This is a genomic window from Streptomyces sp. NPDC096046 (assembly GCF_040303285.1).
Lineage (GTDB): Bacteria > Actinomycetota > Actinomycetes > Streptomycetales > Streptomycetaceae > Streptomyces.
In genome coordinates this window covers 1-54,902 of record NZ_JBEOSZ010000039.1, presented here as the reverse complement: position 1 = coordinate 54,902, position 54,902 = coordinate 1, and the positions used below count along the sequence as shown (strand labels likewise).

The window sequence follows — 54,902 nt, the reverse complement described above, 5'->3', positions numbered from 1 at the left end:
GCCTACTACGGCGCGTCGATCATGCCGGTCCCGGTACTCGAACGGCTGCGGGAGCGCCTGCCGGGCCTTGCCTTCTACAACTGCTTCGGACAGAGCGAGATCGGGCCCCTGGCCATGGTCCTCGCGCCCGACGAGCACAAGGGCCGTATGGACTCCTGCGGCCGGACGGTCCTGTTCGTCGACGCACGTGTGGTCGACGAGAACGGCGAGGACGTACCCGACGGCACCCCGGGCGAGATCGTCTACCGCTCCCCGCAACTGTGCGAGGGCTACTGGGACAAACCCGAGGAGACCGCCGAGGCCTTCCGCGACGGCTGGTTCCGCTCCGGCGATCTCGCGGTACGCGACGCGCACGGCTACCACACGATCGTCGACCGGGTGAAGGACGTCATCAACTCCGGTGGTGTGATGATCGCTTCACGCCAGGTCGAGGACGCCCTCTACACCCACCCCCGGGTCGCCGAGGCCGCGGTCGTGGGCCTGCCGGACGAGCGCTGGATCGAGGCGGTGACAGCCGTCGTCGTCCCGCGCGGCGAGGTCTCGGAGACGGAACTGATCCACCACGTCCGCGACCGACTCGCCCCCTTCAAAGCGCCGAAGCGGGTGGTGTTCGTGGACGAGCTCCCGCGCAACGCCGGCGGGAAGATCCTGAAACGGGAGCTGAGGAACGACCTCGGGAACGCGTGACGCGCCCGGCCGGGCAACCCGGTTGTGCCGGACCGGCAGCGGGCTCCAGGATCGACGCCATGCCGACCTTCAGCGCCCCGGACGGAACCCGGCTCACCTTCCATCCGCGCGGTCGCGGTGAACCGCTGATCGTGCTGCCCGGCGGCCCCATGCGGGCCTCGGCCTACCTCGGAGACCTGGGCGGACTCGACGCCCACCGGCAGTTGGTGCTGCTCGACCTGCGCGGCACGGGGGAGTCCGAGGCGCCCGCGGATCCGGCGACATACCGCTGCGACCGGCTCGTCGAGGACGTCGAGGCGTTGCGGTTCCATCTGGGCCTGGAGCGGATGGACCTGCTCGCCCACTCGGCGGGCGGGAGCCTCGCCATGCTCTACGCGGCCCGGTACCCGCAGCGGGTGGGACGGCTGGCGCTGGTCACCGCCATTCCGCGGGCTCTGGGGTGGCCGGCGACGGCCGGGGACCGGTTGGCTGCGGCCCGGCAGCGGGCGTCGGAACCCTGGTTCGCGGACGCGTTCCCCGCGTTCGAGGCCTGGCTGGGCGGCACGGGTGACTTCGACCCGGTGTTCCTCCCGTTCTTCTACGGGCGCTGGGACGACATCGCGCGCGGCCACGCCGACCGCGAAGAGGCCGAGACCAACGATGCCGCGGCGGATGCCTACGGTGCCGACGGCGCCTACGATCCGGAGGCGACGCGCGGTGCCCTCGCGCGGCTGACAGCGCCCGTCCTGATCCTGGCCGGGCAAGTCGACGGCGGCCCGAACCCGTCCCTGGCCCGACGGAGCGCCGACGTCTTCCCGGCAGCCGAGTTCGCGGTGCAGCCGGGGGCGGGACACTACCCCTGGCTCGACGACCCGGAGTGGTTCGCACGGCGCGTGGCCGCCTTCTTCTCCTGACCGGTGCGGCGCGCGCTTGTGCCGTCGGCGGGATGGCCCCGGCCGTGGACGCCCCGGGCCTGCCGGTCTCCTGGCCGGTGCGGCGCGCGCTTGTGCCGTCGGCGGGATGGCCCCGGCCGTGGACGCCCCGGGCCTGCCGGTCTCCTGGCCGGTGCGGCGCGCGCTTCTGCCGTCGGCAGCACGGCCCCGGCCGTGGCGGCGCCCCTCGCCTACCGGGTCGACGTGGTGGGCCACTCGCCCGGCGGCGCCTTCGCCTACCTGCTCGCTCCCGGACGAAGGAGTTCCCCGCGGTCGTGGAGGAGTTCCTCAGCCCTGCGGACCGTACGCCGTCATGAAACGGTCGCGGAACAGGTCCATGCCCCACCGGGGCGCGTCCCCGGCCGGCTTGAGGCCGTCCGTCCAGCCCCAGTCGGCGACCCGGTCCAGAACCTTCTTGTCGTGGGCGACGATCGTCACCGGCACGTCCTTGCCGGTGTCGCCGGCGGTGACGGTCGGCACCGGCTGGTGGTCACCGAGGAAGACCAGCACCGTGTCCTCGTCGCCGTAGCGCTCGACCCACTCGGTCAGACTGCGGATCGAGTACTCGATGGCGCGCCGGTACTCGGTGCGGACCTTCTCCGGGTCCTTCCAGACCTCCGCGGGGTCGGTGCCCTCCTTCTTGATCCGGTGGAACACCGAGCCGTCGCCGAGGTCGTTCCAGTCGATCATCCGGGCGATGGGGGACCAGGGGTTGTGGCTGGAGGCCAGGATGATCTCCGCCATGATCGGCTCACGGTCCTTCTTGCCGTGCTCCAGGCGCTCGAAGGCCTCCATCGTGAACTGGTCGGGGACGGGCGTCCAGCTGAAGTAGGGGCCGTGGTAGCCGAGGTGCTCGGAGTCGTAGATGTGCTCCAGGCCGAAGAACTTCCCCTCGGGCCAGGCGCGCCGCACACCGGGCACGATGCCGACGGTCCGCCAGGCACCCGTCTTCCCGAAGTACTTCGTCAGCGTCATGCGATCGCTGGTGGTCAGACTGCGGTACCGCTGCTGGTTCTTGATCCACAGCCCGGACAGGAAGGTCGAGTGGGCGAGCCAGCTGCCCGCGCCCGTCACCGGCGACCGCAGCCAGCCGCTGCGCGACTCGAACCCGGCCGCCTTCAGCCTGCCGGTGCCCTCCTTGAGGACGGCGTCGGTCTGCCGTGCCATCGCCGGGTCGTCGATCGCGACCCGGCCGTAACTCTCGACGAAGGTGAACAGGACGTCCTTGCCGCGCAGTCCCGTGAGCAACTGGTCGGGCGGGGTGTTCGCGAAGGCGTCCACCGAGGCCTGCCTGTCGAAGACCCGGGCGTCCTGAAGTCCCGCCCGCACCGCGTCCACACGGTTGCCGATGAACTCGGCGTTGCCCTTGGTGGCGATCGGCACGGTGCCGATCTGCACGCCCAGGGTCATGCAGGTGATCCACGCCGTGCCGAGGATCAGCACCGTGCGGTCGGCGGCCGGCCGGTGCCGGGTCATCAGGTTCGTCAGCCGCACCACCGCGAGCGTGGTGAGGAGGAGCAGCGCCACGAACAGGACGATCACCCCGGCCACGGCCAGTACCTGTCCGGTCCGGCCGAACGTCTCCCGGAGGAAGTCCGTCGCGTGCTCGATCAGGATCCAGTCCAGGACCAGGTCGAACGGCCGGGCCAGAATCTGGTAGAAGCCCATGTCGACGAACTTCAGGACCGTGACGAGCCCCAGGAACACGCCCGTGAGGACCGCCGTGATCCGCCGGGGCTTCGGCGGCAGCGCGAGCAGCAGCCCGGCGAGCAGCACCCCCTCGGCGGGGATGCGGACGAACGAGGCGAACTCGACGCGCTCGATCCGGTTCGGCATGAGCAGCGCGAACAGCACGAGCGCACCGGCCAGAACGGTCGTCCCGATGGAGACGCCGCGTGCCGTACGCGGGTGGCGACGCCGCCAGCCGAACCAGCCGGGCTTCACCGCGCCGGACGGCGTCGCCTCCGGCGTCTGCTCGGAAGAGGACTCCTGTGCCGGGGGAGCGGTCTTCGGGCCGTCCGTGGGGGCGTTGTCCTTCGAAACCTCCGTCGAGGCGCCGTCCTGCGCAGTCGCCGTCCCGGTGCCGTCCTCCGGTTCCGCCCTGCCCCCGGTCGTGTCCGAAAGCTGACGGGAGCGAGTGAAGAGCGACACCCGGTGGTCCTTCCGTGCGGTCTTGCCTGCATGCGAACAGGACTCGGGTGAGCGAGCCTGCCATCACCAGTACGTCCGCACGTCACCTTAGGTTCAATATGCCGGGCGGAGAATCACCGGTCAGCCGTCACCGCGACCTCGCGCGCCCACCGATAGTCCGCCTTGCCGCTCGGCGACCTCCGGATCGAGTCGGTGATCACCAGCCGGCGCGGGATCTTGTATCCGGCGAGCCGGTCACGGCAATGGGCCTGTATGTCCTGCAGCGAGGGCCGCGGTGCGCCCCTGCGCAACTGCACGACCGCCGCCACACGGTGGCCCCACCGGGGATCCGGTACCCCCGCCACCAGCGCGTCGTAGATGTCCGGGTGGGACTTGAGGGCCTGCTCGACCTCCTCCGGGTACACCTTCTCGCCGCCGGTGTTGATGCACTGCGAGCCCCGGCCCAGGACGGTGACCACGCCCTCCTCGTCGACGGTGGCCATGTCGCCGAGCAGCACCCACCGCTCGCCGTCCCTCTCGAAGAAGGCCCCGGCGGTCTTGGCCGGGTCGTTGTAGTAGCCGAGCGGCACGTGTCCGCACTGGGCGATCCGGCCCACCTCACCGGCTGCCACCGGTTCGTACGTGGCCGGGTCCACCACCTGCGTGCGGGCGTTGACCCGCACCCGGAAGCCCCGCTCCGGGCCCGAGTCCTCGGTCGCCGTCCCGTTGAAGCCCGACTCCGACGAGCCGAAGTTGTTGAGCAGCATGGCGTTCGGCACCAGCTCCTGGAACTGCCGGCGCACCGTGTCCGACATGATCGCGCCGGACGACGAGACGCTGAACAGCGACGAACGGTCGATGTGCCGCAGCGGGCCGCTCAGCGCGTCGATCAGCGGTCGCAGCATCGCGTCGCCCACCAGCGAGATGCTGCTGACCTTCTCCTTCTCCACGGTCCGCAGCACCTCCTCGGGCACGAACTTGCGGTGGATCACGACCCGTTGCCCGAAGTGGAAGGCGATGAAGGCCGTGAGGGTGGAGGTGCCGTGCATCAGCGGGGCCGTCGGGAAGAAGGTGATCCCCGCACCGCCGGCCGCGACCCGCTCGGCGAGCTCCTCCGGCTTCTTCACCGGCTCCCCGGTCGGCGCGCCTCCGCCGAGGCCCGCGAAGAACAGATCCTCCTGCCGCCACATCACCCCCTTGGGCATCCCGGTCGTGCCGCCGGTGTAGATGATGAACTGGTCGTCGGCCGAGCGGGCGGGGAAACCGCGCTCGGCCGACCCGGCTGCCTCCACCTGCGCGAACTCCACACAGGGCACCGCGGCGGCGCCCGGCGCCGGAGTGCCCACCCGGATCAGACGCCGCAGCTTCTCCACCCGGGGGCGCGCCGCCGCCACCCGGTCGGTGAACTCCGCGTCGAAGACCAGCGCGACCAGGTCGGCGTCCCGGTAGAGGTACACCAACTCCTCTTCCACATAGCGGTAGTTGACGTTGACCGGGACGATCCGCGCCTTCAGGCAGCCCAGTACCGTCTGCAGATACTCCACACCGTTGTAGAGGTGGAGCCCGAGGTGCTCACCGGGGAGCATCCCGCTGTCGAGCAGGTGGTGGCCGACGCGGTTGGCCGCCGCGTCCAGCTCCGCGTAGGTGAGGCGGCGCTCCGCGCCCGTGCCGGGATGGTCGGCGTACACCAGCGCCTCACGGGCGGGGACGACATCGACGACCGACTCGAACAGGTCGGCAAGGTTGTACTCCACCGCTCCTCCTGACCCCGGGCGTGCCTGGCATCGGACGGTTCGCCGGTCATCAGAGCAAAGGGCGGTCCAACTGTGAAGGGTCCGCGCGAAAGAATCTGACTGTCTGTCAGAAAACCCTTGAAGTGCTTCCCGCCCTACTGCAACCTGTTCTCGTTCCATGAGAGGGGAGTTCGCCATGGGCGGGACGGAACACCTCACCGTGCAGCGCGAAGGCGCCACACTGGTGCTCACGCTCAACAGGCCGGAAGCCAAGAACGCGCTCTCACTGCCGATGCTCGTCGGTCTGCACGACGGCTGGCTGGAGGCCGACGCGGACGACTCGGTCCGCTCGATCGTCCTCACCGGCGCCGGCGGCTCGTTCTGCTCCGGCATGGACCTCAAGGCCCTCGCCGGCGCCGGCATGGCCGGAGAGGAGTACCGCGACCGGCTCAAGGCCGACCCCGACCTGCACTGGAAGGCGATGCTGCGCCATCACCGCCCGCGCAAGCCGGTGATCGCCGCCGTCGAGGGGGACTGCGTCGCGGGCGGCACCGAGATGCTCCAGGGCACCGACATCCGCGTCGCCGGCGAGTCCGCCACCTTCGGCCTGTTCGAGGTCAAGCGCGGCCTGTTCCCCATCGGCGGCTCCACGGTCCGGCTGCAACGGCAGATCCCACGCACCCACGCCCTGGAGATGCTCCTCACCGGCCGCTCCTACAACGCCCCCGAAGCCGCCGCCATCGGCCTGATCGGCCACGTCGTCCCCGACGGCACGGCGCTCACGAAGGCGCTGGAGATCGCCGAGCGGGTCAACTCCTGCGGTCCGCTGGCCGTGGAGGCCGTCAAGGCCTCGGTCTACGAGACCGCCGAGATGACCGAGGCCGACGGCCTCGCGGCCGAACTCACCCGTGGCTGGCCGGTCTTCGGCACCGCCGACGCCAAGGAGGGCGCCCGCGCCTTCGCGGAGAAGCGACCACCCGTCTACAAGCGCGCCTGACCGTGTGCGCCCGACCGAAGGAGCCCTCCGGCATGCCCGAAGTCCTCAAAGCCCCTCTCGTCGTCGAGTTCCCCTTCACCCGCTCCCTCGGCCCCGTCCAGAGCGCCTTCCTGACCGGCCTGCGCGAACGCGTCGTCCTCGGCGTCCGCACCGGCGACGGCCGCGTCCTCGTCCCGCCCGTCGAGTACGACCCCGTCACCGCCGAGGAGATCCGCGACCTCGTCGAGGTCGCCCCCACCGGCACGGTCACCACCTGGGCCTGGAACCACGCCCCCCGCCGCGGCCAGCCCCTCACCACCCCCTTCGCCTGGGCCCTGGTCCGTCTCGACGGCGCCGACACCGCCCTCCTGCACGCCCTGGACGCCCCAGGGCCCGGCGCCGTGCACACCGGCATGCGCGTCCGCATCCGCTGGGCGGCGGAACGCACCGGCGCCATCACGGACATCGCCTGCTTCGAGCCGTACGACGGCGACCGGGCCGAACCGGCAGGCCACGCGGGCGCGTTCGCGGACCCCGTCACCGGCATCGTCGCCGCCGCCCGCCTCGACTACACCTACTCGCCCGGCCGCGCCCAGACCGCCTACATCAACGCCCTGTCCGGCCACAGGACCGTGGGCGAACGCTGCCCCGCCTGCCGCAAGGTCTACGTCCCCCCGAGGGGCGCGTGCCCCACATGTGGGGTGGCCACAGTGGAACAGGTCGAGGTGGGGCCGCGCGGCACAGTGACCACCTTCTGCATCGTCAACATCAAGGCGAAGAATCTCGACATCGAGGTGCCGTACGTCTACGCCCACATCGCCCTCGACGGCGCCGACCTCGCGCTGCACGGCCGGATCGGCGGCATCCCGTACGACGAGGTCCGCATGGGGCTGCGCGTCGAACCCGTGTGGACTCAGGGCGCCCGCTACCCCGATCACTACCGGCCCACGGGCGAACCCGACGCGGACTACGACACCTACAAGGAGCTGCTGTGACGAGCGCACCGCGGGACCGCGAGATCGCCGTCGTCGCCTTCGCCCAGACCGGCCACCGGCGCACCAGCGACGAGCTCTCCGAGGTGGAGATGCTGATGCCGGTGCTGCACGAGGTCCTCGACCGGACCGGACTGAAGACCGCCGACATCGACTTCACCTGCTCCGGCTCCAGCGACTACCTCGCCGGCCGCGCCTTCTCCTTCACTCTCGCCCTCGACGGCGTCGGCGCCTGGCCCCCGATCTCCGAGTCGCACGTCGAGATGGACGGCGCCTGGGCCCTGTACGAGGCCTGGACCAAACTCCTCACCGGTGAGGCCGACACCGCCCTGGTCTACGCGTACGGCAAATCCTCGCCCGGCTCGGTCCGCGACGTCCTGACCCGCCAGCTCGACCCCTACTGCACGGCGCCCCTGTGGCCCGACTCCGTGGCGCTCGCCGCCCTCCAGGCGCAGGCCCTCATCGACGCCGGCGACACCGACGAGCCCGCCCTCGCCGCCGTGGCCGCACGCAACCGTGAAGCGGCCACCGCCAACCCCCACGCTCAACTGCGCGGCCCCGTGCCACAGGGCGACTACCTCGTACAGCCCCTGCGCACCGGTGACTGCCCGCCCGTGGGAGACGGGGCCGCCGCCGTGATCCTCGCCGCGGGCGACCGGGCCCGTGCACGGTGCGCTCGCCCCGCCTGGATCCGCGGCATCGACCACCGCATCGAGGCCCACGCCCTCGGAGTGCGCGACCTGACCGACTCGCCGTCCACCCGGCTGGCCGCCGAGCGGGCCGGAGCCTTCGAGCGACCCGTCGACACCGCCGAACTGCACGCGCCCTTCACCGCGCAGGAGATCGTCCTGCGCAAGGCCCTCCGGCTCGGCGACGCAGTGGAGGTGAACCCCTCCGGCGGGGCCCTCGCCGCCAACCCGATCATGGCCGCCGGCCTCATCCGCATCGGTGAGGCCGCCGCCCGCATCCACCGCGGCGCGTCCGACCGCGCCCTCGCCCACGCCACATCCGGCCCCTGCCTCCAGCAGAACCTGGTCGCCGTACTCGAAGGGGAACCCCGATGAGCAAGGAGCCCGTGGCCGTCGTCGGCATCGGCCAGACCAGGCACGTCGCGGCCCGCCGGGACGTCTCGATCGCCGGACTGGTCCGCGAAGCCGCCTCCCGCGCCCTGGCGGACGCCGCGTTGACGTGGGCCGACATCGACGCCGTCGTGATCGGCAAGGCGCCCGACTTCTTCGAGGGCGTCATGATGCCGGAGCTCTACCTCGCCGACGCCCTCGGTGCCGTCGGCAAACCCATGCTCCGCGTGCACACCGCCGGCTCCGTCGGCGGATCCACCGCACTGGTCGCCGCGAACCTCGTCGCGGCCCGCGTCCACGGCACGGTCCTCACCCTCGCCTTCGAGAAGCAGTCCGAGTCGAACGCCATGTGGGGCCTGTCCCTGCCGATCCCCTTCCAGCAGCCCCTGCTGGCCGGGGCGGGCGGGTTCTTCGCCCCGCACATCCGCGCCTACATGCGCCGCAGCGGAGCTCCCGAGACGATCGGCGCCCTCGTCGCCTACAAGGACCGCCGCAACGCGCTGAAGAACCCCTACGCCCACCTGCACGAGCACGACATCACCCTCGACAAGGTCATGGCGTCGCCCATGCTGTGGGACCCGGTCCGCTACTCGGAGACCTGCCCCTCCTCCGACGGTGCCTGCGCCATGATCCTCACCGACCGCGCCGGAGCCGCCCGGGCACCGCGACCGCCCGCCTGGATGCTCGGCGGCGCGATGCGCAGCGAACCCACCCTCTTCGCCGGCAAGGACTTCGTCTCCCCGCAGGCCGGGCAGGACTGCGCGGCCGACGTCTACCGGCAGGCCGGGATCACCGACCCACGCCGCGAGATCGACGGCGCCGAGATCTACGTGCCGTTCTCCTGGTACGAGCCCATGTGGCTGGAGAACCTCGGCTTCGCCGGCGAGGGCGAGGGCTGGAAACTCACCGAGGCGGGTGTGACGGAACTCGACGGGGACCTGCCCGTCAACATGTCGGGCGGCGTCCTGTCCGCCAACCCCATCGGCGCCTCCGGCATGATCCGCTTCGCGGAAGCGGCGCTCCAGGTGCGCGGACAGGCCGGAGAACACCAGGTCGACGGGGCCCGCAGGGTCCTCGGGCACGCCTACGGCGGCGGATCGCAGTTCTTCGCCATGTGGCTCGTGGGAGACCGTCCCCCGGACTCCTGAAAGGTCCCCCTCACGTGCCCTGTTGGCCGTGGGACGCGATCGCTAGGCTGGCCGCGGACGACGAACCGGGAGGAGCACGGACGTGGCCGAGACCACCACCCAGCAGCGCCCGCTCACAGGCTGGGACAAGCCGGAGCTGGACCTCACCAACGCACAGTGGCAGTCCAGCAGCCGAGGGCGGGGGGATGTCCAGATCGCCTTCGTGGAGGGCTTCATCGCCATGCGGAACAGCGCGCGCCCGGAGAGCCCTTCGCTGATCTTCACCCCCGCCGAGTGGGGCGCGTTCGTGTCGGGAGCGCGGGAGGGAGAGTTCGACCTCACCTGACGACGGGGCGAACCGTTCCGGACGACCGGGATCCGACGGCCGATCCGGGGGTGTTCCGCCCGCGATTCCGGACACGCGACCGGAGGCATCTTCCCGGAGCCGCCGCCTGAGTCAGGCTGGCCGCGGGAGGGAACGGTCGAATCCCGGAGGTGAGGACCCCATGAGCACCCTGCCTGTCGTCGCGGCGGTCGACGGTTCGGACGACAGCCTTCGCGCCCTGGAGTGGGCCGTCGACGCCGCGCGCGGACGCGGGGCACCCCTGCGCGTGGCGCATGTGCGCCAGTACGCCCACTGGACCCAGCCCGACGTCCTGACGGCCGGGCCGGCGGACGCGCAGGACGATTCCGTCCTGGACCAGGTCCGCACGCGTCTGGACGGCCGCGCCGGCCTGCCGGACACCGAGTACGTCGGCCTGGAGGGCGCGGCCGACGCGGTCCTGCCCGAACTCGGCGCCACCGCCCAGTTGCTGGTGCTCGGCTCCCGGGGCCGCGGCGGGTTCGCCAGTCTGGTGCTCGGCTCCAACAGCATGGCCGCCGCCCGCGACGCCGAGTGCCCCGTCGTCGTGGTGCCCCGGCCCGGACGGGAGGTCCACGGCGAGGCGCCGGGCGGCCCGGGCCGGCGGGTGGTCGTCGGCCTGAAGGTGGACGGCCCCGACGGGGCCACACTCGAGTTCGCCTTCGCCGAGGCCGCCCGGCACGGCGCCCGGCTCCAGGCGGTCGCCGCCTACCCATGGCCCGCCCAGCCCTGGATGATGCCCGGGGAGACGCCCCCGCCGATCGTCGATCAGGACGTCATCGAGGACGAGACCCGGGTCCTCGCCGACGGCTTCCTCGCCCCCTACCGCGAGCGGCACCCGGACGTCCCGGTCGAACTGATCCCGGCGGCGGGCGACGCGGCAGGCCATCTCGTCGCGGCCTCCCGGGACGCCGACCTCGCCGTCGTGGGCCGTCACCGGAGGCGGCTGCTCTCACCCGCCCGCATGATGGGCTCGGTCACCCACGCCGTCCTGCTGCACGCCGCGAGCCCCGTCGCCGTGGTGCCGCCGTCACCCCCGGAGGACTGACCCGCCGTAATGGATACGGCTGGACCTATCATCAGCCGCATGCGGGAACCGATCAGCAGGGACGCCCGGCTCGCCCTCGACCTGGCCCTCACCATCCGCCACGACGGCACCGGCGGCGTCGCCGACGACCTCACCGACCCGGCAGGCCTGACCGCGTGGGTCCGGGCCCACCCCGACGTCCTGCCGGACGCCGCTTTCGGCCGGACCGGCGATCACCGCGAGGACCACGCCGCCGGCATCGCAGCCCGCCGCCGGTGACGGCGAGGGCGCGGGGTTCACCGCCGACGCCGCGCAGCTCGCCGCGGTGCGCGAGCTACGGGCCGCCGTCCGCGCGCTCTTCGCGCGGGCCGTGCTCCCCGGCGAACCGAGCCCCGCGGACGCGGCCCGGCTGATGCCCCCGCGAGAAGCGGTGCGGCAGCTGAACGCGGCGGCCGCCCGCACGCCCTCGGTGCCGGTCCTGCACTGGCCGGAGGACGCGGGCCCGGCCGTCCGATGGCGGCCCGCGCGCACCACCGGCGATCTGACAGCGGCACTCGCCCGGGCGGTGATCGCTTTCCTCACCGGCCCGGACCGCGACCGGCTGCGCGCCTGCCACGCCCCGCGCTGCGTGCGGTACTTCCTCAAGGAGCACCCCCGCCAGGAGTGGTGCAAGCCCTCCTGCGGCAATCGCGCCCGAGTCGCCCGCCACCACCAGCGCCACAAGACGACGGCCCAGCCCCACGAGGACCGGCCGAGTGGCCTGCCGTCATCGACGCCGCAAGGCTGACCGCGGTACCGACCGGCCTGTGACGGCCACGGCTCAAGGTCCGGCCGAGCCGGCCGACGCCGCCGACCGGCCGCCACCCTCCCCCATGGCACAGGGTGACAACCGGCCCACCCCGTCCGCCGCCCGGCCCGCACTTCGCAGGCCGGGGCACGTACCATGGGCGACATGTCGTTCCTCCGCCGCCGCAGCGCCACTCCCGCCGGGCCCGACTTCGACGTCCTGGCCATGGACCCGGGCGACTGGCCCGGCAACCTCGGTGCGGGCCTGTTGCCCGCGCCCGACGGCACCTGCCAGGGCGTCTTTCTGCGCTACGATCTGTTCGGCGGGCGCGGCCCCGCGATGGTCATCGGCAATCTGCCGGAAGGCTCCCCGGCCCGCGAGGTCCCCGACGGGCAGGTCCCCTTCGAGGTCGCGCAACTGCTGCTGGCGCTGGAGAACGACGAGGAGGTCACCGTCGTCAGCACGGAGGACGTGCCGGTGATGCAGGGCGACAACCTCCTGATCGTGCGCCGCGTCAAACTCTCCGAGAGCCGCATCTCCTGCGTGCAGTTCGACCGCAGCGACAACGTCCTGGTGACCATCGCCGCCTGGGACCGCCCCATCACGGACGACCTCTACGCCCTCCTCAAGCCGCTGCCCGCGGAACTCTTCCAGCAGGGCTGAGCCGCACCCACGCACAGGAAAGGGCCGCTGTACACCCGGGCAGGTGTACAGCGGCCCTTTCGTCCCCGTCAGCGAGTGCCGACCGCCGCGCGCACGGCGCGCCGGGCCAACTGGCAGTCGTCGTGCAGTCGCCGCAGCAGCAGCCTCTGCTCCTCGCCGGACTGCGCGGCACCCGGGTGGGCCGTGCCCGGTGCCGCCGGGGCCGGGTCGTGCATCGAACGCTGTACGGCCATCTCGTAGGTACGGATCTCACGGGTCAGCACCAGCATCAGGTTCACCAGGAAGGCGTCCCGGGACGCCGGCCCCGCCGACTGGGCCATCTGGCTGATCTGCCGACGAGCGACCGGTGCGTCCCCGAGCACCGACCACAGCGTCGCCAGGTCGTAGCCCGGCAGGTACCAGCCCGCGTGCTCCCAGTCCACCAGCACTGGACCGGCCGGTGACAGGAGGATGTTCGACAGCAGTGCGTCGCCGTGGCAGAACTGGCCCATGCCCTGGCGCCCGGCCGCCTGCGCGATGCCGTGCAGCAGCTTCTGCAGGTCACCCAGGTCCCGGTCGGTGAGCAGGCCCAGCTCGTGGTACCGGGAGATACGGGCCGCGTAGTCGAGCGGGGTGTCGAAGGTGCCCGCCGGGGGCCGCCAGGCGTTGAGCCGGCAGATCGCGCCGAGGGCCGCTCTGATGTCCGCCCGGGGCGGCGCCTCCGCCGGGTGCCGCTGGAGCGCGGCCACCCGGCCCGGCATGCGCTCGATCACCAGGGTGCAGTTGTCCGGGTCCGCCGCGATCAGTCTCGGCGCCCGCACAGGCGGGCGGTGCCGGACGAACGAGCGGTACGCCGCTATCTCGTGGCGGATCCGCTCGGACCAGGCGGGGGAGTGGTCCAGTAAACACTTGGCGACAGCCGTGCTGCGGCCGGTCGTGCCGACCAGGAGCACGGACCGTCCGGTGCGGCGCAGCACCTGCACCGGGGCGAACTCCGGGCAGATGCGGTGCACGGACGCGATCGCCGTGCGCAGCTGCGCGCCCTGGGGGCCGGACAAGTCGAGTCTCCCGCTGAGCGGTTGGGTGCCGGTGACCGCGCCGCGCCGAGCCCTGCCCGCACCGAGCACGGGGGCCGCCGGCCGCGCGGGGGCGAGGTAGGGGCCGCTGTCCGTGGGACGGGGGTGCAGCGGCCGGGGCGGTGCGGACACGGAGGACGATGCTGCGTACATGGGCGAAACAGATCCCTTCGTGTGCCTGCGACGACAGCGCACCACCCGGCCCGGAAGCCCGGGAGGACCCTGGGGAGTGCCCCCTGCGGCGACCGGGTCGGGGTGGCGCGTTCCTACCTGACACCGGATGGCCGGTGGCACACCATCTGGCGCACCCTGGCGAACCCTGGCGAATAGTCGCCCGGCAAGTCTCCCCGGGCTACTGTCAACTCAGCCGAGAACCTGGGGGCTTGACGTGAGCGGACAACCCAACACCCGGCTCGCGGACCTGTTCGGCCTGGCCGGCTGGTCCAAGGGCGAACTCGCGAGGCTGGTCAACCGGCAGGCGGCGGCCATGGGCCATCCCCAGCTGTCGACCGACACCTCCCGGGTGCGGCGTTGGATCGACACGGGAGAGATCCCGCGCGATCCGGTTCCGCGGGTGCTGGCGGCTCTGTTCACCGAGCGTCTCGGCCGTGTCGTGACCATCGAGGACCTCGGTCTGGTCCGGCACGGGCGTGCGGGGAAACGGCAGGGCGGCGGGAGCGCGGACGCTCCCGACGGTGTGCCGTGGGCGCCCGAGCGGACCGCCGCGGTCCTCACCGAATTCACGGGAATGGACCTCATGCTCAACCGACGCGGCTTGGTGGGCGCGGGCGCCGCGCTCGCCGCGGGATCCGCACTCAGCAGCGCCATGTACGACTGGCTGCACACCGACCCTTCCCTGGCGGTCGGCGCCCCCGACCTCGACCACCCCCTGCACGCCGACCCCGCCGGGTTCGACCGTTACGAGGCCGCCCCCATCGGGGCGCAGGAGATCGAGGAACTGGAGCGCTCGGTCGGGGTGTTCCGCGCCTGGGACGCGGCCCGCGGCGGCGGGCTCCAACGCAAGGCCGTGGTGGGCCAGCTCAACGAGGTGGGCGGCATGCTCGCCTACCGTCACCCACCCCACCTCCAGCGGCGCCTGTGGGGCGTCGCCGCCAACCTCGCCGTCCTCGCGGGCTGGATGTCGCACGACGTCGGCCTGGAGCCCACGGCCCAGAAGTACTTCGTCATCGCCGCGCACGCGGCCCGAGAGGGCGGGGACCGGCCCCGCGCGGGTGAGGCACTGTCCCGCGCGGCCCGCCAGATGGTGCACCTGGGCCGGCCCGACGACGCCCTGGACCTGATGAAGCTCGCCACGTCCGGTTCCGGTGACGAGGTGCTGCCCCGCACCCGGGCGATGCTCTACACCATCGAGGCCTGGGCACAGGCCTCCATGGGCAAGGGCCAGGCCATGCGCCGCACGCTCGGGCGGGCGGAGGACCTGTTCGTCTCCGACAAGGCCGACGTGCCGCCACCGGACTGGATGCAGACCTTCAAGGAGGAGGACCTGTACGGCATGCAGGCCCTGGCCTACCGCACGCTCGCCGAGTTCGAGCCGGGTGCTGCCGCGCATGCCCAGCACTACGCGCAGAAGGCCCTCGCCCTGCGGGTCGACGGGCGGCAGCGGTCGAAGATCTTCGACTATCTGTCGATGGCGTCGGCCTGCTTCATCGCCGACGACCCCGAACAGGCGGACCGCTACGCGCGGCTGGCCCTGGTGTCGATGGGGTCCAACTCCTCCCACCGCACGTGGGACCGGCTGCGCCAGATGTACCGGCTCACCGCCGAGTACTCCGGCTACCCGAAGATCCAGGAGCTGAGGGAGGAGATCAAGCTCGCCCTGCCCAAGACCAAGGCCAGGGGCGGCAACCGCGCCCAGGCCTGAGTGTCCTAGGACGTGACTTTGGCGACGAGCACACAGGCGTTGTCGTCGCGCTCGCTCTCGCCGAACTCCTGGACCACGGTCCGTACACAGTCCTCCGCCGTGAAGTGTCCGGCCAGGCGCGGTGCCAGATCCAGGAGGAGGTTCGCGGCCGCCGATCCCGTGTGCCCGGGCACGAGCCCGTCCGTGTGCAGAAGCAGCAGGTCGCCCTTTTCGAGGGTCTCTTCGGCCTGCCCGTAGACGGCGCCCGAGGTGGCGCCGAGCAGGACGCCGTCCGGTGCGCCCAGCACGCGCCCCGTCCCGTCGCGGAACAGCAGCGGGACGGGGTGCCCGGCCTGGGCCCACACCAGGGTGCGGGTGGCGGGCCGGTAGCGGCAGCAGACGGCGCTGCCCAGCGCGGGTTGCACGGTGGCGTCGAGTAACTGGTTCAGCCAGGCCATCAACTGCCCCGGCCGGGCACCGGCCATCGCCATACCGCGTACGGCACCGAGCAGCATGGTCATGTTCGACGTGACACCGACCCCCTGGCCGGTGAGGTCGCCGACGCTGAGAAGCGTTTCACCGTCGGTCAGTTCCAGTGCGTCGTACCAGTCGCCGCCGATGAGCGCGTTCGTGGACGCCGGCAGGTGACGGGCCGCCAGGTCCAGGCTCCGCGGTCCCCGGTGCGGAAGCCGCGGGGAAGCGCGCCACGGCGGCAGCACGGCCTCCTGCAACTCGAGGGCGAGCCGGTGTTCACGGTGCGCCGCCTCCTGCCGGTGGTGCAGCGAGTCGCCGGTCTCCCTCACCGCCCGCTGTCCGCGGCGCAGTTCGCTGACGTCGCGCAGCACGGCCCACATCGAGGCGGTGCTGCCGTCGGCGTCGAGCACCGGTTCGCCCATCATGTGCACCGTCCGTACGTCGCCGCCCCGGCGGGCGACGCGGAACTCGCCGTCGATGGGCCGGGCGTCGACGAGGCAGTCGGTGACCATCGCCGTCAGCTTCGGCCGGTCCTCGTCGAGCACCAGGGACGGCAGCTCGTCCAGGGTGAGCGGGGGAGCGGCCGGGTCGCGGCCCAGGATCTCGTAGAGTTCACCGGACCAACTGGCCTCGTCCGTCAGCAGGTTCCATTCGGCGCTGCCGACGCGGCTGAGCAACGAACCCTGCGCGGGGACGTGTGCTGCGCAGACGGCCGCCGTGGGCGGCCCGTCGCGCAGCTGCGCCAAATGCTCGTCGAGGTCGTTGAGCTGGTGCAGGGCCAGGTCGTACAGGGCGCGCTGCCAGCGTTCGCGAGGGTGGTCCGTCCCTGCCCCCTCGGAGTCGCGGCGCACCGCGTCCACGTCGCCCTTGAGCCGCCGCGTCTGCGATATGAGCGCGTCGACCGAGCCGCGTCCGGGCGGCTGGGCGGCTGGGCGGTCCGCGGAGAGGTGGGACGGCATGACGCACTCCGATGCGGGGACGGTACGACGCAGGCGGACGGAGGGACCGTTACGACTGTCGCACAGCCCGCGACGCCCTGTAAGGGATTCGGCGACACCCGATACGGTGGTGCTTCTGGCATATGCCACAGTCTCACGGAGTTACTCCGAGGTAGGTGTGGAGGGTGCCACCCGGAGGCTCAAGTCGTAGACTACACAGGGCATTTGACGGTCCATCGGGCAATGGCGCGAGGTTACTTCAGATGTTCGACGGGCCTGCGTTCGAACCTCGTCGAGCGGTGGCCCCAGGACCCGTCGGACGCCTCACGGGGAGTCCGGCCGTGCCGCGGTCAGTACCGCAGCACCCCGGCCATGCCCTCCGCCTCGCTCAGCGTGCCGTCCGGTACGAAGCGGACCTCGGCGCCGGTCTCCAGGCACTGCTCGACGATCTCGTCCACGACGTCCTCGCGTGCGTCGAGATCGCCGCTCTCGGCGAGGACCAGATGGTCGCCGGCGTCGCGCACCGTCACGCGGTAGTTCTCCTCCACGGCCAGCAGCCGGATGCGGCCGTCCCGGGCGCTCTGCCACAGCTCGTCGACGCCGGCGGCGAACTCCCGCCGCCCGCGCGCCGTATCGAGGGCACGGCTCACGGCGTCCGTGCTCCTGCGGACCTCCGTCTCGACCACCGGGCGCAGGGCCTGCCACACGGCCTCGGGGGTGCCGTGCGCGAGTCCGCCGTGCGGGACGTGCACCGCGCCGCGGGCGGTGGTGCCGAGCTCGTCCAGCAGGGACAGGGCTGCCGGTTCGCCGGTGACGTACAACCGCCTGGGATGCGCGCGCAGCACGGTGTTCATGGCGGTGTCGGCCTCACGCAGGAACTGGCGGGTGCGCTCCTCGCGGAACGCGCTCGGCATGTCGCCGATGCGCTGCTGCCGCTCCGGGTCGAAGTTCTCCACGCGCCGGGTCAGCGGGAAGCCGCCGACACGGGCCTCGGCGACCCGGTCGATGCCGCCGTTCCACAGGGTGGCGCGGTCCGCCGCGAGGGACAGGACCCAGAACGGCCGCCCGGCCGTCTGGGCGGAGACGAGATTGCGGGTGAGGAAGGTGTCCGAGAGCAGCACGCGCTCGGGCACGGACCTGGCCAGTGACCACACCTGGTGCTCGCCCGGAGCGGCGAAGATCGCCAGGCCGTCCTCGGCGTGCGTGAGGTCGACCTCGGACAGGGCCCGGTCCAGGTGCCCGGCGACCTCGGCGCGTCGCTCCCGGGTGACCGCCGGGTCGGCCTCCAGTCGCCTCTTGGCCTCGGCCACCACGTTGCGCAGCCTGACCTGGTCCTGGGCGTTGTAGGGATCGCGCCGATGTGTCGGCGTCAGCACGGAGACCGCGGGGTAGGGGCGCGGGCGCCGCAGCTCGGCAAGGGTCGCGGGACTCAGAACGCTCTCCATGACAGAACGATAGAGCGAATTCGGCATGGGGGCATTTGGGGTGATCGATCTTATTCGTCATCGCGGTCGGAGCCGCAGGAGCTGCCGTCCGGCGGCAGCGTCCCGTACAGGAGGAACGCGTCCACCTTGCCGTGCACGCACTTGGAGGACCCGTAGCCGGTGTGGCCCTCGCCCCGGTTGTCGAGCACCACGGCCGACGATCCGAGCCGCTCGGCCGTCTCCACCGTCCAGCGGTACGGCGTGGCCGGGTCGCCCCGGGTGCCCACGAGCAGCATCCTCGGCGTGTCGACGTCCTTGACGTCGTCGCGGATGTAGTCGGTGCCCTTGGGGCGGCCGTAGCACATCAGCACCTGGGTCAGGCGGTACCGGCCGAAGACCGGTGACGCCTGCTCGTAGCGGGCGCGCAGCCGGCCCAGGTCCTTCGTGACCTGCGCGGCGGTGGGGCGGTCGGGATCGTCCGCGCAGTTGACCGCCATCAGCGCCGCCGGCAGGTTGTCGAGGGGCACGTCCGCCGGGTCGGTGAGTCCGGCGTGCGGACCGCGCCGCAGCGGGAGGGTGAAGCCCCCGGACAGGAACGTCTCCAGACCGCGTGTGTCACCGTCCTCCAGCAGCTCGCCGATGGCCCGCTGCAGTGAGGGCCACAGCTCCCTGCTGTAGAGGCCCTGTCCCAGGGCGCCCGCGAAGTCCTGGCCGGAGAAGGCTTCGCCGAAGTCGGTGGGCACCGGGTCCTTGTCGAGCGACTCGACCACCCGGACGACGTGTTCCCGGGCCGCGCGCGGATCGCGTCCGAACGGGCAGGCGATGTCCTCGGTGCACCAGGTGAGGAAGTTCTCCAGTGCGGTCTGCTGTCCCTGTGCGCTCACCACGCCCTGGTCGGCGAGCGACTCGGTCAGTGTGTCGACGCCGTCCAGCACCATCCTGCCGACCTTCTCGGGGTACTGGGCCGCGTACACCGCGCCGAGCCGGCTGCCGTAGGAGAAGCCCAGGTAGTTGAGCCGGTCGTCGCCGAGCGCGTCGCGCATGACGTCCAGGTCGCGGGCGGCGTTGACCGTGCCGATGTGGGGCAGGACCGGGCCCGAGTGCTCGGTGCACTCGGCCGCCGCGGCGCGCAGCTCTTCGAGTACGGCGTGGGCGTCGGTCGCGTCGGCGTTGCCGTCCGTCGCGTCCAGGGCGTTGTGCGAGGCGTTCCCGCAGCTGACCGGCGAGGAGCGGCCGACGCCGCGCGGGTCGAAGGAGACGACGTCGTAGCCGTTCGTCAGGCCCATGAAGTCCTTGCCGCCCATGGCGAGCTGGGCCACGCCCTGACCACCCGGGCCGCCGAAGTTCAGCAGGACCGAGCCCCGGGACGTGCCGGTGGCGCGGTAGCGGGCGACGGCGAGATCGAGGGTGCCCTTGCCGGGTTCGGCGTAGTCGAGCGGGACGGTGACCTTCCCGCACTGGAGCTCCTTCGGCATGTCCATGCCCGCACACGTCGACCAGGTGACCTTCTGGTCGTAGAAGCGCGCCAGTGCGGGCGGGGGGCCGTCGGCGGCCGGGAGCGCCGTGCCCAGCAGGGCCAGCCCTGCCGTGCCGGTGACCGCGCAGCGCCGTATCGAGGGGCGCGTGGACAGCTTGGCCAGCATCGATGCCTCCTGGGGCGCGGGACGCTCCGCAGCGGACCGGGAAACGGCGCTCCCGCTCACCATATGCGGGCCCCGGAAGCCGCGCCTCCGGGCGGGCGGGGCGGAACGGCGCGCCGCGCCCGCGCGGCCCGGCGCCCGCATACGAAGGGCTTTACCGCTAGTTCGACAACCGGGCCGCTCGATGGAGTGAAAGGCCGATAAGCCATAACTCGGACCGGCCGCCCGGCGTTCTGCCTTGTGCGGGTGAGTGCCCGCGACGATGTCTGGAAGGCAGGGGTCCCATGAGACGGGTTACCCGAAACGGAGTGATCGCCGTCGCCGCCGCCTCGGGCGCGATGGCCATGACCGCCCCGGCGTACGCCGCGGGCGCGGACGGCACGACGGCCGGTTCGCCCGGGGTGGTCTCCGGCAACACCATCCAGCTGCCGGTGCACGTCCCGGTGAACGTGTGCGGCAACACCGTGAACGTGGTGGGGCTCCTGAACCCCGCCGCGGGCAACAGCTGCGCCAACGAGGACGACGGACGCGGCGGCCGACCCGGCCGTACCGGCGGCGCGGCCGCCCAGGGCAGCGGAAAGGATTCACCCGGAGTGATCTCCGGCAACGGTGTACAGCTTCCGGTCGACCTCCTGGTCAATGTCACGGGCAACTCGGTGAACGTGGTCGGCATCGGCAACCCGTCGACCGGCAACGCGTCCTCGAACACCCCCGACGCGGAGCGCCCCGACCGCCCCCGGCACCCGTCGAAGCCGGTCCCGAGGCCGACCGCTCCACCCCGGCCGGACCGGGCTCCGGAACCCGCTCCGGAACCGGCCCCGCGCACCGTCCAGCACGCCAGGGGCGCATTGGCCCACACGGGTACGCACGACGCCCTCCAGGCCGTCGCGGCGAGCGCGGCGCTGGTCGCCGGGGGAGTGGTGCTGCGCCGCAGGTTCCGCCCGGGGCCGGAGGACTGAGCGGCCGGCCGCGTCAGGGTTCCGAAGGCCCCGTCGCCCGGACCGGCGGCGGGGCCTGCCGAAGCCGGGCCACACCGCCTCCGCCACGTCCGGGGGCAGCACCGTCCCCGAGTCCCGTGGTCCGCAGGGTCGGGTCCGCGGCGATGCTCGCCCGAGCCGGCCGCGTCCCGGGCCGGTCCCGCCGGCCCGGATCCGCCGCCCCGCGCCGTGGCGGCCCGCGCCTCAGTCGCGTCCTCGGTGAAACCTGACGTGCGACTCCCGTACCTGTTCGATCAGTTCGGGGACCGGTCCGTCCACGACTGCACCGGGTGCGACCTCGTGTACGGGCAGTGCGCGGACCGGCGGCGCGGGTACTCCCAACTCCACCAGCCATGCGCTCAGTTGTTCGGACGAAGCGACATGGGCGATGCGCCCGAGGCCGACCCAGGCGTGCGCGGCCGCGCACATCGGGCAGTGCTCGCCGGAGGTGTGGACCGTGGCCGCGGCCCGCTCCCGCGAGGTGAGATGCGCAGCCGACCAGCGCGCCAGCTCGAACTCGGGGTGCCGGGTTCGGTCACCCGAGGCGACCCGGTTGTGGCCCTCTCCGAGGACGGTGCCGTCCCGCCCACCAGGACCGAGCCGAACGGCTCGTCCCCGGCCTCCAGCGCCTCGGCCGCGAGCTCCACGCAGCGGCGCAGATGCGGCCGTACCGCGCCTTCACAACCATGGGACCGGCCTTTCCCGTGACTGGGTGATCATCAGGACCTTGTTGCGCCGATACGCAAGCGGAAAGGAACGGGGCCGGGGGGACGGGACGGGGCCGGGACCGAAAGTAGCGAGGCCGCGCGACGGAGAGCAACGGGGCCGCTGGACGAAAACACGTTGACCTCCGGTCCGGCGGCTGCTGAGGTCTGCCCATGGATCATGCTGAGCTGCTCGCCCTGTTCGACCGTGACCTGCGTGAGGGAGCGCGGCCGGACGGTCCGGGCGCCCGTGTCGAGCGGACCGGCGGCGTCGTCCGCCAGGTCGCCTCGGCCCGGGGCTGGAACGGTGTCGTGTGGTCCGGCCTCGATGAGGCCGGAGCGGACGCGGCGATCGCCGGGCAGGTCGGCCACTACAGGGAGCTCGGCCTGGACTTCGAGTGGAAGTTGTACGGGCACGACCGGCCGGCGGACCTCGGGCGACGGCTGCTGGCGGCCGGATTCACACCCCGATCCGAGGAGACGCTGATGATCGGCGAGGCCGGTGATCTGACCCTCGGCACCGAACCACCCGAGGGAGTGCGCGTCGAGCCGGTCACCGACCCGGCGGGCGTCGGTCTCGTGGCCGACGTCCACGAGAAGGCGTTCGGCACGGACAGTTCCTGGCTGCGCCACCGGCTCCTCGCCCGCCTCTCGTCCGACCCGGACACCGTCGTCGCCGTCGTGGCGATGGCCGGGGACGAGCCGGTCAGCGCGGCCCGGATGGAACTCGTGCCCGGCACACCCTTCGCCGGGCTGTGGGGCGGCGGCACCGTGAAGGGCTGGCGCGGCCGCGGCATCTACCGCACCCTGGTGGCCCACCGCGCGCACGCTGCCGCGAGCCGCGGCTACCGCTACCTCCAGGTCGACGCCTCCGATCAGAGCCGGCCGATCCTGGAGCGACTCGGCTTCGTGCCGCTGACGACCACCACGCCGTACATGTACACGCCCCGGCCGAGCCCGGGCGCGGATGGCACAGCCGCGTCGAGCCGGTCCGCCGCAGGTGCATGACGACGAACGAGACGAGCCAGAGCCTCCTCGCCGGGGTGAGCGGCGTCCTCGGCGGTCACATCGCCCGGGCCCTGACCGAGGCGGGCCGCCAGGTCACCGGCCTCGGCTGGAGGCGACGGCAACGGCATCGGGGCCGACCGCACGGAGCGTGACGCACTGTTGCGAGTCGTCGACGGGCGCCACTTCGACACCGTGATCCACGCCCCGACCGCCCTGGGCGAGTCCCGGATGCGCGCCACCGCACGGACGAAGGTCCGGCGCGGCGGTCAGATGCCGATGATCACTCGCCCGCGTGGACGGGCCGGTCCGGAACGCGGACCGGCCCTCGATTCCCGTGCGGCGGGCGCTATGACTTGCTGGAGGCCTTCGCCGCCGTTCCGGCGCACACCAGCCCCAGGATCACGGCCAGCGCACCGATGATGATGTTGTTCCACACGACACCGGCGTCCGGGTTCTCGCCGACGACCCACGGCGAGATGATCATCCACACCCCGAGGGCGCACATGGCCCAGCTCAGGCCGTACATGCGCTCCGGGGCGCGAGTGAACCCGAGCGCCAGCAGGCCGATCGCGACACCCATGATCAGGTTGTGGGTCACGAGCGACGGCTGGCTGGCCGTGTAGTGGACTATCCACGGTGAGGCGGCGCAGTACAGACCGAGCAGGAACACCGGTCCGTCCACGAGCGCCACATCGCGGCCACCGAGCACGCGGGCGTACCGATCCCGCATCTCGGAGGCATCGGGGTGGCCGGTCATGTCACCTCTGGTGGGCGAGACGTTGGCCATGACTCGTCTCCTTCTTGGTACAGGGCGACCGCGTCGGGTGAGAAGTGCGGTAAACGCCACGTAAGCATCATTGTGCTCTTGTTTTTCCCTTATGTGTAGAGCTCGGACCGGAGCGCGGTGTGCCCGGCCGTAACCATGGGACCGGCCTTTCCCGTGACTGGGTGATCATCAGGACCTTGTTGCGCCGATACGCAAGCGGAAAGGAACGGGGCCGGGGGGACGGGACGGGGCCGGGACCGAAAGTAGCGAGGCCGCGCGACGGAGAGCAACGGGGCCGCTGGACGAAAACACGTTGACCTCCGGTCCGGCGGCTGCTGAGGTCTGCCCATGGATCATGCTGAGCTGCTCGCCCTGTTCGACCGTGACCTGCGTGAGGGAGCGCGGCCGGACGGTCCGGGCGCCCGTGTCGAGCGGACCGGCGGCGTCGTCCGCCAGGTCGCCTCGGCCCGGGGCTGGAACGGTGTCGTGTGGTCCGGCCTCGATGAGGCCGGAGCGGACGCGGCGATCGCCGGGCAGGTCGGCCACTACAGGGAGCTCGGCCTGGACTTCGAGTGGAAGTTGTACGGGCACGACCGGCCGGCGGACCTCGGGCGACGGCTGCTGGCGGCCGGATTCACACCCGGATCCGAGGAGACGCTGATGATCGGCGAGGCCGGTGATCTGACCCTCGGCACCGAACCACCCGAGGGAGTGCGCGTCGAGCCGGTCACCGACCCGGCGGGCGTCGGTCTCGTGGCCGACGTCCACGAGAAGGCGTTCGGCACGGACAGTTCCTGGCTGCGCCACCGGCTCCTCGCCCGCCTCTCGTCCGACCCGGACACCGTCGTCGCCGTCGTGGCGATGGCCGGGGACGAGCCGGTCAGCGCGGCCCGGATGGAACTCGTGCCCGGCACACCCTTCGCCGGGCTGTGGGGCGGCGGCACCGTGAAGGGCTGGCGCGGCCGCGGCATCTACCGCACCCTGGTGGCCCACCGCGCGCACGCTGCCGCGAGCCGCGGCTACCGCTACCTCCAGGTCGACGCCTCCGATCAGAGCCGGCCGATCCTGGAGCGACTCGGCTTCGTGCCGCTGACGACCACCACGCCGTACATGTACACGCCCCGGCCGAGCCCGGGCGCGGATGGCACAGCCGCGTCGAGCCGGTCCGCCGCAGGTGCATGACGACGAACGAGACGAGCCAGAGCCTCCTCGCCGGGGTGAGCGGCGTCCTCGGCGGTCACATCGCCCGGGCCCTGACCGAGGCGGGCCGCCAGGTCACCGGCCTCGGCTGGAGGCGACGGCAACGGCATCGGGGCCGACCGCACGGAGCGTGACGCACTGTTGCGAGTCGTCGACGGGCGCCACTTCGACACCGTGATCCACGCCCCGACCGCCCTGGGCGAGTCCCGGATGCGCGCCACCGCACGGACGAAGGTCCGGCGCGGCGGTCAGATGCCGATGATCACTCGCCCGCGTGGACGGGCCGGTCCGGAACGCGGACCGGCCCTCGATTCCCGTGCGGCGGGCGCTATGACTTGCTGGAGGCCTTCGCCGCCGTTCCGGCGCACACCAGCCCCAGGATCACGGCCAGCGCACCGATGATGATGTTGTTCCACACGACACCGGCGTCCGGGTTCTCGCCGACGACCCACGGCGAGATGATCATCCACACCCCGAGGGCGCACATGGCCCAGCTCAGGCCGTACATGCGCTCCGGGGCGCGAGTGAACCCGAGCGCCAGCAGGCCGATCGCGACACCCATGATCAGGTTGTGGGTCACGAGCGACGGCTGGCTGGCCGTGTAGTGGACTATCCACGGTGAGGCGGCGCAGTACAGACCGAGCAGGAACACCGGTCCGTCCACGAGCGCCACATCGCGGCCACCGAGCACGCGGGCGTACCGATCCCGCATCTCGGAGGCATCGGGGTGGCCGGTCATGTCACCTCTGGTGGGCGAGACGTTGGCCATGACTCGTCTCCTTCTTGGTACAGGGCGACCGCGTCGGGTGAGAAGTGCGGTAAACGCCACGTAAGCATCATTGTGCTCTTGTTTTTCCCTTATGTGTAGAGCTCGGACCGGAGCGCGGTGTGCCCGGCCGTACATGTCCGGGCGGATCGGGGGCAACCGGATGTGTACGACAGCGACCGATCGACGTCGCCCGACGGGCGGCGCGGGACAGGGGAGGGCAGCGGACGTGACTGCGGCCATCAGCGCGAAGGTGTTGGAACGGTTCCCGGCGGGATCCCCGCGAGGATCCTGGCCCGCGGAGGAGTACGCGGCGCGCTGCCGCGCCGAGGGCGAGCCCGCCACTGTCGTGATGGACCTGGAGTCGGACGCCTTCCTCGTCGTCGTTCCGTCGGACGACTGAGTTCCGGTCCCTTGCCCCCAGGGCGCTCCCGCGGTCGTTCCGAACTGCGGGGGCGCGCAGGCCTTTCCGGGGTGGGCAGGGTGAACGAGCAGGTCTGGGATACGAGTTGAGCCGGATTCCCGGACGGTCGTCGGCACGCACCGGCCCGGCGGATGCCGGCTGCCACGATCCGTGGCATGACCAAACGACCGGACCTCACACGTCGGCGCCGCGTCGACCTCGCACGCGTCTCCAGCGTCTCCTGTCGCGCCGCAGCCCGACTCTCCCGGCTCGCCGCGTCTTCTCCCCGCCGTATCCGCGAGCTGTCACCTCGTCAGTATCGACGGCGACCGGCTCCCGGACTCCTCCCCGGACAGAACAGCTGGCCGGACGCCAGCGCACTGAGGTGCGTCCGGCGGGCCTCGGCCGTCTGTCCCTGCACCAGCAGGAACATCCCCTCACGCGCCAGCCGCTGGGCCCGGCTGCCCCGATCCATGGAGCGGCCGCCCCCGGCCACGATCGCCGCGGTCGTGGCCGCGCGCAGGAGGTCGAACGCCCGGGTCTTCACGGCCAGCCGCTCCGGGACGCAGTCGTGCCCGGCGGGCCGGTCAGCGAGGGCGTAGGCCTCCCGGCGGACCTGAACGAGCCGGGCTCGCAGTGTTTCGGCCGTCTCCTCGCCCTCCGGGCTCCGCGCCACCAGCTCCAGGGCCGCGCGGGCCACCCCGAAGACCGCCGGACTGGCGTTCGCGGCTCGGGGCAGGTCGACCGCCGCGAACTCCTCCCGCGACGTGCGTAGCACGACCGCCTCCGCCGGCACCCACAGGCCGTCCAGTTCCAGGGACACCGTGCGGGCGGCGGTCAGGGCCGCGAGCCGCATCGGCGCCGAGGGGGTCAGTCCCGGTTGCTCACGGGCCTCGGCGAACACGAACACCACCTCGGCCGTGTCGGTCACCCCGGCCAGCAGCATCACGTCGTTCAGGCCCCAGCCCGTGTACCAGGGCACCCTGCCCTCGAACCGCCAGCCGCCCTTCTCGGGAACGGCCCGCACGGGTACCCGGGGGAAGGCCCGGACATGGGCGAAGGCGATGCCCGCCATCAGCTCGCCGGTCGCCAGCGGGCGCAGCAGTCTCTCCCGGACGGACGAGTCGTAGGTGGCGAGCAGTTTCACCGGCGTGTGGTGCTGTGTCTGCACGAACCATGTGGAGCAGCACGCCCCGGCCAGGATCTCCGCGGTCTCCCGTGCCACGGCGACCGGTGCGTCCGCCCCGCCGTACTCCCGGGGTGCGACCACCCCGAGCAGTCCCGCCCGCTTCACCGCCTCGACATGGCTCGCGGGCACCTTCTCCTGGTCGACCCGCTCGGCCTGCGGGACGAGGAGATCGCGTGCCAGTCGGTGTGCGCCGGTGACGAGGGGATGGGGTGTGGTGGTCATGGGAGGGATTCTCGCCTTCGGGCGGTGTGGGACGCTTTTCAGGGACCTGTGTCGGCGGGCCGCAAGACCGGCCGGCCTCGGGGTTCAGGGACGCGTGTCCAGTTCCGTGAGCACGTCGGAGTCCGGTCCGTCGGCCCGCGCCAGATAGATCCGCCGGCGCACATGTGCGTCCCGCAGGCGCAGCAGTCCGCGCGGGCCCTCGTACGACACCGCGCCCGCCACCGCCCCGATCGCCGAGACATCCAGCGTCCCGGCCCGCTTCAGCAGTGCGGCCGGCAGCAGCACGTCCTCGCAGCAGGACTCGCCGACACTGCCTTGGGCGGGCGCCTCGACGCCTTAGCGGGCGGCGTACCGCCCGTGGAAGTCGAGGGCGTCGCGATCGGCCGGTGGGCCTCTCCCGCGATGGACACCCCTCGTGACCCGGGAGCAGGGATGTCCAGCCCCACCCCACGTCGGCCCGACTGCCTCGTGCAGTTGCCGATACGGGCCGAACGGCTCGCGGCGCGGCGGTTGCAGTCCGTTCTGGAGGCGGAGGGCCGCTCGCTCGAGGCGTGGCGGGTGCCGGCTCCGCTGTCCGACGGCGAGGGCACCACATGACGGGGCTCGCGGAGGCCGGGTTCCTGCCGCCGCCGACGCTGCCCAAGCCGGTCGACCAGCTCGTCGACCAGAACCTCGTGCATCGCAGGGTCGATCCCGTCGACCGGCGTCGCGTCCTGGCCCATCTCACCGCGCCCGGGCAGGAGTACCGGCAGCGGGTCGACCGTGCGGTCCGCGCCGGCTTGCCCCCGTCGGCGACGGCGACGACGAGCTGCTGCGGTCCCTGCCGGACCGGCTGGCGGCGACGCCGGCGAACTCCGCCCGCGTGGGATGCCCCGGACCCCGGCCCCGCGGCGCGCTGAGCGGACGTCACCCGGCCCGGGGGCAACGGGTCTGCGCCTGACTGGTCTACACCCTTGACTGGTACAGACCAATGCGGTTGAGTGTGGCTCCACAGCCCCGCCACGGTCGCCCCCACGCCGTGACCGGACCACCGGTGCGTGCGGTCAAGGGTCTGCTTCGCCCTGCCCTCGTCGGGGTGCGGCCGTGCTCCGCGAAGGAGTTGAACCCGTGTCGAGACGCCGCATCTCCGCAGTCCTGGCCACCCTCACCCTCGCCGGCACCGCGCCGGTGCTCCTGCCCGCCACGAACGCCTCGGCGGCGGCGTGCTCCAGCTACCCGAACTGGACGGCCGGGAAGGCGTATGCCGCGGGCGACATCGTCCGCTACACCGACGGCAAGGCGTACATCGCCGAGCACGCCAACCCGGGCTACGACCCGGTCATCAGCACCTGGTACTGGGAGCCCTACGCCTGTGACAACGGTCCCGGCACGCCCGACGCGCGCTTCGTGGTGAGCGAGGCCCAGTTCAACCAGATGTTCCCGAACCGGAACCCGTTCTACAGCTACAGCGGCCTCACCGCGGCCCTGAGCGCCTACCCCGGCTTCGCCAACACCGGCAGCGACACGGTGAGGAAGCAGGAGGCCGCCGCCTTCCTGGCCAACGTCAGCCACGAGACCGGCGGCCTGGTGCACGTGGTGGAGCAGAACACCGCCAACTACCCGCACTACTGCGACTGGAACCGGCCCTACGGCTGTCCGGCCGGGCAAGCCGCCTACTACGGGCGCGGCCCGATCCAGCTGAGCTGGAACTTCAACTACAAGGCGGCGGGCGACGCGCTCGGCATCGACCTGCTGGGCAACCCCTGGCTGGTGCAGAACGATTCGGCCGTCGCCTGGAAGACGGCCCTGTGGTACTGGAACACCCAGACCGGTCCCGGCAGCATGACCCCGCACAACGCCATGGTGAACGGCGCCGGGTTCGGCCAGACGATCCGCAGCATCAACGGCTTCATGGAGTGCGACGGCAAGAACCCGGCGCAGGTGCAGAGCCGGGTGAACAACTACCAGCGATTCACGCAGATCCTCGGAACGTCACCCGGCGGCAACCTGTACTGCTGACGCCGGGCCCCACGGCGTGGTGTCATGCGAGATGTCATGAACCTGACCGACCGGAGGCATCCCTCAATGCGCCTGCGCACCCCCCACGCCCTGCTCGCCACGACCGCGGCACTGGCCGCCGCGGTCGTGGCCCCCCAGCCAGCTGCCGCCGCCGTCCCGGCTCCAGGCGCGTACTACGTCCAGAGCGTCATGACCGGGCTCAACGCGGCCGACGCCGGCGGAGCGGTCGAGCAGCACAGACCCCGGGGCAACGAGGACCGCCAGCAGTGGCAGCTGAAGCCGAACGGCTCCACCTCCCTGCTGGAGAGCGCCGACGCGCCCGGCACCTGCCTCGGCCGCAACGGCGACCAGGCCGCGACCGTCGCCTGCGCCGGCACCGACGCCGGGTGGGAGATCAGCCCTCTCGGCGCCGACCGCTACACGCTCAAGGCCCCGGGAACCTCGCGTCACCTCACGGTGGCGCCCAAGCCGTCCGGCGCCACCTACCCCGCCCGGCTCACCCTCGGCGGATCCGGCGACCTCGCCGCCTGGTACCTCACCCCGGCCACCCCGGCCACCGCCCCGATGCCGCCGCAGGACCGGCGCACCCTGGACCAGGTCACCTTCCTCACCACGCACAACGCGTACGCCAACGGCGTCGACGGCGGCTTCGCCCCGCCCTTCGTCAACCTCGTGCCCAACCAGACCCGCGGCATCGAACGCCAACTCGCCGACGGAGTCCGGGGATTCATGCTGGACATCCACCAGACACCCGACGGCGCGATCCTCTGCCACAACAGCTGCACCCTGGTCAGCAGACCCGTCGCCCTGTGGGTCGACCTCCAGCGCATGGTCGACTTCCTGAAGGCCCATCCCGACCAGTTCGTCACCGTCTTCCTGGAGGACTACGTCGACCCGGCCGTCCTGCGCGCCGAACTCGCCCGCGTCAAGGGCCTGGCGGACGTGCTCTACCGGCCCGACCTCACCGGCGTACGGCACAGCGGCTGGCCGACGATGGCGGACCTGACCGCCGCCGGCGACCGGCTGCTGATCTTCACCGACCACAGCCGCTCCGCCGACCAGGCCGCGGGTCTGACCCGGGACAGCTTCGGCGTCATGTACCAGCGCGAGTGGACCGTCGAGAATCACTGGTCGATGGGCTCGGGCGTCGGCACCTCCGACTGGTCCTGCTACAGCCGCTGGTACGGCGCCGACACCAACATCCCGCTGACCCGGACCGAACCCGGCTTCCGCCCGCTGTTCGTCATGAACCACTTCCGTGACGTCCCGCTCACCGGCACGGCCGGCACGGACAACACCAAACTCGCCGACCGCGCCCAGAGGTTCTGCCAGCCGGCCGCCCGCAAGAAGCCCAACTTCCTCGCCGTGGACCACTACGACCGCGGCAACCCGGCCTCCGCCGTCACCACCCTCAACACGTACACCTACCCGTGAACCGGTTTCACCGGCCCGCGCGTCGTGTGTGAGACTCCGCCGATGAGCTCGCACACGATCACCGCGGCCGCCGCGGGCACCTGGGAACTCGGCGGCCTGCCCGTCCACCGCCTCGGCTTCGGCGCGATGCGGCTGACGGGCAGCGCCGCCTTCCACCACGGCACACCGAGCGATCGCGACCGGTCGATCGCCGTCCTGCGCAAGGCGATCGACCTCGGCGTGAACCACATCGACACGGCGGCCTTCTACTTCTCCTCACTGCGCTCCGCCAACGAACTCATCAACAGCGCGCTCGCGCCCTACCCCGACGACCTGGTCATCGTCACCAAGGTGGGCCCGTACCGGGCCTACGACGGGGAGTGGGGCGCCTCGGCCCGCCCCGAGGACCTGCGCGGCCACGTGGAGGAGAACCTGCGCCAGCTCGGCCGCGACCACCTGGACGTGGTCAACCTGCGCCGGATGCCCGCGTACGACTCCGTCGCCGAGCACTTCGGCGCCCTCGCCGAGCTGCGCCGGGCGGGCCTGATCCGCCACCTCGGCATCTCCAACGTCACAGCGCGGCATCTCGCCGAGGCACAGGCCATCGCCCCCGTGGTCTGCGTCCAGAACCGGTACGCCCTCGACCGCCCCGACCCCGACGGCGATGAACTCCTCCGCCGCTGCGGTGAACAGGGCATCGCCTTCGTGCCGTTCTACGCCGTCGCCGGCGAAGCCGCCGAGCACGGCGCCACCACCGCCCACGACGAGGATGTCCGCGCCGTGGCCCGGGCCCACGGTGCGAGCCCCGCCCAGATCCGTCTCGCCTGGACCCTGCACCAGGGCCCCCACGTCCTCGCCATACCCGGTACCGGAAACCCCGACCACCTCGCGGAGAACGTGGCCGCGGGCGCGATCCGTCTCACCGACGAGGAACTGTGTCGGCTCGGCGGACAGCACCGCAAGGCCGCTCGAACGACCTCTACACGGCCCACACACCGTCCCGCATGAGATGCCTGCGCGGCAGCTCGTGCTGCTCGCACCACGCCTGCACCGCGCGCGGCCGCACCCGGAAGAACGCGTACGACGCATGGTCCTCGCGCGGATCCCAGCCGGTCTTCCCCCGGAACGCCTCGGCCGCCGCCGACGGCACCTCCCGCATCGGGTAGGTCCGCACCTCACCGTCGACGAGCACGACGTCCCGGGTGTCCCCGAAGGCCAGCCGGGCCCGCCCGCCCTCCCGCAGATTGCGGCCGGTGGGGTTGGTCAGCCGGGTGCACAGCCACACCGCCTCGTCGTGCCAGACGAACCACAGCGGCACCAGACACGGAATCCCTTCGGCGTCCGCCGTCGCGACCCAGATGTCGATCTCCCGCTCCAGGCGGCCCAGCAGATCGGCCTTGCGCCGCTCCGGGGAGCGGGGTGACTCAGTGATCTTCATGAAGGGGACGCTAGTGCCGAGAAGGGGCGTGGCGCCTCCGGCTCCGGTCCTAGGACCTGCGGCGCAGCGGCAGGCGCTGCACCGCAGGACTCGCGACCAGGTTCAGGCCCTCATCCCCCACGTCCGCATCACCACGTTCGGGCCGGTCCGAGCGCCTCGCAGGGTGAACGCGACGGAGGTGATGCCGTCGTCGCGGCGCACGCCGAGGCAGTCACCGTGAGAGTGAACATCCTGCGATGTACAGACCTCGGGCCGACTGCCGGCAGGCGGTTGGCATCGGCGGGGTTTTACGTATAACCTCTCCGGTCAGCCCCCCGCTCCCGAGAGGCCCCGATGAGACGTATCGCCCTGGTCACCCTCGTCGTCGACGACTACGACGAGGCGATCCGCTTCTACACCGACGCCCTTGGATTCCGGCTCGCCGAGGACGCGCCCCGGCCCGACGGATCCCGCTGGGTCGTCGTCGAACCCGGTACGCCGGGAGCCGGCACCGGACTGCTGCTGGCCCGTGCCAAGGGGGACGGCCAGGCCGCCCGGGTCGGCGACCAGACCGGCGGGCGGGTCGGGTTCTTCCTGTACACCGACGACTTCGCCCGCGACCACGCCCGGATGACCGCCGCCGGCGTGACCTTCCTGGAGGAGCCTCGGCACGAGCCGTACGGCAGCGTCGCCGTCTTCCAGGACCTGTACGGCAACCGCTGGGACCTGCTCCAGCCCGCCGGCTGACCTTCCGCCGCACCCGTCGGCTGACCTTCCGCCGCACCCGTCGGCTGACCTTCCGCCGCTTCGAACCACCCGCCCGAGGAAAGACCCCGCCATGACTGCTACGCGCGTAGACACCGACCTGATCCGCCGCCTGCCCAAGGCCGTGCTGCACGACCACCTCGACGGCGGACTGCGCCCCGCCACCGTGGTGGAGCTGGCGGAAACGGTCGGCCACACCCTGCCCACCACCGACCCGGACGAGCTCGCCGCCTGGTACTACGAGGCCGCCAACTCCGGTGACCTGGTGCGCTACATAGCCACCTTCGAGCACACCCTCGCTGTGATGCAGACCCGCGAGGGCCTGCTGCGCACCGCCGAGGAGTACGTGCTCGACCTGGCCGCCGACGGCGTGGTGTACGGCGAGGTGCGCTACGCCCCCGAGCTGAACACCAACGGCGAACTGACCATGGCCGAGGTCGTGGAGACCGTCCAGGAGGGCCTCGCGGCGGGCATGTCCAAGGCGGCTTCCGCCGGCACACCGGTGCGGGTCGGCACCCTGCTGTGCGGGATGCGGATGTTCGACCGCGTGCGAGAGGCCGCCGACCTGGCCGTGGCGTTCCGGGACGCCGGTGTCGTCGGCTTCGACATCGCCGGCGCCGAGGACGGTTTCCCGCCCGCCGACCACCTCGCCGCCTTCGAGCACCTGCGCCGCGAGAACGTGCCGTTCACCATCCACGCCGGGGAGGCGCACGGCCTGCCCAGCATTCACCAGGCCCTCCAGGTGTGCGGCGCCCAGCGCATCGGACACGGAGTGCGGATCACCGACGACATCCCCGACCTCGCGGCGGGCAAGCTCGGCCGGCTCGCGAGCTGGGTGCGCGACCGGCGCATCGCGCTGGAGATGTGCCCGACGTCCAACCTCCAGACGGGCGCCGCCACGTCGATCGCCGAACACCCGATCACCGCGCTGAAGGACCTCGGCTTCCGCGTCACCCTCAACACCGACAACCGGCTGGTCTCGGGCACCACGATGACCCGCGAGATGACGTTGCTGGTCGAGGAGGCGGGCTGGAGCGTCGAGGATCTGCGCACGGTCACCGTCAACGCGCTGAAGAGCGCGTTCCTCCCGTTCGACGAGCGGAACGCACTCATCCGGGACGTGGTCCTGCCCGGCTACGCCGCCGCGCTCTGAAGCAGCCCGCGGAGGTAGGCGGCCTGTCCGACGTGCTGGAGGTCGTCGGACAGGACGCTGACCAGCCGGACGCCCAGGGTGACCGGCGGGTCCCAGCGCTCGTCGACCACGCGCTCCAGGTCCTTGGCGACCAGGCCCCGCAGGGCGTCCAGGCTCTGCTCGTGCACGGCGTCGTAGTAGCCGGTCAGCAGCTCGCCCGAGTCGACGCGGACCCTGGCGACCTTGGCGGGGCTGTGGCCGTAGCCCGTGTCACGCCGGGGCAGGTCGAGGCCGAAGCGCTTCTCCCAGTCCTGGGACAGCCACACCTGGTCGTGGCCGAAGGCGCCGGACAGGTGGTCGTCCTGGACGCGGGTGAGGTGCCAGACCAGCCAGGCGATGGAGTTGGTGTCGGGGGCGGGCCGGGCGCTCAGCTCCTCGGGCCCGAGCCCCTCGACGGTGGCGTGGACTTCTTCGCGGATGCGGTTGTAGCCGTCGATGAGGATGTCCTTCGCATGCATAGCTCCACCATCGCGCATCACCGAGTATCACGCGTCGGGACTCCCGGCTCGCGTGGTCAGGAGGGGTGGGCACCCTCCTGAGGTGCCGGACCCTCTGTCTCCAGCAGGGCCATCAGCGCCCGGGCCGCCGGACTGATCGCCTGCTCGGGCGGCAGCAGGGCGACCGTCTCGTAGACGGCGTCCCCGGTGCCCTTGACGGGCAGGGCGGTGAGCGAGGCGCGCTTGTGCCGGAAGTGGCGCGGCACCACGGCGATGCCCAGGTCCTCGTCCACGAGGTCGAGGAGGCTGTGCACGTCGTTGACCTCCAGGGCGACGCTGCGGCGGACGCCCGCCGCGGCGAAGGCCGCGTCGGTGGTGCGCCGGGGCCCCCAGTCGGGGTGGAAGTCGACGAAGACCTCACCGCCGAGATCCTCCGGCGTCACCGCCACCCCGGCCGCGGCGAGCCGGTGGCTGGGATGGCACAGCACGGTCATCGGCTCGCTCGTGAGCGGTACGGCCCGTAGCTGGTCGGTGTCCTCCCGGGCGGTGCGCACGGCGAACGCCATGTCCAGACGTCCGGCCGCGACCTCCTCCGCCAGAGCCCACGAGCCCGCCTGCCGCAGACAGATCTCCACGTCCGGGTGGCGCCGCCGGAACGCCGCCAGGAGCCCAGCCACGTGCACCCCGGCGATGCACTGTTCGGACCCGAGGGCGAGCATCCCGCGCAGCACGCCCTGCACCGCCGCCACCGCCTCGTGGGCCGAGCGGACCTGCGCGAGGATCCGCTCCGCCTCGCCGAGCAGCGCCCGCCCGGCCGGGGTCAGCGTCACCCGGCGGGTCGTCCGCACGAACAGCGGTGTCTGCAGCTCCCGCTCCAGCGCCCGGATGGAGGCCGAAAGGCCCGACTGGGACACCAGGAGGCGTTCCGCCGCCCGGGTGAAGTGCTGGTCCTCGGCGACCGCGACGAAGTGCTGCAAGTGGCGCAGTTCCATGACTGAGAAGCGTAGCCGCTGAATTCCATCGGATTCTTCTGTTGGACGCATGGGCGCAGGTCACGCCAGAGTGGACACCGGTTTCCTCCCGACCGCGCCAACCTCTCTGGAGTCGCGTTGTACACCGCACACCCCGACCGCTACGCGGACATGCCCTACCGGCGCACCGGACGCAGCGGTCTGAAGCTCCCGGCGCTCTCGCTCGGCCTGTGGCACAACTTCGGCCCGGACCGGCCCGTGGAGACGCAGCGCGCCATCCTGCGCCGCGCCTTCGACCTCGGCGTCACCCACTTCGACCTCGCCAACAACTACGGCCCGCCGCCCGGCGCCGCCGAGTCCGCGCTGGGCGGGTTCCTGCGGACGGACTTCGCGCCGTACCGCGACGAGCTGGTGATCTCCACCAAGGCCGGCTATCTGATGTGGCCCGGCCCGTACGGCGAGTGGGGCTCGCGCAAGTACGTCCTGTCCTCGCTGGACCAGAGCCTGAAGCGGATGGGCCTGGACCACGTCGACATCTTCTACTCGCATCGCCCCGACCCGGACACCCCGCTCGAGGAGACGATGGGGGCCCTGCACTCGGCGGTGCAGCAGGGCAAGGCGCTGTACGTGGGCGTCTCCAACTACTCCGCGGAGCAGACCCGGGAGGCCGCCCGCATCCTGGGTGAGCTGGGCACCCCGCTCCTCATCCACCAGCCGCGCTACTCGATGCTGGACCGCCGCCCCGAGGACGAGGGCCTGCTCGACGCCCTCGACGAGCTCCAGGCCGGCTCCATCGTGTTCTCCCCGCTGGAGCAGGGCATGCTCTCCGCCCGCTACCTCGACGGCATCCCCGAGGACTCCCGGGCGGCGAGCGACAGCCCCTTCTTGAACTCCGACGCGCTCACCGAGGACCTGGTGGGCCGGTTGCGCGATCTGAACGACATCGCGAAGTCTCGCGGCCAGACCCTGGCCCAGATGGCCCTGGCCTGGGTGCTGCGCGGCGGCCGGGTCACCTCCGCGCTGGTCGGCGCGAGCAGCGCGCGGCAGATCGAGGACAGCGTCGGAGCCATCCGCAACCTGGACTTCGACGGGGACGAGCTGGCCCGGATCGACGTCATCGTCAAGCAGTAGCGGGTCCGCCGGCCCCGGGGACGGACGCCTCCCGGGGCGCGACGCGCGGCTGGGAGCCGGTCCGCTCCCGGAGGCGCACGGTCACCGTGTCGCCCGGCGGCGGCCTTGGCGCGCGTCACCGGGTCCTCGGCGTTCCAGGCCTCGAAACAGCGGGCCACGGCGTCCTCGTGGCGGTGGGCGGTCGCCGACATGGCGATCGGCCTCCAGGAGGCCGCAGCTGCTGGTCAGGACCCGGCTTTCCGTTCTCGGACACCCGGTGCGACCACCTTGCCCGCACGCGCCGGGAGCGTCGATTACCTGCGGAACCATGGGCCCTCGCGACCGCTCGCCGGATTTCGGCCAACTCGGGGGGTGAATATGCCAGGAGAGTGGCCGGAAAGTCATGGTGACAGTGATTCGGTAGTGAACATACTGACCAGCGAGAGCGTTTCACTTCGCGCGACGGCGCCCTCACGCACAGCACGCGAGCCGCAGAAGAAGCGAGGCCGGACCGGCGGACGGGCAGGGCAACGGGGGAGGGTCACGTGCACGACGAATTTCTGTGCCACGTCACGGCGTACGGAGTCTGCGACGGCCGCCGTATCGGAGTGCCCCTCGGCACCTACCGGGCGCCCACCCTCGCCCTCGCTCTGTGGTGGCTGCGTGACCGCGCCTCCTGGATCGCCCAGCGCCTCGACCCCCGGCCCGACGCCGAGCACTTACCGCCGGGCGCGCTCGTGCCGGTCGCCCCCACTGTGCCCGACGTGCCCATGCTGCTGCGCGCCTGGTGTGCCGATCCCGCCCAGCAGGAGCGGATCGCCGAGGAGTTGGCGGCCGGGCGGCTGGTGCGGATCGCCACCAGCGACGACACCACGGAGTACGAACTGCTCGCCGAGTCCGTGGACGCCCTGCGGATGCAGCGCACCGCCGCCTTCGTCGGCACCTCCGTCGGCTGACCCCCCGCAGGCCCCGCTCGCCCAGGCGCACAACAGGGCAAATCGGTAGAATCGTGGCCATGGCGCAACCGTCGGTAGCACCAGAGCTCGTCCTGGAGACGGAGACGGGCACCACCGTGATGATCCCGGGCCACGACTACCACGTGGGGCGCGATCCGCTGAGCGACATCGTCATCGACGACGACCGGGTCTCCTGGCATCACGCGGTGCTGCGGCCCGAGGACGGTCACTGGACCATCGAGGACGAGAACAGCACCAACGGCACCTACGCGGACGGCCGGCGCATCCACGAGCGGCGCGTCGGACCCGGCAGTGTCATCCGCTTCGGCAATCCGGCCGACGGGCCGCGCATGACCCTCACGGGCCGTCCCTCACCCGCCGCATCCACCCCGGAACGCCCCTCTGCCGTCTCCCTGCCGGCCCACACCGGCACCTACCGGCAGCCCACGACCGTACGGCCGCTGCCCTCCCGCACCGTCCGCATCGGCCGCGCCACCGACAACGACCTGGTCATCGACGACCTCGTGGTCTCGCGCCGGCACGCCGAACTGCGCGCCCTGGCCGACGGAACCTACGAGATCACCGACCTGGGCAGCCACAACGGCACGTACCTCAACGGCAGCCCCGTCACCACGGCCCCGGTCGGCCCGGGCGACATCGTCGGCATCGGCCACTCGGCGTTCTGCCTCGTCGGCGACCAACTCCAGGAGTACGTCGACACCGGTGAGGTCTCCCTCGACGTGCAGGACCTCGCCGTCACCGTCGACCACGGCCGCAGGACGCTCCTCGACCACGTGTCGTTCCCGGTGGGGGAGAAGTGCCTGCTCGCCGTCGTCGGCCCGAGCGGCGCCGGCAAGTCCACCCTCCTCAACGCCCTCACCGGTCAGCGCCCCGCCGGCCACGGCACCGTCCTCTACGACGGCCGCGACCTCTACCGCGACTACGCCGAGCTGCGCCAGCGCATCGGCCTGGTGCCGCAGGACGACATCCTGCACGCCCAACTCACCGTCCGCAAAGCCCTCTCCTACGCCGCCGAACTGCGCTTCCCACAGGACACAGCCAAGGCCGAACGGCGCGCCCGGGTCGACGAGGTCATCCGCGAACTGGGCCTGGAACAGCGCGCCGACCAGCACGTGCACAGCCTCTCCGGCGGCCAGCGCAAGCGGGTCAGCGTGGCCCTGGAACTGCTGACGAAGCCGTCGCTGCTGTTCCTCGACGAGCCGACCTCCGGCCTCGACCCCGGCATGGACCGCTCCGTGATGCACATGCTGCGCGGCCTCGCCGACGACGGCCGGACCGTCATCGTCGTCACCCACAGCGTGCTCAGCCTGGACGTGTGCGACCGGCTCCTCGTACTGGCGCCCGGCGGAAAGACCGCCTATTACGGGCCGCCCGAGGACGCCCTGTCGTTCTTCGGCTTCGAGGAGTGGCCGGAGGCCTTCGAGGCCTTCGAACGCGACACGGACCGGGACTGGGCGGGGGACTACCTCGCCTCGCCCTTCCACGGCCGGTACGTCGCAGACGCCTCCGCGCAGCCGCGGCAGCCCCGGTCCGGGCCCGTCGTCATCACCGCCCCGCCCCGGCCGCGCAGCCGCGGTGCCCAACTCGGCACACTGGTGCGCCGGTACGCGGCCGCGCTGAGCGCCGACCGCACCTTCCTGATCATCATGATCGCCCTGCCGTTCGTGATGGGCGCGATGGCCCGGGCCCTGGCGGGCGGCAAGCTGACGCTGGACACGGCGATGAACGCGCTGCTCATCCTGTGCGTCGGCGCGGTGCTCACCGGGGCGGCCAACGCGGTGCGCGAACTCGTCAAGGAACGCGTGATCTACCAGCGGGAACGGGCGGTGGGCCTGTCCAGATCGGCGTACCTGATGTCCAAGGTCATCGTCCTGGGTGTCATCACCGTGCTCCAGGCGGTGGTGCTGACCCTGGTCGCCCTGCTCGGCGTGGACCTCAACGCGCCGGGCGGTGAGGGCGTACTGATGCCGCCGCTGGCGGAGATCACGGTCGCCGTCGCCCTGCTGGCGTTCACGGCGATGATGCTCGGCCTGCTCATCTCCTCGCTGGTGCGCAAGGAAGAGGTGACGATGCCGCTGCTGGTGCTCGTCGCCATCGTCCAGGTCGTCTTCTGCGGAGCCCTGCTGAAGCTGGCCGACACCCCCGGACTGGAGCAGCTGAGCTGGCTGGTTCCGGCGCGCTGGGCGCTGGCGGCGATGGCCGGGACCGTGGGGCTGGCCCGGATCGTGCCCGACGACCTGACCAAGGACCCGCTCTTCGAGCACTCGGCGGGCACCTGGCTGCTGGACGTGGGGATGCTGGTCGTGCTGTCGGCGCTCTTCGGGTTCCTCGTGTCCCGGATGCTGCGCCGGCACGAACCGGCCGTCATGCGGAAGTAGGGAGCGCCGATGACGACCCCCGGCTTCCGGCCCACGCACGTCGTCCCGCAGCACGGGATGCCCGCCTGGGAGGCACCCGACCCGTCCCGGCCCACCGTCGACCTCGACCCCCTGCTGCCGGTGCAGCTCATGGAGCGGCGGGGCGACTGGGGGCACGTCCTGTGCTTCAACGGCTGGTCGGCCTGGGTGGACGGCCGCCGCCTGGTCGCCGTACCGCAGGACCCGCCGGCGGCCGACGGGCCGCTCACCCACGCCGCCGATCCGCGGCCGCTGCTGGGCCGGGCACAGGAAGCCCTGGCGCGCTACCGCTCCGCGGTCGAGGCCCTCGCGGACGGTCTCGACCGGGAGTCCTTCCGCGCCCGCACCCGCGGCACGCGGATCGGCGTCGTCGTCGACGGCGAGTCCGTGTGGCTCTACGACTCCGCCCACGGGCACTGGGTGTACGCCGACGGCACCCGGATGACCACGTACGCCACGGACCGGACACCCGGAGCCGCACCGGAGCCCCGCCCCCCCGCGGCGCCGGTGCATCCCCCCACGCGGGTGGTGCCGTCCGAGGGCCCCGGGCAGACGCCCCGCGCCGCGACCTCCCCTCCGGCCGACGCACCGGCACCCGCCCGCAGCGCCCCCGCCGGGCCGACGCGGGTGGTGCCGCCCGAGCCGACCGGGACCGGGCCCCCCGAGGCTTCGCCGCCGACCCGGGTGGTGGCTCCGGAGACACCCGAACCGAGGGGTGCTTCCGGGCCGACGCGGGTCGTGGCCCCTGAGGGCGCCGAGCCGACGCGTGTGGTGTCACCGCAGGGCGACGAGGATGACGAGGAGACGGGGCGGACGGCTGAGGCACCGCCCACGCGGGTGGTGGGCCGCGAGCCCACCCGGGTCGTATCGCCCGAGGGGGAGGACCGTTGAACCGCGAGACGAGCCTGTTCTCGGGGCGGCCCTCCGAGCTGATCGGGCAGCAGATCGCCGGGTACCGGATCGAGGAGGAGATCGGGCGCGGCGGCATGGCCGTGGTCTACCGCGCCCGCGACCTGCGCCTGGAACGCACCGTCGCCCTGAAACTGCTCGCCCCGGAACTCGCCCGCAACGACACCTTCCGCCGCCGCTTCACTCATGAGTCCCGGGCCGCCGCGGCGATCGACCACCCGCACATCGTGCCGGTGTTCGAGGCCGGCGAGACAGACGGCGTGCTGTACATCGCCATGCGCTACGTCGCCGGCAGCGACCTGCGGCACGTCCTCGACCGCGAGGGCCCGATGCCGCCCGCCACCGCCGTGCGCGTCGCCGCCCAGCTCGCCTCCGCGCTCGACGCGGCCCACGACCACGGGCTGGTCCACCGGGACGTCAAGCCCGGCAACATCCTGGTGTCCCGCGGCACCGACAGCGACCACCCCGAGCACGTCTACCTCACCGACTTCGGCCTGACGAAGAAGTCGCTGTCGCTGACCGGCTTCACCACGGTCGGCCAGTTCGTCGGCACGCTCGACTACGTGGCCCCCGAGCAGATCTCCGGCAAGCCGGTCGACGCCCGCTGCGACGTGTACGGGTTCGCCTGCGTCGTCTTCGAGACCCTGGCCGGCCATCCGCCCTTCCTCCGCGACGACGACATGGCCCTGCTCTGGGCCCACCAGTACGACCAGCCTCCGCCGCTGACCGAGGACCGGCCCGATCTCGACCCGGGGGTCGACCGGGTCCTCGCCCAGGCCCTCGCCAAGAGCCCCGACGACCGGTACCCGTCCTGCCTCGCCTTCGTCGCCGCCCTGCGCGCCGCGACGGCCGGCGGTGGGACCGGGGCCACCCGCGCGCCCACGCGCGTGGACCGGCAGCTGCCGGGCGCGGGGGAGGAGCCGCCCAAGCCGCCGCCGCGCTGGGCCGAGCCGGTGTTCGTGCGGCGCACGTAGCGCGCCGCGTCAGCCCTCGCTGCCGGAACGCACTTCACCGCGGCGCCGTACGTGGCGCGCCAGCAGCGCCCCGGCGTATCCGGTCACCAGCCCCCACGGGACGGCCAGGCCCACCGCGCCCCACAGTTCGGGACGCAGGAACAGCTCGGCCCCGAGGCCGCCGCCCAGGTCGCCGATGCCGAGCACGGACAGGCCGTAGTGCGCGGAGACGCGTCCGACGAGGCAGATCATGAAGACCGTGAGCAGGAGGGCGGCCGCCATGTGCACGGCATGCTGCCAGGCCCGCACCCGGGCCGGCGACCGCGCCGCCATCACGAACGCGGCGGCCAGCAGCAGCACGATGTCGACGACCAGCAGCCACCACACCCGGCCGTCGTGCTCGGAAAGGGTCCGCAGATTCAGTTCGGAGACGTCCGGGGTGCGCAGCACCTCGTCGAGCACATGCGGCATGGGCAGTCCGAACGGCCCCTCCACCCTGCCGTTCCAGGTGGCGCCCAGTCCGATCGTCAGCGCCAGCCACACCAGGTTGGGCAGGCCGAGCAGGATCACCGCGAACGTCTCCCGCACGTGCCCCTTGGCCGCGGCGACGACCAGGGCGACGACCACACCGATGACGACGCAGGCCAGCAGCAGCGCCACCATCGCGTACGCGGCCGGCCGCACCGACGTCTGGAAGCGCAGCAGCCCGGCGGGCAGCGGGGCCCCGCGTGACACCAGCAGGGCCAGGATCAGCACACCGGCCAGCCACACCACGGCGACGAACACGGACAGCGGAACGTCGGTGGTGAAGCCGATCTGCGGTGAGATGCCGAACACGTCGCCGAGTTCTCCGAGCGTGTCGTCCCCGAGGGAGATGTCGAAGGTGTGGCGGGCGGAGAGCGTCAGGCCGATCATCGCGAGCAGCCACAGGACCGCCACCCGGCCGGCCCACCCCGCCAGCTCCGCCGCACCGGCGACCGCGCGATGCCGCAGCGGCCGCAGGAAGCCCCGGGCGATCACCAGCGCCCCGGTGAGCGTGACGGACAACGGAATGACCGTCAGACCGGCCCGCGCGTCGGCGAGGTCGCCGGCGCTTCCGGTGACTTTCACCGTGCCGCCGACGGCGGTGACCACGGTGGCTGCGACGACGGGGGCGAAGGCACCGTCCGGAAGGTCGGCGGCTCCGGCCGCCCACAGGCCCAGGGCGGCCACCACCGCCATGGCGAGAAGTCCGGCGAGCACCGTGACGAGGGCATGCGCCCAGCCGTGGCGTGCGACGGCCCGCTCGCCGGACGTGCGTGCCTGGCCGGAGGGGGTGCGCGAAGTCACGCTGCCACGCTAGGCAGGCCCTGTGCCGGGCGCCCGCCGGAGAGGTCCGTCCGCGTCGGCTTGCGGGGCGTACAGGGCGGGAGCACACAATGAACTCGTAAGGGAAAAAGCGTCATACACTCGGGTGAAGCGCCTCGGGTGTGTGAAGGCCGCAGAGAACGCACGAGGGAAGAAGAGCTCGTGAGCGTCGATCCGCCGTCGTCCGGCCGCCCCACAGGACCCCCCTCGGGCCCGCTGTCCGGTCCCTCCCAGCCGCCCCCGGGCGGCGGCCCGCCCTCGGAGCCGCCCGGCGGGGGCGGCGAGGAGCCGGAGCGCCGCCGACCGTGGTGGAGGTCCGTACCCCGTGTCGCGATCATCGCCACCACCGTGGTGGCCGCGGTGATCCTCGCCGTGGTGCTGTCCCGCCCCGACAACGGCGGCACCGGTGTGTCGGACGGCGGAACCAGCACGTCCAGCGGCGAGGTCTTCCTCCTGCCGGCGGCCGACACCGGCCCGGACGCGTTCACCGAGTCGACGACGGAGGAGAAGAGCTCCGCCTCGCCCGTCTCGCCCTCGGGAGCCACCGAGTCGGCGCCGCAGAACGCCGTCCAGGGCGTGAAGGGCGACGCGCCGGGCCTGTACGGCGGCACCCGCAACGTCGCCAGCTGTGACGTGGAGAAGCAGATCACCTATTTCGAGGACGCCCCGGACAAACAGCGCGCCTTCGCCTCGGTCGCCCGGATCGAGTCCTCCGAGGTCCCCGCCTACCTGCGCTCGCTCACCCCCGTGCACCTGCGCATGGACACCCGCGTCACCAACCACGGCTACAAGAACGGCGCCGCCACCAGCTACCAGGCCGTCCTCCAGGCGGGTACGGCCGTCCTCGTCGACGAGCGCGGCGTGCCCCGGGTGCGCTGCGCCTGCGGCAACCCGCTGTCCCTGCCGGTCGCCCAGCAGAGCACGCCCAAGACGACCGGTGACGCGTGGCCGGGCTACAACCCGTCGAACGTCGTCATGGTGACGCCCGCACCGGAGCCGGTCGACGTCTTCGTGATGGCCGAGCCGGACGGCGAGTGGTTCGAGCGTCACAAGGGCGACACGGGCAAGAAGGACGAGAAGACCAAGAAGCCGGAGAAGCCGTCCCCGTCGGCGAGCGTCACCACCCCGACGGCGCCTTCCGACTCGACGTCGTCGCGACCGCCCACGAGCGAGCCGCCGACCTCGGACACGGACACCTCGGGGCCGACGACGGACGAGCCGTCGCCGTCCGACACCCAGCAGCCTTCGCCCGACACCAACACCAACACCGACACCGACGGCGGCACCGGGACTGAGACCGGCGGCGGAACCGGTGGCGGCACGACGGAACAGCCCCCGGCCTCCTGACCCGGCGCGCGGCGCGGCGCGCTCAAGCGGCGCGGACCACCAGGGCGTACTCGCCGAGCCCGAGCAGCCGATCGGCCGGTCCTTGACCTGCGCGACGGCGTCACCGCCCAGGGTGACCACCGGCAGGGTCGTCAGGCTCCGCGCGGCCAGCAGCTCGTTCATCGCAGGCCCTTCCGGCCGGGCCGGCGCCGGACCGCGACGACGGTCCCCGAGCGCCGGCCGCTTTGCACGGCGAGCGTCACCACCGCCAGGGCGACGAGCGCCACGATCACCACGACCAGCCATGTCCACCAGGCCACCGCACGCCTCCGGCGATCCGGCCCGGCCGCCCTCGGCCGGACCTGATTCCTTTCGGGTGCCCCGCGCAGGAGGGACAATGCCCGGGGCACCGAACGGGCTGAGAAGTGTCAGGAGTGTGAAGCCCGACTCGGGGTACGAGCACAGATGCAGAGCGTCCGGCCAGTCCGGCTTCCCAGAGAGAAAAGAATGATCGACCACCTGGACGAGGCAGTGATACCGACTGGTTTCGACGTGCCCGTTGAACCGCTGTGGCGAGCGGCGCACTACACCGGCGAGCAGGGCTGTATCGCCGAGGCGCGGTCCTTCGCCGCGCTCTTTCTCGAACAGCTCAGGACCGAGTGGTGCGCGCACATCGACGAGCGTGTCGACGGCGCCGTACTGCTGGTGGTGAGCGAGCTGGTCACCAACGCCGACCGGCACAGCAACGGGCCCTACATCCTGGAGCTCGTCGGCACCGACACCACGGTGGCGGTGTCGGTCTACGACAGCAGCTCCGCACTGCCCCGCGTCTTCCCCCGCGACCCGAAGCGCATCGGCCGGCACGGCCTGGAGATCGTCCACGCGCTGGCGGAGCAGGTCAGCGTGGAACGGGTGCCGGTGGGCAAGCGCGTGCGTGCGGTGCTGCCCCTCGCCGAGGGAACCAACGCCTGACCGCCCGGGTGAACTCCTCACCCGGGCGGCTCATGTCGTCGCGGTCGGTCTCTTCTGGTCCGGTGAGCCGATGTGCGGGTGCCGTCCCACTCTCGCGTGTGGGACGGCACCCGTTGGTTCGCCGTTCTGGCTCAGGCGCAGCCCAGTTCGCCCAGCATGCCCTCGCGCAGCCGCGTGATGATCCGCTTGATCAGCCGGGAGACGTGCATCTGCGAGCAGCCGAGCCGCTCACCGATCTCCGCCTGGGTGGCCTCCTCCACGAACCGCATGTGGATGATCTGCCGGTCGCGCTCGCTGAGCTCCGCCATGAGCGGGGCGAGCGAGTGGAAGTCCTCGACGAGCCGCAGCCCGTCCTCCTCCACTCCGATGAAGTCGGCCAGGACCGCCTCGCCACCCTCCGGGCCGTCTCCGGTGAGCGCGGCGTCCAGCGACGACGAGTTGTACCCGTTCGCCGCGATCTGCCCCTCCACCACCTGACGCTCGGAGATGTTCATCAGCGTCGCCAGCTCGGCGACCGTCGGCTCGCGGTCCAGCCGGCTGGCGAGTTCCTCGCGGGCCTTGGCCAGCTCCACGCGCAGCTCCTGCAGCCGCCGGGGCACGTGCACCGCCCACGTCGTGTCCCGGAAGAAGCGCTTGATCTCCCCGACGATGTACGGCAGCGCGAAGGACGTGAACTCCACCTCGCGCGAGAGCTCGAACCGGTCGATGGCCTTGATCAGGCCGATCATGCCGGTCTGGACGATGTCCTCCATGTCGTCGCCGCGGCCGCGGAACCGTCCGGCCGCGAAACGCACGAGCGACATGTTCATCTCGATCAGGGTGTTGCGCGCGTACTGGTATTCGTGCGTGCCCTCTTCGAGTTCCGTCAGGCGCTGGAAGAACTGGCGGGACAATTCCCTCGCGTCCCGCGGGGCCACGGACCGCGGGTCCACGACGCCCGGCAGTGCTCCGTCACCCGCGCCGGCTTCGGTGTTCTCTTCGACGACCTGCGCCTTCGACCGGATCACGGCGGTCTCCATTACCTCTCCCACGAGTCACGGCGGACATCTGCATAGGTACTCCCGAGTTGCGGGTACCCGGGTCGACCCGCACCATGCCCTCCGATTTTTTCCTGGGCGAAATCAGGGAGAATCCACCCTTACGTCCTGTCCGAGGTGCGGTGATTCCACCCAGGGCGGAACGCCGGGCCCTTCCGCCGGCGGCCGGGATTCCTAGGCTGGAGCAGTGAGCAACCACCGGCCGAACGAAGCACGAGTCATCCCGCTGCGCCCACCCGGTGCGCGCCCCGCCGGCGCGGTGCCGCGCCAGGCACCGCCGGCCCCCGCCGCGAAGGAGCCGCTGTGGCGGGACCTGGTGGGTGACGTCCTGCGCCGTGAGCGCCTCGCGCAGGAGCGCACCCTGAAGGACGTCGCCGACCAGGCACGGATTTCCATGCCCTACCTCTCGGAGGTGGAGCGCGGCCGCAAGGAGGCCTCCTCGGAGGTCCTCGCGGCCGCCGCCCACGCCCTCGGACTGAACCTCGCCGACCTGCTGACGAGGGCGCAGGGCGAGCTGGCCCGCGTCACGACACGCCACGCCGGCGGCAGCCGCCGCGGGGCGTCCACCTCGTCGCACGACGGGATGTGCCTCGCCGCCTGAGCCGCACCTGCCCGGCCGGTGCCTCAGACCCTCACGAGGCGCCGGCTGAGCACCTCGTCGGCCAGCCCGTAGCCCACCGCCTCCTGCGCGGTGAACACCTTGTCGCGGTCCATGTCGGCCCGCAGGGCCGTCACGTCGTGGTGGGTGTGCCGCGCCAGCACCTCCTCCACCTGGGAGCGGATCCGCACCATCTCCTTGGCGTGGAGCGCCAGGTCGGACACCATGCCGCGCTGCCCTCCGGCGGCCGGCTGGCCGAGCAGGACCCGTGAGTGCTCCAGTACGAACCGCCGCCCCGGGTCCCCGCCGGCCAGCAGCACGGCCGCCGTGGAGGCCGCCTGCCCGACGCAGAACGTGGAGATGGGCGCCTGCACGAACGTCATGGTGTCGTAGATTGCCATGAGCGAGGTGAACGAGCCGCCCGGTGAGTTGATGTAGATCGCGATCTCGCTCTCCGGGGAGGACGACTCCAGGTGGAGGAGCTGGGCGATGACCACGTTGGCGACGCCGTCGTCGATCTCGGTGCCGAGGAAGATGATCCGCTCGGACAGCAGTCGGCTGAAGACGTCGTAGGACCGCTCGCCCTGCGGGGTGCGCTCGACGACGTTCGGAATCGTGTACGAACCCATCACTGGAGCCCCATCCTGCGCCGGGTGGCCGCCGGACGGACGTCCGCGAGGGACTCCACGACCCGGTCCACCATGCCGTACTCCCTGGCCTCCTCGGCCGTGAACCAGCGGTCCCGGTCACCGTCCAGGGAGATGGTCTCCGCGCTCTGACCCGTGTGCTCCGCCGTGATCCGCTCGATGGTCCGCTTGGTGAACTCCAGGTTCTCCGCCTGGATCTCGATGTCCGCTGTCGTGCCGCCGATGCCCGCCGAGGGCTGGTGCATCATGATCCGCGCGTTCGGCAGCGCGTAGCGCTTGCCCGGCGCGCCGACACTCAGCAGGAACTGCCCCATGCTGGCCGCGAAACCCATGGCCAGCGTGGAGACGTCGTTCGGGATGAGCCGCATCGTGTCGTAGATGGCGAGGCCCGCGTGCACCGCCCCGCCCGGGCTGTTGATGTACAGACTGATGTCGGTGTGCGCGTCCTCCGCGGACAGGATGAGCAACTGGGAGCAGACCCGGTTCGCGGAGACCTCGTCGACCTGAGTGCCCAGCAGGACGATGCGCTGCGCGAGCAGCTGGGCGGCCAGATGGTCGTCGAAGCGGGTCGGAGGGGTGTCGCCCTCCTCCGCCCGCGGGGCGGGCGCCATGAGTGGAGTCATCGGTTCTCCTCGTCGCGGCAGCGAGTGCCGTGGACTGTCGGGGATGGGCTGTCGACTCCACTGTTGACCTCGGGCGACGTCCGTGAACGGTTTCTCTGCCCTCGGCAGATCCGCTACCGGCGGAGCCCGAAGGCTCAGCCCTTCTCGCGCAACTGGTGGGAGAGGGCCCGTACATGACCGGCCAGCAGGTCCGGCTCCTCCCTCGCCGCGACGTGCGCGCCGCGGTCGCACATGCCAGTTCTGAACGGTGTAACGGCCATCTGGATTTTCCCGCCACCGAGCGATGAGTTCCGGGGCGGGGTCCGGTCGACAGTGGTGACAGCGTTCCGGCGTGCGGGAGGACTCATGACCACCGACGGTTTCACCACGTGTCTCTGGTTCGACGGCCAGGCCGAGGAGGCCGCCCATCACTACGTCTCGATCTTCAAGAACTCCGGCATCGGCAAGATCGCGCGCTACCCCGAGGGAGCGCCCCAGACCGCCGGCAGCGTGATGACCGTGGAGTTCACGGCCAACGGACACAGGTTCCTCGCGCTCAACGGCGGCCCCCAGTTCAGGTTCACCGAGGCCACCTCCTTCATGATCCACTGCGCCGACCAGGAGGAGATCGACTACTACTGGACCAGGCTCACCGAGAACGGCGGCGAGCCCGGCCCCTGCGGCTGGCTCAAGGACAGGTTCGGCCTGTCCTGGCAGGTCGTCCCGGACCGGCTAGACGAGATGATCACCGACCCGGATCCGGCGAAGGCGGCCAGGGTGACCCGGGCGTTCATGGCGATGGGCAAGTTCGACATCGCCGCCCTGGAGAAGGCGTACGCGGGCGAGTGAGGTGCCGAAGGCAGGGGCGGGGCCGGGCCCTGCGGGTATCCCGCCCCGCCCTCACCGCGTTTCGGCCAGGATCTCCCGGATGACGTACCGGGAGTTCTCCGCGACCGGCGGGTTCGTCTCCCAGTAGTACGGCAGCGCGATGACCGCGATCGACAGCGCCCAGCCCCGGGCCCGTGCCCATTCGGCCTCGCCGGCGCCCACGGCCGCGCGGAACGCACCGCGGACCGCGCCGGGCAGCAGGCACCAGGCCCCGATGAGGTCGACGGCCGGATCACCGACCCCCACCGTGCCGAAGTCGATCACCGCGCTCAGCCGTCCGCCCCTGACCAGGAGGTTCCCGGCCATCAGGTCGCCGTGTGCCCAGACGGGCGGCCCGGTGTGCTCCGGAGCCCGCAGGGCCTCCTCCCACGCGTCGGTCACCGCGGCGGTGTCGACCCGTCCCGTGAGCCGGGCGAGCGCGTCACGCAGGAAGGGGTCCCGGGTCGCCAACGGCACTCCCCGGGAGCCCACGGGGCCCTCTGCCGCCTCGATACGGCGCAGGGCGGTGACGTACGCCGCCAGGTCCTCGGCCAGCAGTTCGGGCTCCGCGAGCCGGCCGGGCACCGGGTTGCGGCCCTCCAGCCAGCCGTAGACCGACCAGGGCCAGGGGAAGCCGTCGCCGGGTTCGCCCCGGCCGAGGGGCTCGGGCGAGGCGGCGGGCAGTCCCGGGCCGAGCCGGGGCAGCCAGCGCAGTTCGTGGGTGATCGCCTCCACGGCGCGCGGGTGACGGGGGAGACGGACGACCTTGTCCGCGCCGAGGCGGAACATGGCGTTCTCCGTCCCGGACGACTCCAGCCGCCGCAGCGGCAGCCCGGCCCACGGCGGGAACTGTCCGGCGATCAGCCGGCCGACGAGCGCCACGTCGATGTCCAGCTCGTCCTCATGCATGCGCACCGTGGTCATGACGCCATTCGAGCCGTCAACCCGCCACCTGTCGAACGGTTTTGGTGACCTCCCGGGCGATGCGCAGGATGCCGGGGGAACGGACCGGGCAGGGCTTCGGCGTGGACGTGGTGGGGGCCAGGCAGAAGTGCAGGTAGTCGTCGTCGCGGTGCAGTGCCGTGCGGTCGCGGCCGGGCTGGGTGCACAAGCCGGGGTGGTCACGCTCGTAGGGTGTGCACGGCAGGTACTGCGTCCAGGTGTAGCGGTCCGTGGCCGGGCTCACCGTCTTCCCGGCGTCCGTCACGAGGTCGCCGGAGGCGGCGGCCCGCTTCTCGTAGAGCGCGTTGACGCGCCGGACCCGCTCGGGCGTGACCGGGTCCGGGCCCTGGGACACCCACACGATCCGCGGGCGCTTGCCGCCCCCGGCCGCGGCGATCTGCTCGGTGAGCCTGCGCGCGTCGGCGTCGTAGCGGCTGAAGTAGCGGGCCGGGGCCTTGGCGTAGGTGATGCCGTCCATGCACGGCGTGTAGCCCCATGCGTTCCCCCAGAACTGCAGGACCACGACATCGGGCCGCAGTCCGCGCACCAGCGCGGCGGCCTTGTCGGCGGCCGGTACCAGGGACCGCTCGGCCGTGCCCTCCAGGTAGTCGCACAGGGTCGTCCCGGAGTACGGGGCGGCCGTGTACCGCGCCTTCAGGTCCCGGCGCAACTCCTGCCCGAGGACCTTCTGGCTCTCCATCGCCAGGGAGTCCCCGAGGTAGAGCACCGTGGGCGCCCGCTTGCGCTCGGGGCCGGGGGAGGCGGCGGAGGCGGGGGCGCGCTGATGGGTGGGGGCCGTCGTACCGGGCGCGGTCGGCGCCGGCTCCTCGGGGGCGGACGCGGGATCGCCGCACCCGCCGAGGAGCACCCCGGTCAGCAGAACTCCCACGACCCACGGCTTGCGCATACGGCAACTCCCGTCCCGGCCAGCGAAACGGCACTCAGGCAAGCACAGCCGGGCCCCGGGGGGAAGACGTACGCCGGTCGCGATGGCCGGGACCGGTCGGGATCGGCCGGTTCCGGCCGGTCGGGGGACGGCGCGCGCCCGCTCGCCGCGCGGGCCGGCCCCCGGGTGACTAGCGTGAGGAAGCGGACGATCCCACTCATGCGGAGAGGGCCGTGACCATGGCCGTGCAACCTGAGGGAACCCCCTGCTGGGCCGACGCGATGTTCGGCGACCTCGAAGGGGCCAAGAGCTTCTACGGAGACGTGCTGGGCTGGACCTTCGCCGAGGCGTCGGCGGACTTCGGCAACTACACGGAGGCCTACGCGAACGGCAAGGCGGTCGCCGCCGTCGTCCCGCCCATGCCCGGCCAGGAAGGCCTGTCGCAGTGGTGCCTCTACTTCGCGTCGCAGGACGCCGCCGCCACCGCCGCCCGGATCGGTGAGCACGGCGGCGAAGTGCTGATGGAGCCCATGCGGGTCGCCGACTTCGGCACCATGTGCCTGGCCCGCGATCCCGGTGGTGTCGTCTTCGGCATCTGGCAGGCGGGCACCCACGAGGGCTTCCAGGCGATGGGCGAACCCGGCGCCTACACGTGGGCGGAGGTCTTCACCCGCGAGCCGGAGAAGTCCGACGCGTTCTTCCCCGCCCTCTTCCCCTACCGGCAGCGGGACATGGAGGACGGCGAGACGAACTTCCGGATCTACGACCTGGGCGAACACACCGTGCTGGGCCGGATGAAGATGACGGAGGAGTTCCCGCCCGAGATGCGGCCGTACATCAACGTCTACTTCGGCGTCGAGGACTGTGACGAGGCCGTGGCGAAGGCGACCGGGCTCGGCGGCGTCCTGCGGTTCGGCCCGATGACCACGCCGTTCGGCCGGTTCGCGGCGATCAGCGACCCCCAGGGTGCGAACTTCTCGGTGATCGACACCTCGACCACCGAGGGAGAGATGCCGAAGCTGACCGACGTGGGGTAGGCGCCCGGACCTCGCGGCCGGACGGCTCCCGCGGCCATGGCATGATCGAGCGCATGCGTGAACGTGTTGTGGCCGCGTGTGACGGGGCTTCGAAGGGAAATCCCGGGCCCGCGGGCTGGGCCTGGGTCGTCGCCGACGCTTCCGAGACACCGGAGCGATGGGAGGCGGGGCCGCTCGGCAAGGCCACCAACAACGTCGCCGAACTCACCGCCCTGGAGCGCCTGCTGGCGGCGACCGACCCGAGCGTGCCGCTGGAGATCCGGATGGACTCGCAGTACGCGATGAAGGCCGTCACCACCTGGCTGCCCGGCTGGAAGCGCAACGGATGGAAGACCGCCGCCGGCAAGCCGGTCGCCAACCAGGACCTCGTCGTGCGCATCGACGAACTCCTGGAGGGCCGCTCGGTCGAGTTCCGCTATGTCCCCGCCCACCAGATCGACGGCGACCGGCTCAACGACTTCGCCGACCGTGCGGCCAGCCAGGCCGCCGTCGTCCAGGAGCCCGCGGGCAGCGGCCTCGGTTCCCCGGAGCCGCCGCCCGCCCCGGACACCCCGGCGAAGGCACCGCGGTCCCGCCCGCGCGGCGGCGCGGCCCGCACCGTCAAGACGGCGGGGAAGGGCTCCGCGCGCACGATCAAGGCGAAGTTCCCCGGCCGCTGCCAGTGCGGCCGCCCCTACGCGGCCGGCGAGCCCATCGCCAAGAACGACAGCGGCTGGGGCCACCCGGAATGCCGCGCGGGCGCGACCGTCTGATCAGACGTCGAACGTGTAGTGCGGCGTGTGGTCCAGCAGATCCGCCGGACTCGTGTCGTGCCACGGCCGCATCGTCTCGTTCAGGTCGATCACGTTGGGTGTGCCCGCGGTGGGCAGATAGACGGAGCCGGGGTGCCGGCGCTGCCACTCGGCCCACAGCTTGTCTATGTAGGCGTGGTGCAGCCAGAACACCGGGTCGTTGGGGGAGACCCCGGTGGCCATCTGCCCGCCGACCCAGACATGGACGCGGTTGTGCAGATTGACGCCCCGCCACCCTTCGAGATGGTTGCGGAAGCCGTCCGAGCCGCTGTTCCAGGGCGCCATGTCGTACGTGGACATCGCCAGCACCGACTCGACGTCGGCCCGGGTCGGCAGCTCGCGCGTGCCGGAACCGAGCGCGCGCCGCAGGAACGTGCGGCCGTCGACCCGCACGTTGATCGGCCAGTTCCCGCTCGCCGCGGAGAACGGCCCGTCCGTCACCCGGCCGTCCCGTTCCCGCCCGGTGCCCCCGAGGAAGTCGGGCGCCCACAGCGAGGCGCGCGCCGTGCGGTCGACGGTCCAGTCCCAGTAGGGCAGCGTCACCGACGCGTCCACCGACTGCAGCGCCCGCTCGAACTCCAGGAGGAATCTTCGGTGCCAGGGCAGGAAGGACGGCGAGCGGTGCCCGGTCCGCTCACCGTTGTCGGTGTCGGAGACGATGAACGCGTTGTGCGTCGTGACGAACGCGTCGTAGCGGCCGCTGCGCTTCAGCTCCAGCAGCGCGGCGACGAAACGCCGCTTCTCGTCGGCGGTCAGGGTGGACTGGTTCTTGCGGACAGCCATGTGCGGGTGCTCCAGATGCCGTGCGTAGCGGGTCAGTTGGCGGGGAAGGGCAGCAGGGCCGCGCCCCGCAGCTCGTCCACCGCGGCGCGGGCGGCGGCGCGCGGGGTGGCCACCGGGTCGTAGTGGCTGACGACGCTGATCCAGCTGCCGTCGGCGTTGCGCATCACGTGCAGCTCCACACCGTCGACGAACACCGCGTATCCCGCGCCGTGATGGTGGTGACCGGACCCGGCCGGCCGGCCCTGTATCCGGCGGCCCTTGTAGACCTCGTCGAAGGTCCCGGGGGAGTCGTGGTGTCCGGCGGCCGAAGCCGGGAGGGCGGCTGACAACGCCCCGGCGCTCGCGGTGAGGACGGCCGCCGCGGTGAGCGCGCGGCGACGGCTGAGTTCCGGCACAGGGACCTCCTGTATCGATTCGGCTGATGACCCCGCATGCCTACCGGCCGGCCCGCTACCGGGAGAAATCCCCGCGAGCCGGTTGGCTGCGATCAGGGCAATTCCCCTCATGTCGTGCAAGGTTGAACGAAGATGATCTTGTCGCGGAAGGTCCGTGCGCCGCGACGGAAGGGGAAATTCCACCCACAGGGAGTGCCGCGCCGGATGTTTCTGCCGGTGCGCTCCGTGACCCGTGGTGCGCGTCACGCCGCAAAACTGGCGCGATTCGGCGGTCCGGTCGACGGTGCCGCGGGCTGCTCTCTGTGTCGGCAATCGACAGCTCTCGGTCATTCTCAGGGGTGTGCGTGAAGGTCGCCTGTGTCGGCGGCGGGCCCGCCGGTCTGTATCTCTCGATCCTGCTCAAGCGGCAGGACCCGTCCCACGACGGCGGACCGGGCGGCACCCCGCACGTCAAACGGTCCGTCGCCACCCTGCTCGGCCCGGGTGTGAGGTCCGGCATCGCGCGCGGCGGCGAGCCGGGGGCGAGCACCGCCCGGCATGCTGGTGGACCGGTACGCCCCGACCACGGCCGTCGCAGCCTGCTCGGCCGGGCGTGAGACACGGCATCGCGCGTCGGCGAACCGGGGGTGAGCACCGCCCGCTGATGGACCGGTACGCCCCCGACCGGGTAGGCGTACCCCACGCCGTAGTAATGCTTCGTTACGCCGGGTGATCTCAGCTGGTGGTGGGCATCTTGTTCGGTATGAGGCTGGGGGAGTTGGAACGGCTCCGGGGCGAGTTGGCGGAGTTCGTTGCCGATGTGTTCGGGTCGTTTCGCGGCGGGATGCGGACGGCACCTGCCCAGCCCTCGGAGCAGCCACAGACAGCCCAGAACCTAACGAAGCACTACTAACTAGGCCCCTTCTGATGAATCTCCGTGCGTGCCGGGCGTCGCGACGCCGCGGAGATCCATCAGAAGGGCCTTAGCTAGTGCCGCAGCAGGCAACGTTCGCCCCGTCGCGACGCCCCGCACGCACACACCCCCCACCGGGCGG

General features: G+C 72.0%; 56 protein-coding genes and 3 pseudogenes (1 of these 59 running past the window's edge). 36 read left to right on the top strand and 23 right to left on the bottom strand.

Annotated features, from left to right (window positions below; all coding sequences use genetic code 11):
• Both ABTX62_RS27865 and ABTX62_RS27860 read left to right on the top strand, forming a co-directional pair.
• A protein-coding gene (locus tag ABTX62_RS27865) for an acyl-CoA synthetase (protein WP_352118787.1) crosses the window boundary here: on the top strand, positions 1–687 show its final stretch. Its footprint begins 816 nt before the window's first position; the window shows 687 of its 1,503 coding nt (coding positions 817–1,503); its start codon lies beyond the left edge, outside the window; it ends in the stop codon at positions 685–687.
• Between the two features lie 59 nt (positions 688–746).
• The gene (locus ABTX62_RS27860; protein ID WP_352118786.1) at positions 747–1,580 is read left to right on the top strand and encodes an alpha/beta fold hydrolase; all 834 of its coding nucleotides are present in this window, start codon (positions 747–749) and stop codon (positions 1,578–1,580) included.
• A 306-nt stretch (positions 1,581–1,886) separates the two neighbouring features.
• Here the strand turns inward: ABTX62_RS27860 and ABTX62_RS27855 are convergent, their stop codons facing one another.
• Both ABTX62_RS27855 and ABTX62_RS27850 read right to left on the bottom strand, forming a co-directional pair.
• Positions 1,887–3,749, bottom strand: coding sequence for an alkaline phosphatase family protein (locus ABTX62_RS27855; RefSeq protein WP_352118785.1), 1,863 nt, complete (start codon positions 3,747–3,749; stop codon positions 1,887–1,889).
• Positions 3,750–3,862: 113 nt separating this feature from the next.
• Positions 3,863–5,482 (bottom strand): acyl-CoA synthetase, encoded by a 1,620-nt coding sequence (locus ABTX62_RS27850; RefSeq protein ID WP_352118784.1) that lies wholly within the window; start codon positions 5,480–5,482, stop codon positions 3,863–3,865.
• 175 nt (positions 5,483–5,657) lie between these two features.
• On the opposite strand from ABTX62_RS27850, the gene ABTX62_RS27845 reads away from it, so the two are divergent.
• The 8 genes and pseudogenes from ABTX62_RS27845 (at position 5,658) to ABTX62_RS27810 (ending at position 12,473) form a co-directional block, all read left to right on the top strand.
• Positions 5,658–6,458 (top strand): crotonase/enoyl-CoA hydratase family protein, encoded by an 801-nt coding sequence (locus tag ABTX62_RS27845; RefSeq protein WP_352118783.1) that lies wholly within the window; start codon positions 5,658–5,660, stop codon positions 6,456–6,458.
• A gap of 32 nt (positions 6,459–6,490) precedes the next feature.
• Positions 6,491–7,432: a Zn-ribbon domain-containing OB-fold protein gene (locus ABTX62_RS27840; protein ID WP_352118782.1), complete on the top strand. Its 942-nt coding sequence runs from the start codon at positions 6,491–6,493 to the stop codon at positions 7,430–7,432.
• Positions 7,429–8,493: a thiolase family protein gene (locus ABTX62_RS27835; protein WP_352118781.1), complete on the top strand. Its 1,065-nt coding sequence runs from the start codon at positions 7,429–7,431 to the stop codon at positions 8,491–8,493. The genes ABTX62_RS27840 and ABTX62_RS27835 overlap by 4 nt, the downstream gene beginning before the upstream one ends.
• Positions 8,490–9,656 carry a thiolase family protein gene (locus ABTX62_RS27830; protein ID WP_352118780.1) on the top strand — a complete coding sequence of 389 codons (1,167 nt, stop codon included), beginning with the start codon at positions 8,490–8,492 and terminating at the stop codon, positions 9,654–9,656. Before ABTX62_RS27835 ends, ABTX62_RS27830 begins: the two co-directional genes overlap by 4 nt.
• 82 nt (positions 9,657–9,738) lie before the next feature.
• Positions 9,739–9,981 (top strand): DUF397 domain-containing protein, encoded by a 243-nt coding sequence (locus ABTX62_RS27825; protein ID WP_010033039.1) that lies wholly within the window; start codon positions 9,739–9,741, stop codon positions 9,979–9,981.
• A gap of 160 nt (positions 9,982–10,141) precedes the next feature.
• Positions 10,142–11,044 (top strand): universal stress protein, encoded by a 903-nt coding sequence (locus ABTX62_RS27820; protein WP_352118779.1) that lies wholly within the window; start codon positions 10,142–10,144, stop codon positions 11,042–11,044.
• A 39-nt stretch (positions 11,045–11,083) separates the two neighbouring features.
• Positions 11,084–11,810: pseudogene (locus tag ABTX62_RS27815) on the top strand (CGNR zinc finger domain-containing protein).
• A 165-nt stretch (positions 11,811–11,975) separates the two neighbouring features.
• On the top strand, positions 11,976–12,473 hold the full coding sequence (locus ABTX62_RS27810; protein ID WP_283969090.1) for a hypothetical protein: 498 nt from the start codon (positions 11,976–11,978) through the stop codon (positions 12,471–12,473).
• Between the two features lie 68 nt (positions 12,474–12,541).
• Here the strand turns inward: ABTX62_RS27810 and ABTX62_RS27805 are convergent, their stop codons facing one another.
• The gene (locus tag ABTX62_RS27805; protein WP_352118778.1) at positions 12,542–13,681 is read right to left on the bottom strand and encodes an aminoglycoside phosphotransferase family protein; all 1,140 of its coding nucleotides are present in this window, start codon (positions 13,679–13,681) and stop codon (positions 12,542–12,544) included.
• Positions 13,682–13,916: 235 nt separating this feature from the next.
• Here ABTX62_RS27805 and ABTX62_RS27800 point away from each other — a divergent pair, with 235 nt between their 5' ends.
• Positions 13,917–15,410, top strand: a complete 1,494-nt coding sequence (locus tag ABTX62_RS27800; RefSeq protein WP_352118777.1) for a DNA-binding protein NsdB — start codon at positions 13,917–13,919, stop codon at positions 15,408–15,410.
• Positions 15,411–15,415: 5 nt separating this feature from the next.
• On the opposite strand, the gene ABTX62_RS27795 is transcribed toward ABTX62_RS27800, so the two are convergent.
• The 3 genes from ABTX62_RS27795 to ABTX62_RS27785 all read right to left on the bottom strand — a co-directional run bounded on the left by ABTX62_RS27795 (position 15,416) and on the right by ABTX62_RS27785 (position 19,868).
• Positions 15,416–16,822 carry a PP2C family protein-serine/threonine phosphatase gene (locus ABTX62_RS27795; protein ID WP_352118776.1) on the bottom strand — a complete coding sequence of 469 codons (1,407 nt, stop codon included), beginning with the start codon at positions 16,820–16,822 and terminating at the stop codon, positions 15,416–15,418.
• Between the two features lie 329 nt (positions 16,823–17,151).
• Entirely contained in the window at positions 17,152–18,246 is a 1,095-nt protein-coding gene (locus tag ABTX62_RS27790) for a baeRF3 domain-containing protein (protein ID WP_352118775.1), read from the bottom strand.
• Positions 18,247–18,296: 50 nt separating this feature from the next.
• Positions 18,297–19,868: an alpha/beta fold hydrolase gene (locus ABTX62_RS27785; RefSeq protein WP_352118774.1), complete on the bottom strand. Its 1,572-nt coding sequence runs from the start codon at positions 19,866–19,868 to the stop codon at positions 18,297–18,299.
• Between the two features lie 281 nt (positions 19,869–20,149).
• Between ABTX62_RS27785 and ABTX62_RS27780 the strand changes: the two genes are divergently transcribed.
• The gene (locus ABTX62_RS27780) at positions 20,150–20,824 is read left to right on the top strand and encodes a chaplin (protein WP_352118773.1); all 675 of its coding nucleotides are present in this window, start codon (positions 20,150–20,152) and stop codon (positions 20,822–20,824) included.
• A 222-nt stretch (positions 20,825–21,046) separates the two neighbouring features.
• Here the strand turns inward: ABTX62_RS27780 and ABTX62_RS27775 are convergent.
• Positions 21,047–21,501 (bottom strand): annotated as a pseudogene (locus ABTX62_RS27775) (nucleoside deaminase).
• A 219-nt stretch (positions 21,502–21,720) separates the two neighbouring features.
• Between ABTX62_RS27775 and ABTX62_RS27770 the strand changes: the two are divergent.
• The gene (locus ABTX62_RS27770; protein ID WP_352118772.1) at positions 21,721–22,554 is read left to right on the top strand and encodes a GNAT family N-acetyltransferase; all 834 of its coding nucleotides are present in this window, start codon (positions 21,721–21,723) and stop codon (positions 22,552–22,554) included.
• A complete protein-coding gene (locus ABTX62_RS27765; RefSeq protein ID WP_352118770.1) occupies positions 22,551–22,706 on the top strand; it encodes a hypothetical protein in 156 nt (51 codons plus the stop codon). Before ABTX62_RS27770 ends, ABTX62_RS27765 begins: the two co-directional genes overlap by 4 nt.
• 194 nt (positions 22,707–22,900) lie before the next feature.
• On the opposite strand, the gene ABTX62_RS27760 is transcribed toward ABTX62_RS27765, so the two are convergent.
• A complete protein-coding gene (locus ABTX62_RS27760) occupies positions 22,901–23,341 on the bottom strand; it encodes an SPW repeat protein (RefSeq protein ID WP_352118769.1) in 441 nt (146 codons plus the stop codon).
• 327 nt (positions 23,342–23,668) lie between these two features.
• On the opposite strand from ABTX62_RS27760, the gene ABTX62_RS27755 reads away from it, so the two are divergent.
• On the top strand, positions 23,669–24,502 hold the full coding sequence (locus tag ABTX62_RS27755) for a GNAT family N-acetyltransferase (protein WP_352118771.1): 834 nt from the start codon (positions 23,669–23,671) through the stop codon (positions 24,500–24,502).
• On the top strand, positions 24,499–24,654 hold the full coding sequence (locus tag ABTX62_RS27750) for a hypothetical protein (protein ID WP_352118770.1): 156 nt from the start codon (positions 24,499–24,501) through the stop codon (positions 24,652–24,654). Before ABTX62_RS27755 ends, ABTX62_RS27750 begins: the two co-directional genes overlap by 4 nt.
• A gap of 194 nt (positions 24,655–24,848) precedes the next feature.
• On the opposite strand, the gene ABTX62_RS27745 is transcribed toward ABTX62_RS27750, so the two are convergent.
• Positions 24,849–25,289 (bottom strand): SPW repeat protein, encoded by a 441-nt coding sequence (locus tag ABTX62_RS27745; RefSeq protein WP_352118769.1) that lies wholly within the window; start codon positions 25,287–25,289, stop codon positions 24,849–24,851.
• A 238-nt stretch (positions 25,290–25,527) separates the two neighbouring features.
• Here ABTX62_RS27745 and ABTX62_RS27740 point away from each other — a divergent pair, with 238 nt between their 5' ends.
• The gene (locus ABTX62_RS27740) at positions 25,528–25,689 is read left to right on the top strand and encodes a DUF8839 family protein (protein WP_502998022.1); all 162 of its coding nucleotides are present in this window, start codon (positions 25,528–25,530) and stop codon (positions 25,687–25,689) included.
• Positions 25,690–26,002: 313 nt separating this feature from the next.
• On the opposite strand, the gene ABTX62_RS27735 is transcribed toward ABTX62_RS27740, so the two are convergent.
• Both ABTX62_RS27735 and ABTX62_RS27730 read right to left on the bottom strand, forming a co-directional pair.
• Entirely contained in the window at positions 26,003–27,100 is a 1,098-nt protein-coding gene (locus ABTX62_RS27735) for an acyl-CoA dehydrogenase family protein (protein WP_352118767.1), read from the bottom strand.
• An 84-nt stretch (positions 27,101–27,184) separates the two neighbouring features.
• Positions 27,185–27,484, bottom strand: a pseudogene (locus ABTX62_RS27730) (hypothetical protein); the annotation flags it as partial.
• Between the two features lie 48 nt (positions 27,485–27,532).
• Between ABTX62_RS27730 and ABTX62_RS37970 the strand changes: the two are divergent.
• From ABTX62_RS37970 to ABTX62_RS27710, 5 genes are all read left to right on the top strand, one after another.
• On the top strand, positions 27,533–27,697 hold the full coding sequence (locus tag ABTX62_RS37970; protein ID WP_502998021.1) for a hypothetical protein: 165 nt from the start codon (positions 27,533–27,535) through the stop codon (positions 27,695–27,697).
• Positions 27,694–27,999: a hypothetical protein gene (locus tag ABTX62_RS37965; protein WP_502998020.1), complete on the top strand. Its 306-nt coding sequence runs from the start codon at positions 27,694–27,696 to the stop codon at positions 27,997–27,999. Before ABTX62_RS37970 ends, ABTX62_RS37965 begins: the two co-directional genes overlap by 4 nt.
• Before the next feature lie 208 nt (positions 28,000–28,207).
• A complete protein-coding gene (locus ABTX62_RS27720) occupies positions 28,208–29,098 on the top strand; it encodes a glycoside hydrolase family 19 protein (RefSeq protein WP_352118766.1) in 891 nt (296 codons plus the stop codon).
• A 72-nt stretch (positions 29,099–29,170) separates the two neighbouring features.
• Positions 29,171–30,532 carry a phosphoinositide-specific phospholipase C-related protein gene (locus ABTX62_RS27715; protein ID WP_352118803.1) on the top strand — a complete coding sequence of 454 codons (1,362 nt, stop codon included), beginning with the start codon at positions 29,171–29,173 and terminating at the stop codon, positions 30,530–30,532.
• 42 nt (positions 30,533–30,574) lie between these two features.
• Positions 30,575–31,519, top strand: coding sequence for an oxidoreductase (locus tag ABTX62_RS27710; RefSeq protein WP_352118765.1), 945 nt, complete (start codon positions 30,575–30,577; stop codon positions 31,517–31,519).
• Here the strand turns inward: ABTX62_RS27710 and ABTX62_RS27705 are convergent.
• On the bottom strand, positions 31,491–31,949 hold the full coding sequence (locus ABTX62_RS27705; protein WP_352118764.1) for a pyridoxamine 5'-phosphate oxidase family protein: 459 nt from the start codon (positions 31,947–31,949) through the stop codon (positions 31,491–31,493). The two genes, ABTX62_RS27710 and ABTX62_RS27705, sit on opposite strands and share 29 nt — an antisense overlap.
• A 333-nt stretch (positions 31,950–32,282) precedes the next feature.
• Here ABTX62_RS27705 and ABTX62_RS27700 point away from each other — a divergent pair, with 333 nt between their 5' ends.
• Positions 32,283–32,675: a VOC family protein gene (locus tag ABTX62_RS27700; protein ID WP_352118763.1), complete on the top strand. Its 393-nt coding sequence runs from the start codon at positions 32,283–32,285 to the stop codon at positions 32,673–32,675.
• Positions 32,676–32,766: 91 nt separating this feature from the next.
• Entirely contained in the window at positions 32,767–33,846 is a 1,080-nt protein-coding gene (locus ABTX62_RS27695; RefSeq protein ID WP_352118762.1) for an adenosine deaminase, read from the top strand.
• On the opposite strand, the gene ABTX62_RS27690 is transcribed toward ABTX62_RS27695, so the two are convergent.
• Both ABTX62_RS27690 and ABTX62_RS27685 read right to left on the bottom strand, forming a co-directional pair.
• Positions 33,828–34,343 (bottom strand): mycothiol transferase, encoded by a 516-nt coding sequence (locus ABTX62_RS27690; protein WP_352118761.1) that lies wholly within the window; start codon positions 34,341–34,343, stop codon positions 33,828–33,830. The genes ABTX62_RS27695 and ABTX62_RS27690 overlap by 19 nt on opposite strands.
• Positions 34,344–34,399: 56 nt before the next feature.
• The gene (locus ABTX62_RS27685) at positions 34,400–35,314 is read right to left on the bottom strand and encodes a LysR family transcriptional regulator (RefSeq protein WP_352118760.1); all 915 of its coding nucleotides are present in this window, start codon (positions 35,312–35,314) and stop codon (positions 34,400–34,402) included.
• Between the two features lie 117 nt (positions 35,315–35,431).
• On the opposite strand from ABTX62_RS27685, the gene mgrA reads away from it, so the two are divergent.
• The 5 genes from mgrA (at position 35,432) to ABTX62_RS27655 (ending at position 41,659) form a co-directional block, all read left to right on the top strand.
• Entirely contained in the window at positions 35,432–36,424 is a 993-nt protein-coding gene (gene mgrA, locus ABTX62_RS27680) for an L-glyceraldehyde 3-phosphate reductase (protein ID WP_352118759.1), read from the top strand.
• 524 nt (positions 36,425–36,948) lie between these two features.
• Positions 36,949–37,359: a hypothetical protein gene (locus tag ABTX62_RS27670; protein ID WP_283969110.1), complete on the top strand. Its 411-nt coding sequence runs from the start codon at positions 36,949–36,951 to the stop codon at positions 37,357–37,359.
• A gap of 59 nt (positions 37,360–37,418) precedes the next feature.
• On the top strand, positions 37,419–39,758 hold the full coding sequence (locus ABTX62_RS27665; RefSeq protein WP_352118758.1) for an FHA domain-containing protein: 2,340 nt from the start codon (positions 37,419–37,421) through the stop codon (positions 39,756–39,758).
• A 9-nt stretch (positions 39,759–39,767) separates the two neighbouring features.
• Positions 39,768–40,667 carry a hypothetical protein gene (locus ABTX62_RS27660; protein WP_352118757.1) on the top strand — a complete coding sequence of 300 codons (900 nt, stop codon included), beginning with the start codon at positions 39,768–39,770 and terminating at the stop codon, positions 40,665–40,667.
• A complete protein-coding gene (locus ABTX62_RS27655; RefSeq protein ID WP_352118756.1) occupies positions 40,664–41,659 on the top strand; it encodes a serine/threonine-protein kinase in 996 nt (331 codons plus the stop codon). The genes ABTX62_RS27660 and ABTX62_RS27655 overlap by 4 nt, the downstream gene beginning before the upstream one ends.
• 9 nt (positions 41,660–41,668) lie before the next feature.
• Here ABTX62_RS27655 and ABTX62_RS27650 read toward each other — a convergent pair whose 3' ends face one another.
• A complete protein-coding gene (locus tag ABTX62_RS27650) occupies positions 41,669–42,967 on the bottom strand; it encodes a streptophobe family protein (RefSeq protein WP_352118755.1) in 1,299 nt (432 codons plus the stop codon).
• A gap of 180 nt (positions 42,968–43,147) precedes the next feature.
• Here ABTX62_RS27650 and ABTX62_RS27645 point away from each other — a divergent pair, with 180 nt between their 5' ends.
• Positions 43,148–44,332, top strand: a complete 1,185-nt coding sequence (locus tag ABTX62_RS27645; protein WP_352118754.1) for a DUF6777 domain-containing protein — start codon at positions 43,148–43,150, stop codon at positions 44,330–44,332.
• Positions 44,333–44,490: 158 nt separating this feature from the next.
• On the opposite strand, the gene ABTX62_RS27635 is transcribed toward ABTX62_RS27645, so the two are convergent.
• The gene (locus tag ABTX62_RS27635; protein ID WP_352118753.1) at positions 44,491–44,631 is read right to left on the bottom strand and encodes a hypothetical protein; all 141 of its coding nucleotides are present in this window, start codon (positions 44,629–44,631) and stop codon (positions 44,491–44,493) included.
• Positions 44,632–44,818: 187 nt separating this feature from the next.
• Between ABTX62_RS27635 and ABTX62_RS27630 the strand changes: the two genes are divergently transcribed.
• Positions 44,819–45,283 carry an ATP-binding protein gene (locus ABTX62_RS27630; protein WP_352118752.1) on the top strand — a complete coding sequence of 155 codons (465 nt, stop codon included), beginning with the start codon at positions 44,819–44,821 and terminating at the stop codon, positions 45,281–45,283.
• Between the two features lie 131 nt (positions 45,284–45,414).
• On the opposite strand, the gene ABTX62_RS27625 is transcribed toward ABTX62_RS27630, so the two are convergent.
• Entirely contained in the window at positions 45,415–46,302 is an 888-nt protein-coding gene (locus tag ABTX62_RS27625) for an RNA polymerase sigma factor SigF (RefSeq protein ID WP_283969118.1), read from the bottom strand.
• 205 nt (positions 46,303–46,507) lie between these two features.
• Here ABTX62_RS27625 and ABTX62_RS27620 point away from each other — a divergent pair, with 205 nt between their 5' ends.
• Positions 46,508–46,921 (top strand): helix-turn-helix domain-containing protein, encoded by a 414-nt coding sequence (locus ABTX62_RS27620; RefSeq protein ID WP_352118751.1) that lies wholly within the window; start codon positions 46,508–46,510, stop codon positions 46,919–46,921.
• Between the two features lie 23 nt (positions 46,922–46,944).
• Here ABTX62_RS27620 and ABTX62_RS27615 read toward each other — a convergent pair whose 3' ends face one another.
• Entirely contained in the window at positions 46,945–47,547 is a 603-nt protein-coding gene (locus tag ABTX62_RS27615) for a ClpP family protease (RefSeq protein ID WP_283969120.1), read from the bottom strand.
• Positions 47,547–48,188, bottom strand: coding sequence for an ATP-dependent Clp protease proteolytic subunit (locus ABTX62_RS27610; protein WP_352118750.1), 642 nt, complete (start codon positions 48,186–48,188; stop codon positions 47,547–47,549). Before ABTX62_RS27610 ends, ABTX62_RS27615 begins: the two co-directional genes overlap by 1 nt.
• 345 nt (positions 48,189–48,533) lie before the next feature.
• On the opposite strand from ABTX62_RS27610, the gene ABTX62_RS27605 reads away from it, so the two are divergent.
• Positions 48,534–49,016: a VOC family protein gene (locus tag ABTX62_RS27605; protein ID WP_352118749.1), complete on the top strand. Its 483-nt coding sequence runs from the start codon at positions 48,534–48,536 to the stop codon at positions 49,014–49,016.
• Between the two features lie 51 nt (positions 49,017–49,067).
• On the opposite strand, the gene ABTX62_RS27600 is transcribed toward ABTX62_RS27605, so the two are convergent.
• Positions 49,068–49,958: an aminoglycoside phosphotransferase family protein gene (locus tag ABTX62_RS27600; protein ID WP_352118748.1), complete on the bottom strand. Its 891-nt coding sequence runs from the start codon at positions 49,956–49,958 to the stop codon at positions 49,068–49,070.
• A 16-nt stretch (positions 49,959–49,974) separates the two neighbouring features.
• The gene (locus ABTX62_RS27595) at positions 49,975–50,883 is read right to left on the bottom strand and encodes an SGNH/GDSL hydrolase family protein (RefSeq protein WP_352118747.1); all 909 of its coding nucleotides are present in this window, start codon (positions 50,881–50,883) and stop codon (positions 49,975–49,977) included.
• A gap of 218 nt (positions 50,884–51,101) precedes the next feature.
• Here ABTX62_RS27595 and ABTX62_RS27590 point away from each other — a divergent pair, with 218 nt between their 5' ends.
• On the top strand, positions 51,102–51,899 hold the full coding sequence (locus ABTX62_RS27590) for a VOC family protein (RefSeq protein WP_283969125.1): 798 nt from the start codon (positions 51,102–51,104) through the stop codon (positions 51,897–51,899).
• A 41-nt stretch (positions 51,900–51,940) separates the two neighbouring features.
• On the top strand, positions 51,941–52,651 hold the full coding sequence (locus ABTX62_RS27585) for a ribonuclease H family protein (protein WP_352118746.1): 711 nt from the start codon (positions 51,941–51,943) through the stop codon (positions 52,649–52,651).
• On the opposite strand, the gene melC2 is transcribed toward ABTX62_RS27585, so the two are convergent.
• Entirely contained in the window at positions 52,652–53,473 is an 822-nt protein-coding gene (gene melC2 / locus ABTX62_RS27580; protein WP_352118745.1) for a tyrosinase MelC2, read from the bottom strand.
• 32 nt (positions 53,474–53,505) lie between these two features.
• A complete protein-coding gene (gene melC1, locus ABTX62_RS27575) occupies positions 53,506–53,868 on the bottom strand; it encodes an apotyrosinase chaperone MelC1 (protein ID WP_352118744.1) in 363 nt (120 codons plus the stop codon).
• Positions 53,869–54,212: 344 nt separating this feature from the next.
• Between melC1 and ABTX62_RS27570 the strand changes: the two genes are divergently transcribed.
• Positions 54,213–54,464: a hypothetical protein gene (locus ABTX62_RS27570; protein ID WP_352118804.1), complete on the top strand. Its 252-nt coding sequence runs from the start codon at positions 54,213–54,215 to the stop codon at positions 54,462–54,464.
• The last annotated feature ends 438 nt before the right edge of the window (positions 54,465–54,902 follow it).

What these genes read in the sequence shown, in the direction of transcription:
- ABTX62_RS27770 (WP_352118772.1), top strand. Translation starts at nt 21,721, where the DNA reads ATGGATCATGCTGAGCTGCTCGCCCTGTTCGACCGTGACCTGCGTGAG.
- ABTX62_RS27810 (WP_283969090.1), top strand. Translation starts at nt 11,976, where the DNA reads ATGTCGTTCCTCCGCCGCCGCAGCGCCACTCCCGCCGGGCCCGACTTC.
- ABTX62_RS27785 (WP_352118774.1), bottom strand. Translation starts at nt 19,868, where the DNA reads ATGCTGGCCAAGCTGTCCACGCGCCCCTCGATACGGCGCTGCGCGGTC.
- ABTX62_RS27745 (WP_352118769.1), bottom strand. Translation starts at nt 25,289, where the DNA reads ATGGCCAACGTCTCGCCCACCAGAGGTGACATGACCGGCCACCCCGAT.
- ABTX62_RS27695 (WP_352118762.1), top strand. Translation starts at nt 32,767, where the DNA reads ATGACTGCTACGCGCGTAGACACCGACCTGATCCGCCGCCTGCCCAAG.
- ABTX62_RS27760 (WP_352118769.1), bottom strand. Translation starts at nt 23,341, where the DNA reads ATGGCCAACGTCTCGCCCACCAGAGGTGACATGACCGGCCACCCCGAT.
- ABTX62_RS27665 (WP_352118758.1), top strand. Translation starts at nt 37,419, where the DNA reads ATGGCGCAACCGTCGGTAGCACCAGAGCTCGTCCTGGAGACGGAGACG.
- ABTX62_RS27790 (WP_352118775.1), bottom strand. Translation starts at nt 18,246, where the DNA reads ATGGAGAGCGTTCTGAGTCCCGCGACCCTTGCCGAGCTGCGGCGCCCG.
- ABTX62_RS27590 (WP_283969125.1), top strand. Translation starts at nt 51,102, where the DNA reads ATGGCCGTGCAACCTGAGGGAACCCCCTGCTGGGCCGACGCGATGTTC.
- ABTX62_RS27610 (WP_352118750.1), bottom strand. Translation starts at nt 48,188, where the DNA reads ATGACTCCACTCATGGCGCCCGCCCCGCGGGCGGAGGAGGGCGACACC.
- ABTX62_RS27735 (WP_352118767.1), bottom strand. Translation starts at nt 27,100, where the DNA reads ATGACCACCACACCCCATCCCCTCGTCACCGGCGCACACCGACTGGCA.
- ABTX62_RS27820 (WP_352118779.1), top strand. Translation starts at nt 10,142, where the DNA reads ATGAGCACCCTGCCTGTCGTCGCGGCGGTCGACGGTTCGGACGACAGC.
- ABTX62_RS27605 (WP_352118749.1), top strand. Translation starts at nt 48,534, where the DNA reads ATGACCACCGACGGTTTCACCACGTGTCTCTGGTTCGACGGCCAGGCC.
- ABTX62_RS27690 (WP_352118761.1), bottom strand. Translation starts at nt 34,343, where the DNA reads ATGCATGCGAAGGACATCCTCATCGACGGCTACAACCGCATCCGCGAA.
- ABTX62_RS27600 (WP_352118748.1), bottom strand. Translation starts at nt 49,958, where the DNA reads ATGACCACGGTGCGCATGCATGAGGACGAGCTGGACATCGACGTGGCG.
- ABTX62_RS27615 (WP_283969120.1), bottom strand. Translation starts at nt 47,547, where the DNA reads ATGGGTTCGTACACGATTCCGAACGTCGTCGAGCGCACCCCGCAGGGC.
- ABTX62_RS27830 (WP_352118780.1), top strand. Translation starts at nt 8,490, where the DNA reads ATGAGCAAGGAGCCCGTGGCCGTCGTCGGCATCGGCCAGACCAGGCAC.
- ABTX62_RS27750 (WP_352118770.1), top strand. Translation starts at nt 24,499, where the DNA reads ATGACGACGAACGAGACGAGCCAGAGCCTCCTCGCCGGGGTGAGCGGC.
- ABTX62_RS27845 (WP_352118783.1), top strand. Translation starts at nt 5,658, where the DNA reads ATGGGCGGGACGGAACACCTCACCGTGCAGCGCGAAGGCGCCACACTG.
- ABTX62_RS27595 (WP_352118747.1), bottom strand. Translation starts at nt 50,883, where the DNA reads ATGCGCAAGCCGTGGGTCGTGGGAGTTCTGCTGACCGGGGTGCTCCTC.
- ABTX62_RS27700 (WP_352118763.1), top strand. Translation starts at nt 32,283, where the DNA reads ATGAGACGTATCGCCCTGGTCACCCTCGTCGTCGACGACTACGACGAG.
- ABTX62_RS27625 (WP_283969118.1), bottom strand. Translation starts at nt 46,302, where the DNA reads ATGGAGACCGCCGTGATCCGGTCGAAGGCGCAGGTCGTCGAAGAGAAC.
- ABTX62_RS37965 (WP_502998020.1), top strand. Translation starts at nt 27,694, where the DNA reads ATGACGGGGCTCGCGGAGGCCGGGTTCCTGCCGCCGCCGACGCTGCCC.
- ABTX62_RS27755 (WP_352118771.1), top strand. Translation starts at nt 23,669, where the DNA reads ATGGATCATGCTGAGCTGCTCGCCCTGTTCGACCGTGACCTGCGTGAG.
- ABTX62_RS27710 (WP_352118765.1), top strand. Translation starts at nt 30,575, where the DNA reads ATGAGCTCGCACACGATCACCGCGGCCGCCGCGGGCACCTGGGAACTC.
- ABTX62_RS27860 (WP_352118786.1), top strand. Translation starts at nt 747, where the DNA reads ATGCCGACCTTCAGCGCCCCGGACGGAACCCGGCTCACCTTCCATCCG.
- ABTX62_RS27630 (WP_352118752.1), top strand. Translation starts at nt 44,819, where the DNA reads ATGATCGACCACCTGGACGAGGCAGTGATACCGACTGGTTTCGACGTG.
- ABTX62_RS27795 (WP_352118776.1), bottom strand. Translation starts at nt 16,822, where the DNA reads ATGCCGTCCCACCTCTCCGCGGACCGCCCAGCCGCCCAGCCGCCCGGA.
- ABTX62_RS27585 (WP_352118746.1), top strand. Translation starts at nt 51,941, where the DNA reads ATGATCGAGCGCATGCGTGAACGTGTTGTGGCCGCGTGTGACGGGGCT.
- ABTX62_RS27765 (WP_352118770.1), top strand. Translation starts at nt 22,551, where the DNA reads ATGACGACGAACGAGACGAGCCAGAGCCTCCTCGCCGGGGTGAGCGGC.
- ABTX62_RS27685 (WP_352118760.1), bottom strand. Translation starts at nt 35,314, where the DNA reads ATGGAACTGCGCCACTTGCAGCACTTCGTCGCGGTCGCCGAGGACCAG.
- ABTX62_RS27705 (WP_352118764.1), bottom strand. Translation starts at nt 31,949, where the DNA reads ATGAAGATCACTGAGTCACCCCGCTCCCCGGAGCGGCGCAAGGCCGAT.
- ABTX62_RS27660 (WP_352118757.1), top strand. Translation starts at nt 39,768, where the DNA reads ATGACGACCCCCGGCTTCCGGCCCACGCACGTCGTCCCGCAGCACGGG.
- ABTX62_RS27780 (WP_352118773.1), top strand. Translation starts at nt 20,150, where the DNA reads ATGAGACGGGTTACCCGAAACGGAGTGATCGCCGTCGCCGCCGCCTCG.
- ABTX62_RS27840 (WP_352118782.1), top strand. Translation starts at nt 6,491, where the DNA reads ATGCCCGAAGTCCTCAAAGCCCCTCTCGTCGTCGAGTTCCCCTTCACC.
- ABTX62_RS37970 (WP_502998021.1), top strand. Translation starts at nt 27,533, where the DNA reads ATGTCCAGCCCCACCCCACGTCGGCCCGACTGCCTCGTGCAGTTGCCG.
- ABTX62_RS27805 (WP_352118778.1), bottom strand. Translation starts at nt 13,681, where the DNA reads ATGTACGCAGCATCGTCCTCCGTGTCCGCACCGCCCCGGCCGCTGCAC.
- melC2 (WP_352118745.1), bottom strand. Translation starts at nt 53,473, where the DNA reads ATGGCTGTCCGCAAGAACCAGTCCACCCTGACCGCCGACGAGAAGCGG.